This is a genomic window from Lactococcus sp. UBA7128 (assembly GCF_002492185.1).
GTDB classification, from domain to species: domain Bacteria; phylum Bacillota; class Bacilli; order Lactobacillales; family Streptococcaceae; genus Lactococcus; species Lactococcus muris.
The window spans coordinates 1-56,487 of the sequence record NZ_DKXK01000060.1 but is presented as its reverse complement, the minus strand read 5'-3'; the positions used below and the strand labels follow the sequence as shown (position 1 = coordinate 56,487).

Genomic DNA, 56,487 nt, shown 5'->3' with positions numbered 1-56,487 from the left:
CTCATCCTCCGCGACCAAGACGGTGCATGGACATCAAACATATAGAAATAATAACCCAGTGATTTTTCAGAGGCGAATATCTGGAAAAGTCTTGCAGTGATATGCAAAACAAAATGCTTAAAAAATTTTAAAAAATCCTAAGATTATGATACAATAGAAAGACATGTTTGGGAGTTCTATCCATTCACTCAAAACTAAATAGACGATAAATATAGGTTGGGCGCAAGCTTCAAGAGATTTCCTCCGAGGGTAAGGAGGAGGTTTTTTGATAGCTTGCGTCCTTTTTGTTTACATTCTTTTTTCTTTAGATTGTCTAAGAAAAAGCGAAGTGTAACCCTAACTGTCGAAAATACAAGGAGGAAGCTTTTGGAATTTTATAAAAAAGCAAAAGAAGAAGTTATTGCGGAGTTTTTGGTGGACCCAAAAACAGGTCTGACTGACGAACAAGTCCTGAAGCAAAGAGAGCTTTATGGCGAAAATAAACTTCCTGATGAAGAGGAAGAATCATATTTAGCCACATTTCTTAAAAGTTTTAAAGAACCGATTGTTATTGTGTTACTCGGAGCGGTTGCCTTATCATTTGTGAGCTCCTACCATGCCTTTCACTTTCAAAATGACAGCAAGCATGGTCTAGAAGCAATGTATGAAGCCATTGCGATCTTAATCTTAATTCTTATCAATGCCTTTTTAGGTTTCTATCAAGAAATCAGTGCGCGCAAAAGTTTAAATGCACTTAAAGAGATGAACAACCGTTATGTGACCGTTTTACGAAATGGGCAGTTTGAAAAAATCTACTCAACGGAACTTGTCACAGGCGATATCGTCAAAGCCTCTATAGGAGATTTTGTCGAAGCAGATGTCCGCTGGATTGAAACCAATGAACTCCAAGTTATCGAGTCACATTTGACTGGAGAAGCAGATGCGATCAGCAAGCATACAGAGGCAATTCTCGAGACGACAGAGCTAGGTGATCGTCATAATATGGGCTTCTCCGGTTCAAGCGTTTCTGGTGGACAAGGCTTAGGGATTGTTGTGGCTGTTGGTGAACATACCGAACTTGGTAAAATTGCCAAGTTGATTCAAGCTGTTGAAAACAGGACATCGCCGCTGCAAAATACGGTTCATAAGTTAACCAAAACATTGATGCTAGTCTCAGCAGGTATCGTTGTCTTTACTCTCGTAGTGGGTATCATCCAAGCTGGTGAATTAAGCATAGCATCAATTACATCTGTTTTATCAACCTCAATCGCCTTAGCTGTAGCCTCTATACCTGATGCTCTACCTGCTGTGCTTTCGATTGTTTTAACGATTGGCGCTGCCAAAATGGCGAAGAATAAGGGGCTTATCAAGTCACTTAACAGTGTGGAAACATTAGGAAGCACTTCCTACATCTGTTCAGATAAAACAGGAACACTTACCAAAAATGAAATGACCGTTACACATTTCTATACAAACGGTCAATACTATGAAGTTTCTGGTTTGGGCTATACTCCAGAAGGGGAAATTCGTAGTCTGTCCGAAGACGAGCAAGCTTCTTCATTTTCGGCCTTTATCGCTGGCGCCCTTTTGTGTAACGAGTCAGATCTCAAAGAAGTTGAAGGAAAATTCGTGCCCTTTGGTAATCCAACTGAAATTGCCTTGACCGTTTTAGGGCAAAAAGCTGGCCGCACAAAAACTCAACTTTTAGAATCGCACGTGCTCATCAGGACACTGCCCTTCACCAGTGACCGTAAAACAATGAGTGTCATCGTCAAAAAAGGCGACAACTACCTTCTCTATATCAAGGGAGCGCCAGATGTTCTGGTTGAGAAAAGTCGTGCCCTTTTGATTGATGGTGAATTAAATACCGAAGAAAGTGAAAAACAAAAATTTATCACTACCGTAAATGACTATGCCAATGAAGCTTTGCGTACCTTGGCGGTAGGTTACCGTATCCTCAGCAAGGAAGAAGCAGAACAAGGCAAGCTGGAAGATTTAGAGAAAGATATTATCTTGACAGGTGTCGCAGGCATTATTGACCCTGCTCGTGAAGAAGTTAAGGACTCTGTCAAAACATTGCAAGATGCCAGTGTCGAAGTCGTTATGATTACAGGCGATCATGAGAATACAGCACGTGCGATTGCTTATAATCTAGGTATTGTAAAATCCAAAGAGGCTAAAGTCATCAAAGGTATCGAAATTGAAGAAATGACAGATGAAGAACTTTACACTGCCGTTAAAACGACAAATGTTTATGCGCGGGTTTCTCCTGAACACAAGCAAAGAATAGTGAAGCAACTGCAAAAACACGGAGAAGTTGTGGCGATGACAGGTGACGGTGTTAATGATGCACCCGCCCTGAGAGCAGCTGATATTGGTATAGCCATGGGTATCGCGGGAACTGAGGTAACCAAGGACTCTGCCGACTTGATATTACTTGATGACAAGTTTACGACGATCGAAAAAACAGTTGAAAACGGAAGAACGATTTACGCCAACATTAAGAACTTTATCCGTCATGAGTTGACCACCAATGTCGCAGAAGTGCTTTCCCTGATATTGGGCTTGCTTTTCTTCACTGTAAGTATCGGTAATGTTGACTATACAACACCGACTTTAACAGCCTTAATGGTCCTTTGGGTCAATATGGTCAGTGATGCCGTACCATCCTTTGCTCTAGGATACGATGTCGCCGAGTCAGACATTATGAATGAAAAACCGCGTGATCCAAAAGAGTCTGTCCTTGCCAACTACACATGGTCGAGGGTTTTGATACGTGGGACAATCATGGGGCTGATGGTCTTTGTCGCCTTTGTTTGGGCAGCCAAACAAGGCATGTCAAGCAATGAAGCACAAACGGTTGCCTTCTTAACCCTCGTTTATGGGCAATTATGGCATGTTTTTGATGCAAGAAGTTCACAAACTCTCTTCAGAAGAAATCCATTCGGCAATCCACGTTTAGTCCTTGCTGTTGTCTTTGCAGGAATTTCTTCTTTCTTAGTAACGATAATTCCATTCTTTAATGTTGTCATGGGAACTGCGCCATTGAGCTTACCTGTTTATCTTCTCGTCCTCTTTGTACCGGCCTTACCAACCTTTATCTTATCGGGGATTAAGGAAGTCTTTAACGTCAAAATTTGGTAAGAGGAACTTTTTGAGAGGGGATAAGAGATTATGCTAAAATAGCAGTATAATAATCTTGGAAAGGAACTTTACATATGGAAAAAGTTAAAAGTTTTTTCACAGCAAAAAGAATTTTGGTTCTCTTGATTCTTTTGCTTGTCCTTACCTTTGCAGTCCTGAACTTTGCGCCTGTCAGGATAAATATGCTATTTTTCACTATTGATATTCCCATGTTCTACGGTATTATTGCTGTGGGCTTGATTGGGTTTGTTTGCGGCTATGTGATACGGGGCAGAAAATAAGGAAGATGACGAAAGACCGAAGGCTCCTTCGGTCTTTTTATATCGCTTGGTGGTTTATAACAAAAGTATTAGAATTTAGAGAGAAATGCAAAAGAGGAAAACCACCATGGAAGAACTGATAGGCTATTATATTAGAAATAAAGAGTTTAAAAAACTTCAAGCCATGCTGCAAGACCTGCCCAAACACGAGTTGAAAGAGATCTTGCTGCACTTAAAGATTGATGAACAAGGCAGTCTCTTTGAAGCTCTAGCGGAAGATAAAGCGCTCGAGTTGTTTAAAGTACTGCGCATCAGCCAGCAAAAAAATCTTTTATCCACACTCAAGCCACCGATGGTACAGAGTATCCTGAACCAGCTCTCGCCTGATGATAGGGTGAAGCTTTTTGATCGATTACCGGAGAAGCAGTTCAAGAGTTTTCTAAGTATCTTAAGCGCTGCAAACCGAGAGGAGACACTCAAACTTCAAGCCTATACACCAGAAACCGCAGGAAGAATCATGACGACAGAGTATGTGACTTTGACGGGAGAGTTGACACAGGAGGAAGCCCTGTCTAAAGTTTCGGATGAAGCACGACGTAAAGAAAACATCTATATCCTCTTTGTCGTTGATATGCAGGAAAAACTTCAAGGCTTCATCACTCTAGGGCAGCTTTTGACAGTAAACCCTAAGGTGCTTATCCAGGATGTAATGTCTCAACAGCCGTTCTCTGTTAAAACATCGGACGACCAAGAACAGGTCGCCCAGAAGGTAAAGGAGCTTGACCTGATCGCTTTAGCTGTGACGGATGAGGAGGAGCGTTTGGTCGGCATCCTTACCTTTACCCTCGATGAGATTCAGCGCCTTAAAGTTTTTATGCGAAAGTAGTATCCTTTGACAGCCTATAGAGCAAGTGCTATAATCAATAGCAATTCTAGCCATACAGAAAGGAAGTTCTTATGTCGATTTATGATTTTACTGTCAAAGGGAGTCAAGGAGAAGATGTTTCTCTCTCTGCTTATGAAGGAAAGGTGTTACTCGTTGTCAATACTGCTACAAAGTGTGGCTTTACACCACAATATGACGGACTCCAAAAGCTCTATGAGGAGTACAAAGATGAGGGGTTAGAGATACTTGACTTTCCTTGCAACCAGTTCAAAGAACAAGCTCCAGGAACAGCCGAGGAGATCAATCAATTTTGCAGCCTTAACTACGGCACGACCTTCCCTCGTTTCCAAAAAATTGATGTCAATGGAGAAAACGAAAGTCCATTATACACTTGGCTAAAAGAGGAAAAAGGTAGCCCTCTAGGCAAGAATATCAAGTGGAATTTCACCAAGTTTCTAATTAATCTCCAAGGGGAAGTTGTTGCACGTTACGCGCCAACCACAATACCCGAAAAAATTGCCAAAGATATTGTACAAGAACTGAAGACAGTATAAACAAAGGGAGCCCAGCGCTCTCTTTTTTTTTCATTTTCTGACTAGAATTTATGGGGACTTAGTGTAACATTCTTAAGTTATATTGATTTCATGAGGCAGGTCCTTTACCTTCAACATTTTTATGTTAAAATAGAAGAATGATTTTACTACAAGGAAACGGGATAGCACGCACTTTTGGTGGCGATGTTTTATTTGAAAATATAAATTTTAATCTTCAGGACCACTCACGCATGGCTTTAGTCGGACGAAATGGTGCGGGGAAATCGACTTTATTGAAGATTATCGCAGGGGTTGAGGAACCATCTGCCGGGTCGATTTCTAAAGTCAAGGACTTGCATTTAAATTATTTGGCTCAAGATACAGGACTTTCTTCAGAATTAACTATTTTTGAAGAAATGTTGACGGTCTTTGAAAAACTTCGCCAAACAGAGCAACAATTGCGTCAGATGGAGATGCAAATGTCTGAATTAACGGGTGCCGACTTAGAGAGTTTGATGCACCGTTATGATGCTTTGTCCGAGGAATTCCGTCAAGCCAACGGTTTTACCTATGAAGCAGAGATCAAGTCAGTACTTAATGGTTTTCGTTTTGATGAAAAGATGTGGGACCGTGCCATTTCTTCCTTATCTGGCGGACAAAAAACGCGATTAGCTCTGGCAAAAATGCTTTTAGAAAAGCCTGATTTGCTGATTTTGGACGAACCAACCAATCATTTGGATATTGAAACACTGGCTTGGTTAGAAACTTACCTGAAAAACTATTCAGGAAGTCTTTTGATTGTCAGTCACGACCGTTATTTCTTGGATAAGGTTGTCACTGAGACCTTAGAGATTTCACGCGGCAAGCTGACACGCTTTGCGGGGAATTACAGTAAATATATCGAACTCAAGGCAGAGATGCTCGCCACTGAGCAAAAAAACTATGACAAGCAACAAAAAGAAATCGAAAGACTAGAAGATTTCGTTGCTCGAAACATGGTTCGTGCCTCCACAACAAAACGTGCCCAATCTCGTCAGAAGAAGCTGGAAAAGATGGAACGTATCGAAGCACCAACCGGAAGTGAAGCTGCTGCACACATGACTTTTTCTCCAGCTAAAAAGTCGGGCAATATCGTCCTTACGGTGGAGGATGCAGCTGTAGGCTATGATAAAGTGCTGTCCGAGCCTATCAATATCGATACACGAAAACACGATGCTATTGCTATTGTAGGACCAAACGGTATCGGGAAAACAACGTTGATTAAGTCGATTGTGGGTCAAATTCCTCTTCTTAAGGGTCAAGTAAAGCTTGGTGCCAATGTCGACTTAGGCTATTATGACCAAGAACAGGGACGTCTAACGTCTTCTAATAGTGTTCTTGACGAGATTTGGAATGAACATCGTCTTTTACCAGAAGTAGAGATTCGCAATCTTTTAGGCGCTTTCCTTTTCAGCGGTGAAGATGTGAAAAAGACCGTTTCGATGTTATCCGGGGGAGAAAAAGCACGCCTTCTCTTGGCAAAACTTGCCCTGCAACATGACAATTTTCTTGTATTGGATGAACCCACCAACCACTTGGATATTGATAGCCGTGAAGTGCTAGAAAATAGCTTGATAGACTTTGACGGCACCTTACTTTTTGTCAGTCATGACCGCTATTTTATTAACCGTGTGGCAACCAAAGTCCTCGAAATATCGCCACAAGGAAGTAAACTTTATCTGGGCGATTATGATTACTATTTGGAGAAAAAACTTCAAGAAGAAGAGGCGCATCAAGAAGTTGTTTGGGAAGAAAAGCCAGAAAGTGCGGGTCAGATGGACTATGCACAGCAGAAAGAGGCGCAGAAAATCCGCCGAAGATTAGAACGTGAAGTCAATGCTGCAGAAGAAAAGCTTGCCACTTTGGAAAAGCAAAGCGAAGAAATTTCACACGCCATGTTAGAGGTAACAGATGATTTTGTTAAACTGGGTGAACTCCAAGCAGAGCTGGATCAACTGGCTGTACAAAAAGAAGAAGCCGAGATGAATTTACTGGAAGTAATGGAGAGTCTGGAAAGTTTATGATGCTGAAACAGAAAAAATAATCTATCAGAAAGAAATACTATGGAAAAAATTACTTATGACTATGCAAAAATTTCGGATTTAGGTGGAATCATGCACATTGAAACGACGGATTTTTCGCCAAATGAAGCTTCCTCACGAGAGTCAATGCTGGAACAAATTGAACGTATTAGCGACTCATTTTTGGTGGCACATAACGAAAGGGGTACAGTTGTGGGATATGTGGCTGGTCCTGTGACAGCTGGTCATTTTGTGGAGGATAGAATGTTTGAGCACTCGGAGCGTAACCCGAATTTTTATGGCTATCAGAAAATCACAAGTTTGGCAGTTCATCCTGATTATCAGGGGCAAGGAATCGCCAAGGAGCTGATGTCCCGCTTTATCGAGCAGGCGCGACTGAAAAATCGGCGAGGTGTGAGCTTAACTTGTCATGATTATCTGGTGGGCTATTATGAAAGATATGGATTTGTCAACAAGGGCATTTCTGAATCTCAATGGGGCGGCGAGATTTGGTATGACATGACTTTAGAGCTTAGAAAATCACGTTGACAATCTTGTTTTTTTTAAATAGAGTTTATGATTGCAAACTTCGACTAAATCTGTTAGACTATATAGCGATGAACCTTTAAATTAGCACGAGAGGCTAGCAAGGAAACCGTATAATTGTCTATTTATATAGTATTTAGGAGCATTCTAAGTATTATCGGCATATTTTTTTACGCACTTGCAGCTTTCTGCAGGTGTTTTTTTCTATAATACCGTGCTGTTCAGACTAACTTAAAGGACTAGAAAAGAGGAAAATATGTCATTATCAAAAACTATTGCTGCTGATTTATTAGAAATAAAAGCTGTAAGCTTATCGCCAAGCGCGCCTTTCACTTGGGCGAGCGGGATTCAGTCTCCTATCTACACAGACAACCGTGTGACTTTGGCTTATCCAGAAGTACGTACACGTATTGAGCAGGCTTTTGCGGATTTGGTCAAGGCAGAATTTCCAGAGGTTGAAGTGATTGCAGGTACAGCTACAGCCGGTATTCCTCATGGTGCGATTATCGCTGATTATCTGGAGCTTCCTTTTGCCTACATCCGCAGCAAACCAAAAGATCACGGGGCAGGTAACCAGATAGAAGGTCGTGTTTCGAAGGGACAGAAAATGGTTGTGGTTGAAGATTTGATTTCAACAGGAGGTTCAGTATTAGAGGCGGTTGCTGCGGCACAACGTGAAGGCATCGAGGTGTTAGGTGTTATCGCTATCTTTACCTATCAGTTGGAAAAAGCAACCTTAAAATTTGAACAAGCCCAAGTACCGCTACATACTTTGACAAATTATTCTGAACTGATTCAAATCGCACAGGAAACGGGTTATGTAACAGAGGATGAACTTGAAATGCTTAAAAAATTCAAGGACAATCAGGAAACGTGGAATAAATAACATAATAAATATTATGTAAAATGCAAGAAAGGGAACAGATGATACTCATAAAAAATGGCCGTGTAATCGATCCTAAGACGGGTTTTGATCAAGTTGCGGATGTGTTAATTCAAGACAAAAAGATTATTCGTATTGCCAAAGATTTGGAAGAAGAAGATGCGGAAATTATTGATGCCAGCAACTTGATTGTTGCACCAGGGCTCATCGATATTCATGTGCATTTCCGTGAACCAGGTCAAACGCATAAAGAGACGATACACACTGGGGCTTTATCTGCAGCACGCGGTGGCTTTACGACGGTTGTGATGATGGCAAATACTAAACCGATTTTATCAAGTCCTGAAGTACTTGCAGAAACACTGAAACTTGCAAATGAAGAGAAGATTCATATTAAGTCCGTTGCTTCTATTACCAAAGATTTTGATGGACAACATTTGACGGATTTTGATACTTTACTGGCGGCAGGCGCAGTTGGATTTTCGGATGACGGTATTCCACTCAGTGATTCAGGCGTTTTACATGAAGCATTAAAGAAAGCCAAGAAAACCGATAGTCTGCTCTCTATTCACGAGGAAGATCCCAACTTAGTGGATACGCTTGGAATCAATGAAGGCGAAGTGGCACATCAATGTGGCCTGACAGGAGCGACAAAGGTGGCCGAATACAGTATGATAGCACGTGATGCCATGCTGGCTTTGGATACTCAAGCCCGTTTACATATTCAACATTTATCCGCTGGAGAAAGTGTAGATGTAGTTCGTTTTGCGCAAAAGATGGGCGCAAAAGTCAGTGCTGAAGTCACACCGCAACATTTTTCATTGACAGAGCAAGCAGTACTAGAGATAGGGACAAATGCCAAGCTTAATCCTCCACTGCGTCAGACAAAAGATATTGCAAAAATCTTGGAAGGTTTGAAAGATAATACTATTAGTGTTATCGCTACCGATCATGCCCCACATACACATGAAGAAAAAAATGTTGCTCTGGCTAAAGCACCGAGCGGCATGATTGGCTTGGAAACTTCTTTGCAACTTGGGCTTACGCATCTGGTAGCGCCTGGGCATCTCGAGCTGATTCAATTATTAGAAAAAATGACTGCTAATCCAGCCAAACTGTATGGTTTTGATGCAGGATATTTAGCGGAAGGCGGCCCGGCCGATATCACCATTTTCGATGCCAAGAACACTTATAAAGTGGATGAAAACTTTGATTCAAAAGCCAGCAACTCACCATTTATTGGTCAGGAACTTTTGGGACAGGTAAAATATACGCTTTGTTCAGGAGAAATTGTTTACCACTCATAAAAATCTTGCAAGAGCTTACATAAATTGTTAAAATGATTTTAATGTTTAATAAATTTTATTCTAAGCAATAGGAGAAATCTCATATGAAAATCACTAAAACAATTAATGCTCCTGTCGAATTTGTCTACAATCAGATTCTGAATTCATCACTTTATGATATCGAAAAACATACCGGTCGCAGGCCTGATATCAAGTCTCTTAGTGGCTTTGAGTACTCAAAAACATTTGGCAAAAACCAACATGGAACCATTAAGATTGACGAGGTAGTGACAGCCACCAGTTACGCTTTCACTACGAAAACTATTCGCAACACTTTTCATACGCGCTGGAGCTTTCAGCCGGTCAATGGTAAGCAGACTCAAATAAATATCGAGGAAAGCCGTACTTCAAGCGGAATGATTCAAAAACTGAATGATATGTTTGTTGGAACGCTTCTGGGGCACTGGAAAAAACGTCAAATGGTCGCTATTCTAAATCATATTGAACAAGCTTATAGTGGTGGGAAGTGACGATATGGAAAAGAAACAACATGAACTTTTCGAACTGGCTACGTATGCTTTTAATAAGCCAAGAAGTAAAGAAAGAGAAGAGGCGTTTGAGAAACTTTTGAGTTTTTCAAAACCTTACAGTTACCGGGAAAATGGTGAATTATCCTCTATGATTATCGACACTTCTTTTCATGTCTACTGGAAGGAGGCGAAACTAAAGATGTCAGGGATTGGTTATGTTGCCTCTTACCCAGAATTTAGAGGGAACGGCAGTATTCGCAAACTCATGACCGATATTTTGGAAGACAACTATGAAGCTGGCACTGCCTTAAGCTATCTGGCACCTTTTTCTTATCAGTTTTATGGTCAATTTGGCTATCATTACGCTTTCGACCAAAAAGCTTATACGATACCTGCCCAAGAATTTCCCAAGGGCAAAAAAACAGCAGGACAGGTGCAGCGTCGTACTGTAAGTGAAGAACTTTTTGAAGATATGGCTGAGGTCCATGATCAAGTCTATAACCAAGGTTCTCTGGTCCGTCCGCAACATGTTTGGGAATACTACTTCAAGCATAAAGCACAGCCCTTCTTTGCGACTTATGAGGAAAATGGTAAAATTTTAGGCTACTTAATTTATGAGTTTTCGGATACGGCTTTTGTGATTCGTGAATGTATGACGTTGACCCAAGAAGCTCAAGCTGCACTTTATCGTTTTGTATCCAGCCATGCAGCAAGTTTTGAAGTTATCAAGTGGACAGCACCGTCAAATGTCTTCCTTGAATATGATCTGGCGGAGCCATCGCGAATACAGTTGCAGCTGCGACCCTATATGCAAGCGCGTATCGTTAATCTACAGGCCTTTTTAAAAGTGAACGGCCAACCTGAATTTGCTGCACGTATTGTCGATGATATTTTGCCGCAAAATAATATCTGTGTTGGCCCTGAAACAGACGAGCCAGAAGAAATGACCATTGGTGCATTTACTGCACGTGTCCTACGGGAGAATAAAGCCATTCTTCGTGAATATTTTTAAAGTTATCAATAAAAACGTCAAGTCTTAACATTTTTCATAAGATTTGGCGTTTTTATTAACTTAAACTAAAGAATAAAAACTTTTTTTGTTTCTAAATTTGTAACATGTTTCGGAAATTAGGCCAAAAAATGAAGTTTTTATTAATTTTAGAAAAATAAAAGCGCTATAAATAAGGGTTTCATTAAAAAATATTTGTTTTTTCGCTTAATATTGTCCGGACAAATTATATTTGAAATCGCTTTCCGAAATAGCTATACTATTGGTATAGATAAAAAGAAGGAGATCATTAAAATGGCAGATAAAGTTATTGCACTGGCCTGTGCAGCAGGTATGTCAACCTCATTACTCGTGACAAAGATGCAGCAAGCCGCACAAGAAGCAGGAAAAGATTATGAGATCTACGCAAAGTCTGTAGCCGAAATTGATAATATGTTGTCTAGTTCAGAGAAACCAGATGTATTGCTTCTCGGTCCACAAGTGGCTTATATGAAAAATGAAGTTATTAAAAAAGCAGCAGCAGTTGGTGTTCCTTGTGACGTGATTAAAATGCAAGATTACGGCATGATGAATGGTAAAAATGTCGTCGCCGCTGCAGATGCATTGATGAATGGATAGTGGGAAAATCTAGAGTAAGAAAGGAGTATTATGGGAAAACTAGGTATCTCGATTTATCCGGAACGTTCCAACTTTGAGGCTGACAAAGCCTATTTAGACTTGGCTCACCAATATGGATACACCCGTGTCTTTACTTCACTTTTAGAGATTAAGGGAGATAAGGCAGCTGTTCTTGAGAGCTTTACGAAAGTGATTGCTTATGCAAACAGTCTTGGTATGGAAGTCATGGTAGATATTAATCCTGCCTTATTTGAACAACTTAACATCAGCTATGATGATTTAAGTTTCTTTGATGAAATGGGTGCTGATGGTATTCGTTTAGACCTTGGATTTACAGGAGCTGAGGAAGCACGTATGACTCGCAACCCTTATAATCTAAAGATAGAGATTAACATGAGTCAGGGAACAAGTTATGTGGACAGTATCATGGACTATTCGCCCAACATTGAAAACTTACTGGGCAGTCATAACTTTTACCCCCACCGTTATACAGGCTTGGCATTTGACCACTATGTAAAATGTACGAAGAAGTTCAAGAAGTACAACTTAAACACGATGGCTTTTGTGAATTCGCATGAAGCAACCTTTGGACCTTGGCCTGCTCAAGACGGTCTATGTACGCTAGAAGAACATCGTAACCTTAGCCTAAAGACTCAGGTAAAACATTATAAGCTCTTAGGCGATATTGACGACATTACCATTGCCAATGCCTATGCGAGTGAAGCAGAGCTGAAGCAAATGGCAGAAGCCTTCCATGCACCAATGCCTGAACTTAAAGTGGTTCCCCGACCTACAATGACAGAAAATGAACGCAAATGTGTTTTTGAAGCGATGCACAGTTACCGTGGCGACCGTTCAGAATACATGCTACGTTCAACCATGACTCGCGTTATCTACAAAGACTTGGATTTCCCGCCACATGATACAGATACAATAAAACCAGGCGATGTGATTATTGACAATGATGGATATGGTCAATATAAGGGAGAAACACAAATCGCTCTGAAGGAAATGAAAAATGATGGTCGGGTCAATGTTGTTGGACGTATCTCGGAAGACGAAATGTTCTTACTTGACTTCATCAAGCCTTGGAGTTCGTTTAAATTTATTGAAAGTGATGAGCTATAATTTATAACCTTATACGCAAATAAATTAAAATTTTAGGAGGAATTCTATGAACGGAATTACGATGTGGATGGAGAAATATCTCGTCCCAGTAGCAGCAAAAATAGGGTCGCAAAAGCACCTGGTTGCCTTGCGTGACTCATTCATTGGTATCCTGCCAGCAACACTGACAGGTGCGCTTGCAGCGATGGTATCAGCCATCGTCACAACTTTCCCACAGTCCATTCAGCAGATGGTTTTGGGACCAACCAAGTTTTCACAACTTGCACCAGAAGATGTCTGGACACTTGCGAACACACCAATCATCGGGGATTTGAACAATATTTCAGCTCTCGTTAACCAAGGGACTTTGACAGTTATTGGTCTTATCTTTGCATTCTCTTGGGGTTACAATTTGGCGCGTGCTTATGGTGTCAATGACCTAGCTGGTGGTGTTGTAGCAGTTGCCACTCTCTTCGCTGGTTTGCCAAACCAAATGCCAAAATTCTTGGATGCTTTGGGTGTGAGCGATGCCGGTGTAGCCGCAACAGACAAAATCAATGGCGTACTGACTGGACAAGGTCTTGCAGCATGGAAACCACTCTTTGCTGCTGCACATATGGATGCTGGTGCTTACTTTACCATTATCATTATGGGTGCCCTTGCAGTAATTATTTATGCTAAACTTATGTTAGCAGATATTACTATCAAGATGCCTGAGTCAGTCCCACCAGCAGTAGCAAAAGCTTTCCTTGCGATTATTCCGACGATTACTGCGATTTATGCGGTGAGCTTAATTTACTATATTATTGATAAATTGACAAATGACTCTGTAATTAATTTGATTACACATTATATTGCAGAACCCTTCCAAATTCTCTCACAAAATATTTTCTCAGTTCTTATTGTCACACTCTTCGTCTCAATCTTCTGGTTCTTTGGACTTCACGGACCAAACGTCTTGGCACCTGCTCTTGATGGTATCTGGCTTCCTCTGGGGCTCAATAACCAGGCCCTTTACTTCCAAGTTCACTCAGACGGTATTCGTGACTTAGTAGCGCGTGGCGCGATTGATAAAGCCCATGCCATTAACGGTGACTATGTCAGTCTTTGGGTTCGTGGTTCATGGGATGCCTTTGTCTGGTTTGGTGGATCTGGTGGTACCATTACCTTGATTCTTGCCATTCTGATCTTCTCTAAACGTAAAGATTATAAGACAGTAGGACGTCTTGGTCTAGCACCAGGTATCTTCAATATCAACGAACCGGTGCTCTTCGGTATGCCAATCGTACTGAACGCCATCTTCTTTATTCCATTCTTAATTGCACCATTGGTAGCAGTTATCATCGCTTATGTCGCAACAATGCTCCACTGGGTCGATCCAGTCGTAAGTGCTGTACCGTGGGTAACACCGCCAATTATGAATGCCTTTCTTGCTACAGGATTTGACTGGCGTGCGATTATCTTAGCAATTGTCAATCTAGCTGTAACCTTTGCTATTTGGACGCCATTCGTTATTGCAGCAAACAAGATGGAAGAACCTGAATTATAAAAAAGCAGAAAGGAACCCAATGATTATTGTTAATGTAGCTATGATGCAAGAAAAAGTAATTCAACTTCTAGAAGAAAATGGATTTACTTATAAGGAAAAAAAGGGATTGAAACTCTATTTTCGAGGTCCGAATAGCAACTTAGCCACGGATGCTCAAACTGCAAAACGCTTAATTAAACAAAGTTCATTTGGTTCAGCATTATTCTTTAACGTCGAGGAGGTTTAAATATGGCTTGGATATATGCATTACTTAGTTTATCACTCTTACTTCTAGCTTATCAAAACTGGAGTTTCGGAGGTACACTCTTTATTCTATCTGTAGTCATGCTTATACTGGCACGGCAAAAGAAGAAAAAAGAAGAATAAAAGAGGTTCGCCTGAGCGACCTCTTTTGTTTTTGCACTTGACTTTACAGGACATCACTGTACAATATTTTATAAGACATACATCTTACTAGGAAGTGGCTTAGAAGTTATCTCTTGACTGAATACCCCTAAGGGTATATAATGAGTGTATTAAGAAATTTGAGAAAACCCATGCATAACTCGAAGCCACGTTCCAATATTAGGTAATATTCTGCTGATCCATTAGGCTGAAGGAGATGTGGGATAGAAGCGAAAAGTCACATATTCTGTTAATTGTTAGATACTTGCAAGGCTTTATAGGCACAAGGAACAGCAATTATAAAGATAGGCAGTGGTGCAAGTTTGGGATGATGGATTAAAAAGTAGGGAGAAAAAAATGTCTAAAAAATATCTTATTGTTGGTGGTGTTGCTGGAGGGATGAGTGCGGCAACTCGCCTCCGTCGTTTACAGGAAGATGCAGAAATTATTGTTTTTGATAAAGGGCCTTATGTGTCTTTTGCGAACTGTGGTTTGCCTTACTATCTTTCAGGTGAGATAGAGTCTAGAGATAAACTTATCTTACAAACACCAGAAAGCTTGAAACAACGTTTTAATCTAGAAGTTCGTCCTGATTCAGAAGTTGTTTCTATTGACAAGGAATTGAAGGAAATAACGGTTGTTTCTGATGGAAAGACCTATAAGGAAAGCTATGATTCGCTTATCTTATCTCCTGGGGCCAGTCCTTTCATTCCGGATATAAAAGGTTTAGCAGAAGCTCATAATGTATTTAGTTTGCGCAATATCCCTGACTTGGATAAGATAACAGGTTATATGGAAATTAAACATCGTAAGCAAGCTGTGATTGTAGGTGCAGGCTTTATCGGTTTGGAAATGGCTGAAAACTTGAGAAAGCTTGGTTTGGATGTGACAGTTATTGAAAAGGCAGATCATGTTTTGCCAACACTTGATCAAGAAATGGCTCTCTACATTGAAGAAGAGTTAGAACGAAATGGCTTAAACGTTATGACCGGCCTTTCTGTCGTTGAGTTTCAAGATGAAGGCAGGACAGTAATTCTTGAAAATGGCGATGTTTTGACTGCGGATTTAGTTATTCTTTCAGTAGGGATTCGTGTAGAGTCCAAGTTGGCAGCTGATGCTGGTATTGCATTGGGTATGAGAGGAGCTATTCTCGTAGATGAGCACTATCAAACTTCAGTACCTGACATCTATGCTGTGGGTGATGCTATTCTTGTTAAAAATCAAATCACCAATCAAGAGGCGCTTATCTCTCTCGCAAGTCCGGCGAATCGTCAAGGGCGCCAAGTGGCTGATGTTTTATCAGGGCTTCCTGTGACAAATAAAGGAAGTATCGGAACAGCTATCGTTAGAGCCTTTAACTTAACAGCAGCTTCGACAGGGATTTCGGAAAGACAAGCTCAAGAGTTGAACTTGAAGTATAAAGCAGTACACATAACAGCAAATGATCATGCAGGTTATTATCCGGGCGCAAGTTCTATTTTACTTAAACTTATTTTTAATCCAGAAGATGGACAAATTTATGGTGCATCAGCCTTGGGGGAAAAAGGGGTTGATAAACGCATTGATGTTCTAGCTACAGCAATCAAAGGAAGCCTAACTGTTTTTGATCTTCCAGAGTTAGAGTTGACCTATGCACCACCGTTTGGCTCGGCAAAAGATCCTGTGAATATGATTGGTTATGCAGCCATAAATATTGCTATGGGGCTGTCCGACAATATCCAATGGCACCAGTTGAAATCAGAACTTGCTAAAGGCAAAGTATTATTAGATGTTCGTCAAGAAAGCGAAGTGGCACAAGGTGGATTTGAAGAAGCAATAAATATTCCTTTAAATGATTTACGTGAAAATCTGGATAAACTTGATAAAAATAAAGAATATATCGTGAGCTGTCAATCGGGGCTTCGCTCCTATACTGCTGAACGTATTTTGAAACAGGAGGGCTATAAGGTAGAAAACCTTGATGGTGCTTATGGTCTTTATAGTAAAGTCATGGGAATCCTTGCTTGAAATCGAAATGAAGAAGTTGAGACAGAAACAGCGTTTCGACTTATGTTAGTCAAAATAAAAAATAAAAAATAAAAAATCTGAATGGCGTGCACAAAATTACGTGATTCAGATTTTTCATTTTTGACAGCTTTTCTATAAAAATTTTTGCTGAATTTGCAGTTTGCATATGGTATAATGTTAAAAAATATCGTTAGATTGAGAGAAAAAATGCGACTCGAAATATATGAGGAAAAATCAGATGGTGCTGGAGCTGCCATTGCTCAGGTCTTTGCGGCTTTCAGCGAAGAAGCAGAAAATGAACAACTGCAAACAGCACGCTATAACTTGGAAGATGAACCGGACCGGTTTACCCGTCATCCTCTGGTCAGTCAGGCCATGCAGAATATGGAACAGGCTCTGCCATTAACGATTGTTGATGGTGAAATTATGCTGATAGGAGAGTATCCTGATATGGAAGATTTGACAGAGATCACAGGAATGAATTTTCAAGATATAAGAAATAAGGGTTGCCAATGCAGCAACTGTAGATGTGGAAAGGGATAATATGATGATTGAAAATTTTCAACGGCCAACAAAGGAAGAGTACTTTAAAGAAATTGTTGAGGTTGTAGCCAAGCGTTCGACCTGTACGCATGCTCAAGTGGGAGCACTTTTAGTGACCGCTGATGGTCAGATACTTTCAACAGGATATAACGGTTCTGTAGCGCTTATGCCACACTGTACGGATGTTGGATGCTTGGAAGACAAAGATGGACACTGCATTGCTACAGTGCACGCTGAACAAAATGCGATTGCACAAGCAGCGAAACACGGTGTTTCTCCTGAAGGAGCCATTCTTTATACAACACTCTTTCCTTGCATTGCCTGCCTCAAACTAGTATTAGCAGCAGGAGTAAAGCATATCAAATACATCAATGAATACCATGCCAAAAATCCTTATGAGGAAGAGCTTATTGAAACTTTGGGTATTCAAGTTGAAAAAATATAAAAATTCTAGAAAGCCTGTTTTTTTCTATATTAACGAAAGCTAAGTTCATTTTAAATTTGTTGATAAAATTCTTTTTTACTCCAGCTTTTTACGCCTATTTTTGCTAGAATAGAGGAATGGGAATAAAATACAGTCAAACACATAAAGTCGCCTTTTATGAGAGTGATACTCGAGGAAAAATGAGGATATCTGACCTTCTTGCCGTAGCGCTTCAAACTTCGGGAGAACAGTCGTATACATTGAACCGCAGTGACACATGGGTTTATGAGAACTTTAATCTTTTTTGGGCTGTCATTGAGTACGAGATTCATCTTTACAAGCTTCCAGAATTTAATGAAGTTATTACGATTGAAACAGAAGCTACCTCTTACAACAAGTTTTTCTGTTATCGTGACTTCATTTTCAAAAATAATAGCGGTGAAATTTTAGTCAAAATAAGTTCCACATGGGTTTTGATGAACAAGGATACCCGAAAAGTAGAACGTGTGGTTGATGAAATTGTTGCGCCCTATGAGGCACCAAAAGTCAGTAAAATCACCCGCCCACATAAATATCTTGCTTTATCAGAAGAGGCAAGTTGTAACTTAGCATTTCCGGTTCGTTTTTCTGACCTTGACATGAATGGTCACGTTAACAATGCCAGATATTTTGACTGGGCTGTCGATCAGTTAGACTATGATTTCCGAATGGCATACGAACCTAAGAAAATATATATACGTTACAATCATGAGCTACTTTACGGAAATCATGAATTTATTGAACCTGTCTTTGAGTTTCAAGGAAATACAACCTGTCATATCATTAGGAAAGATGGTATAGATAATGCTAATATTGAAATTGTATGGTCGAAAATAATTGAGGAGGACTAAGTACAGATGAAAAAGAATTATAAGGGTTATCTTATTGATTTAGACGGTACGATTTATCTGGGAAATCATCGCATTCCAGCAGGAGAGGATTTTATTCATCGCTTGCAAGCAGCTAATATTCCTTATTTGTTTTTGACTAACAATACAACGAAAACGCCGCGCGTGGTTCAAAAACGCTTAGCGACAGAATTTAATATTGAGACGCCTTTAGATACAATCTACACAGCAAGTGCAGCAACCGTAGATTATATGGATGATTTGGGTCTGGAAAAGACGGTGTATGTTATCGGTGAAGATGGATTAAAAGAAGCAATCTATGGAGCAGGCTATAAAAAAGAGCGTGAAAATCCCGCCTATGTTGTCGTTGCTTTAGATACTGATCTCACGTATGAGATGCTTGCTTTGGCAACGCTCGCTATCCATAAGGGAGCTAAATTTATTGGCACAAACCCTGACTTGAATCTCCCAAGTGAACGTGGACTTTTACCAGGAGCAGGTTCATTAGTCAAGATGATTGAAGCTGCAACACGTGTGCAAGCAACTTATATTGGAAAACCTGAGGCCATCATTACGGAAAAAGCGGTTAAAAAATTAGGAATCCCTAAGGAAGAATTGCTGATGGTTGGTGATAACTACTTGACAGATATCCGCACGGGGATTGATAACGGTATTGATACTTTATTAGTCACGACGGGCTTCACTAAAGCAGAAGAAGTGCCAAACCTTCCAATTTCTCCAACATATGTCGTTTCAAGCTTGGAACATTGGGAAGTGTAGCATGCGAGAACGCCTAATTTTTACGAGTGTTATTTTATGGGGGACAGCTACTGCAGTCAGTTTGACTTTACTTTTAGCTGTTCCGCTTTTCTATGTAGATATTCATCTGGAAAACTTGCCGCAAGCATCAGGCCTTCCAGCAGAAACGCTGAGACATAATTTCAACATACTCATGGCTTATCTTGTCAATCCCTTTGCAAACACCTTGCATATGCCAGACCTTCCTTCATCTCCAGAGGCTTTGCAGCACTTTAAAGATGTAAAAAAACTTTTCATGCTTGCTTTAGGCCTTATGATTGTACTAAGCCCGATGATTTTCCTTTTTTTAAAGGAACATCTGGCTATCGTCTATCACAATGGCATACGGTTTGTGATGGGTACGCCTCTGTTTATAGGATTGGTTGCTGCCTTGATAGGCTTTGATAACTTTTTTATCTATTTTCATGAAATCTTTTTCCGGGATGATACGTGGCTTTTTAATCCTGATACAGATCCTATCATCAATGTTTTAACAGAAAATTATTTTATGTACACTTTTATCCTATTTCTTATTCTCTTTGAGCTCCTCTTTTTTCTCCTTTATTGGTCAGGAAATAAACGGGTACAAAGGAAATTTATCGGTAAAACCGAACGATGAGTCGTAAAACTGATGTGAAATCAGTTTTTTTCTATTTTTTTAGGGCAATATGCGTTAAAATAGATAAGGAAGGTTTGGTTGCAGAGATATTTATCGCCAAACTAGAGAAGTTTTCACAGAGGAAAACTCGGTCGGTATTCTGTAATAACAAATGAATAAAGAGGCATTTTTATGAACACAATGGTTCCAGTTTTTGATTACGAAGATATCCAACTTATCCCAAATAAGTGTATTATTAACAGTCGTAGCGAGGCAGATACGTCAGTTAAGTTAGGAGCTCATACTTTTAAACTTCCTGTTGTTCCTGCAAATATGCAAACGATTATCGACGAAAATATTGCTGAAATGTTAGCCAAGCAAGGTTATTTCTATATTATGCACCGCTTTGAAGAAAGTACACGTAAGGACTTTATCGAAAAGATGCATGCTCAAAATCTCATTGCATCAATTTCTGTTGGCGTTAAAGACAACGAACGTCAGTTTGTCCGTGATTTGGCGGAAACAGCGACTATTCCAGATTACATTACTATCGATATTGCCCATGGGCATGCCAACTCTGTGATTGAGATGATACAACTCATAAAACGTCTCATGCCACAAGTCTTTGTTATTGCTGGTAATGTGGGAACACCTGAAGCTGTTCGCGAGTTGGAAAATGCTGGTGCGGATGCGACTAAAGTCGGAATCGGTCCAGGAAAAGTTTGTATCACTAAGGTAAAAACAGGTTTCGGAACAGGCGGCTGGCAACTCGCAGCTCTTCGTTGGTGTGCAAAAGCAGCAAGTAAGCCAATCATTGCTGACGGTGGGATTCGTACACATGGTGATATTGCAAAATCTGTCCGTTTTGGTGCAAGTATGGTGATGATAGGCTCTCTCTTCGCCGCACATGAGGAGTCACCAGGTAAAACCATTGAGCAGGACGGAAAACTTTACAAAGAATATTTTGGTTCAGCTAGTGAATATCAAAAAGGTGAGCATAAAAATGTTGAAGGGAAAAAAATCCTCTTGCCGCACAAAGGCTCTCTAAAAGATACACTTAAAGAAATGCAAGAAGACCTTCAGAGCTCGATTTCCTACGCTGGTGGCCGTGACCTCAATGCCCTACGCAAAGTAGATTATGTCATCGTGAAAAACTCAATTTGGAATGGTGATTCATTATAAAATGTAAAAAGCTGTCAGTACTTACTGTCAGTTTTTTACGTCTTTCAAAGGCAATTATTTTTGAAACTCCGCAAAGGATGATGTAGAATGTTGGTGAAGATATAAAATTGATTTATTTTAGAAAGTAGGGAATATTATGAAAGTACTTGTAGTTGGTGCAAATGGAAAAGTTGCCAAACATTTAGCAGAAAACTTAAAAGATTATCCTGAAATTCAAGAAAAAGCTGTTATTCGTAAAGAAGAACAGCAAGGCTTTTTCAAGCAACTTGGGATTGAAACAGTTATCTTGGATATCGTCCATAATTCGATTGAAGAATTCGCAGCAGCGATGTCCGACGTTGATGCAGTAGTTTTTAGTGCCGGTGCTGGTGGTTCTGGTCTAGATAAGACAATCATGATTGATCTAGATGGGGCAGTTAAGGTTATGACTGCAGCAGAAAAAGCGGCTGTTAAACGCTTCATTATGGTGAGCACTTTCCGCGCGGGGCGAGAAGAAATAAGTCGTCAAATTAAGGAAGACTCGCCATTGAAAATTTATACTATTGCTAAAAATTATGCTGATGAGTGGCTAAAAACACGGACAGACTTGGACTGGACCATTATTCATCCAGGAATACTCACAGATCAAGCAAGTACAGGTAAGATTAATCTAGGAAGACATGTAGAGATAGGAAATATCTCTCGTGAAGATGTAGCTAAAGTGATTCTTGAAACCTTAAGAAATGACTCTAGTATTAGAAAAGAATTTGAATTTGTCATGGGAAATATCCCAATCTCTGAAGCTCTTAAAAGTCTTAAAGATGGATATGCAAAAGGAGAAGAAAACTAAAATACTTGAAACGACCTTTGAAAAAGTGACAAAAGTTCTATCTAAAACTCACATAAAAACTTAAACATCAATTGGTAGAAGTAGGGTTTTAAGCGTTGCCACTGTCAGCGGCACAGCATTGAGAAAAACCTCCAAGAACTTTTCATGTTTCAAAGTTTGACTTAAAAACTTATTTTAACCTAAAAAAATTTTTTTGTGATATAATAAACTTATCTTCAGGGCACCGTGAAATTCGGGACCGGCGGTTAAAGTCCGCGAAGCTGAAAAGCTTGATGTGGTGTAATTCCACAACCGACAGTAAAGTCTGGATGGGAGAAGAATAAGAGATAGGACCAGTTCTTTTGGAGCTGTGTCAGTTTTCGCCAATATTCAAATGCTCCCTTCAAAATGAAGAAATATTATTTTCTATTTTGGAGGTTTTTTCGTGTCAAATTCAAAAACACGTCGACTCACATTTATCGCAATGCTTAGTGCAATTTCATTTGTACTGTCCTACCCAATGTTCCAATTTTCCTTGGTTCCGAGTGCAAGTTTTTTAAAAATTGATTTTACAATCTTGCCTATTTTGATTGGGCTGTTTATGCTTGGATTGAGTAGCGCTTTTGCTATTCTTATCATTCGTTCATTTTTATGGCTCTTGTTAAATAGTGACGGCGTAAATACCTATATTGGTCTTCCGATGAATATCGTGGCTGTCACAGTATTTGTGCTGGTACTTTGGTTTTTCCTCCGTCACAGATTTAGTTTACGGGGCTATATTATGGCAACCATTCTGGGGACTTTGGCCTTAACTGCGGTGATGGTAATACTTAACTATGTTTATGCAATACCCCTTTACTCAATGTTTGCTAATTTTGATATCGCAACGATGTTTCCTGGGGGTGTTTCAGCCTATATTGGTGCTGTTATTGTCTTTAACATCCTAGAGGGGTTGATTTTTGCAGGGAGCTTTGCTTTACTGTACTGGGCGTTACGCGGTTCAAAAGCAATCAAATTTATTAACGCTTAAAAATAAAAAAATGGTCTATTGATGAGGAGAAAATAATCATGACGTGGTGAATGATTATTTTTTATTTTCTTCTTGCATTTCTTTTTAACATCTGATATACTAGTATAAGTTCTGAAAAGGACTGACCGAAGACAGTTGGGGACATAAGTCATAAGCATCCAACCGAGGACAAACATTTTAAACAATGATTGAACTCTCTATGTCTTTTGGTCGTGGGGATTTTTATTTGTAAAAATTCTTACGAACAAAATAAAATGGAGGTAAAAAATGAGCGATTACAAAGTAAACGAAGCAACTATTGCTAAGAAAGCTGAGTTGGTTAACGTCTTTGCGGAAAAATTTGAAGCTGCGACATCTATCGTTGTTGCAAGCTCACGTGGTTTAACTGTAGAACAAGACACTCAACTTCGTAAAGAGTTGCGTGAAGCTGGTGTGGAATTCAAAGTTGTTAAAAACTCAATCTTGCGTCGTGCAGCTGAAAAAGCTGGACTTGAAGCTTTGAACGACAGTTTTGTTGGCCCATCAGTAGTAGCTATCTCAAACGAAGATGCTATTGCGCCTGCTAAAATTTTGAGCGAGTTTGCTAAAACAGCAGACAAACTTGAAATCAAAGCTGGTGTCATTGAAGGAAAAGTTTCAAGCAAAGAAGAAATTGCAGCTATTGCATCTCTTCCAAACCGCGACGGTCTTCTTTCTATGCTTCTTTCAGTGCTTCAAGCACCTGTCCGCAACGTGGCTCTCGCAGTCAAGGCTGTTGCAGAAAAAGAAGAATCAGCTGCTTAATTCCATCAGGAATGACAGTAAGCACCTTTTATATCGGCGGATTTACGCAACAAACTAAAATTTACTAGGAGAATCAAAATGGCATTGAACATTGAAAACATCGTTGCTGAACTTGAAACAGCAACAATCCTCGAACTCTCTGAGCTCGTTAAAGCAATCGAAGAAAAATTTGACGTAACTGCAGCTGCTCCTGTAGCAGTAGCAGCAGCTGGCGGTGAAACTGCAGCAGCTAAGGATTCATTTGACGTTGAATTGACAGCAGCTGGCGACAAGAAAGTTGCTACAATCAAAGCTGTTCGTGAAATCACTGGTCTTGGCTTGAAAGAAGCTAAAGAACTCGTTGATGGTGCACCAACAATGATCAAAGAAGGCGTTGCAGCTGCAGAAGCTGAAGAAATCAAAGCTAAATTGGAAGAAGCTGGTGCTTCAATCACACTTAAATAAGAAATACATGCTTATTTAAATGGGGAATCCCGATTTACCTAGCTTTGGTTGCGCTGAGCGATTTTAAAAATTAGGAAAATCAATGAGGTTTCCTGCCAGAAATCCTGCCAAAGATTTTTTGGCAGGATTTTTGTTGGGTTCTGTCAACTCTGCGGTGCTAATCGCTAAAAAATGAGTTACAGCAGTGTGTAAAAAGTTGTCCTAGGACAGCTTTTTTAGTTGCCTTTGATAAGTATTTGTTGGAGTAAAATCCGTTTTATGAGGTGGTCAAATCGCCCAAAGCCAAAGACACTATGCTTGATGAGTTTACAGAGATTGTTGAGCCTTCTAGTGGGCCATTGGAGTAAGGTGAAAGAATCCCACGACCAATAGCAGCCTTAACTACTGAGGAGATATTAGCCCTAGGTGCAACGAAATAAGGGGTTAGGATAACTGTGTCCCCACAAACCGCGCAATCGTACTTGGACTTCTTCAATTCCAGAACTCTAGGTCTGTGTCCGCGGGGTGTCATGAGAACCTCAGAAATCCTGTAATCACGGACTTTACGAATTTCAGAAATGATGCCACAAGCAGGGCAAACCGTCTGCTTTGGTCGATAGCTAGCCGAAAAGATTTGTGCTTCATGTTCACCTGTCAGCTTTGTAAAACCTAGACGGAAATATTTTTCTTGCGGGAAAACTAATTCTGAGGCTTTGAGTCCAGCAAAAGTGTGATAGACTCAGAATAAATCATAGATTTTCCTTATAAAATAATTGTGTCGCAACTCTATTTTATCGAATTCCTATGACTTTTCTTGTATAAAAAAAGCAATAGATTTTCATCCGCACTTAAAAGGCCACCTTCTGTGAATGTGTCCTTTTTTGTATCTTTATTAATTTTGAGTTGTATCACGTGTTGCAAGTGCCGTACGGATTTCTCCAGTTGTCGCTCCATCTTCTACTCGGAGAACAGCCTCCACTTTTCCAGTATTTATATCTTTTATTTCACTGTTTTGTGCTTTATCTTTAGAGACATATCCTAACCATTGTCGCTCTTTTCCAGCACTCTTTCCTACCTGAGTAGTATCTGGAATCATAAAGTGTTCATCTGGTGTATAAGTTTCAGCGTTGCTTTTAACCGGAGAAAATCTCTCATTGAATTCATTTAAGCTTTTAAAATCTTCCAATGCCACTTGAATAGCCAAATTTTTCTTTTCAAGTTCAGCTTTGGCTGGCATTTTTTTAACTTCCGAGTGCATGTTATTTCTAGCTTTTACTAACTTACTATCAGTTTTAGTGTTGTTTACTACAGTGTAAGCTATTACGGAAGCAAGGACGATAAATGCGATGAGGCCCATTATTTTTAGCTTCATAAGTACTCCTTATTTTAATAATTTGAAATTTCATAGTTTGATCCTGATTTTGGTCCCCAAGACCAGCAAGATAGAACCTGACCTACCCCAGCTTGTACCCAAATATCAGGGTAGCTACCTTCATAGATAGAATGGACGTATACTCCATGTCCCACGCCAGTATTATAAGTATTCCTCCAGTCTTCAGAATCTCCAGCTAAAAAGCTATCAGACCAAGCCCAAAAGTGTAAGGCTTTTCCAGAAATCGGAGCATAACCATATGGTGCATAATGCCAATAATTACCAGTTGTCCAATGTCCTCGTACATATGCACCAGACCCTAGCCTCATAAGTTGAGTTGGGGGGATATTTCCATCCCCTGTTTTAAGGGACAGAATATCAAACTGTGAAATGAATTTTGAGTCTGGTACTTGAATGGGGTCTAATTCAGCACCCGCCTCAATTTCTTCCAGTATTTTTGCTTTGGAATTATGATCAGTGTTTATAGATAAAATAGGTTTATCAGGATTAACCATGTCATATATTGTAATTTCTCCGTGTACGCGAATACCACTTGATAATTCGATAATTGTGTCAGTTGGCTTTGGTTTTTCAGTACCAGTTTTATCAGCATCTAACTTTGGAATTTCAACAGCTGAGGCTGATACTATGGTAGGATTTGTATTCCCAGATACAAAAATTACTCCTCCTACAATTATCTTACTAATAGCATTCAATTCTTTACTTCCTCCTTATAAATTCTTCGATTTCCTACCACTCTTTGATGATGAATAATATTTAGCTCCCTTCTTTTGTTTTTTATATTATGTAAGTCCAAAAGGTTAGTTTTTACCCTTTAACTCTGAAAAATGTGTCTAATCTATGTCACTTATATCATGATTGTTATATTTATGCAAACTCCTCTTTATATTATTCATGGGATTTTATACCTTAGAAAAGGGTGCATTTTTAAGAAAAAACTATAATAGTATTTGAGATAAATAGCCTGCTCTGGGCTAGTCTCCTATGTTGATTTTGAAATACAGAAACATTTCTTAAAGTGAAAGAATTTGGCCTGCACAATAACCTGTTGAAATTCCCCAATGTCCCTAATAAAATTGATGAAATAACTTGGGAATTATCTTATTTTGAAAAATGTGCTATCATGGATGATGGAGAAACAGCTAGAAGGAATAAAGGTGAGAAAAACTCCTCCCTTTGTCCCTAGCTTAGCTACATTTTTATGAAAAAGAGGAGAAATGATTTTTACACAGCAAAGTGAAGTAAAAGAAAAGGCTGCAGGTGTCTTTTAGGGCAACGAGACTCCCATGAGAAAAGATATTTTGCTAAAAAATAAGCTTTTCAGTATTCGTTCTTGACAGATTAGGAAATTGTGTTTACAATTGTAAACATAAAAGGAGAAAGATAGATGAAACTGCACCATATATCATTACTTACAGCTGATTTTGAACGAAATTTTCATTTTTATGTTGATATTTTAGGCTTGCGCTTGGTGAAAAATTCAATCAATCAAGGAAATATCTATATGCGCCATGTTTATTATGGAGATTTCAGAGGTACACCAGGAACGGTTGTTACTTTCTTTCCGGACCGACGATTTGACTTGGAACGAGAAGAGGGAACAAGTTATCTGTCGGGCATTCAATTCAAGATTCCAAAGGGAGCTATGGACTTTTGGACTTCCCGCTTTAAAAAATTTGGGCTAGATTATCAGCGTGGAGATTATTCACTTGAAGTAAAAGATTTTGATGATGTTTTACTTGAATTTATTGAGGAAGGTGAGCCAAATAGAGAGGGACGAATAAATGCATTGTCAGATGTTCCTGCTGCATATCAAATCACTGGACTGTGGGGAAGTCGTCTCTACAGTTCAAACTTAGAAGCTACGCGGTTATTTTTCCAACAGATGGTCGGGAGTGAAACGGGAATACAGCTATTAGCTTCCCAAGCTAAAGCCCCTTCACGAGTCTGGGGGAGAGGTTCAATCGATCATTTGGCTTTTGCTGTAGCATCCAGTAAAGACTTGGATGAAATTTGGGAAAAAGCTCTAACCTTTGGTTATGAAAGAGAGTTATATGCAGACCGAGGCTATTTTCAGTCAGTCTATTTAAGAGAACCAGGCGGGGTAAGAATTGAGTTTGCAACCTTGACGCCTGGATTTACACTGGATGAATCCATCCAAGATTTGGGAAGTGGCTTTGCCCTCCCACCGAGATATGAAGAAAGACGTCAAGAACTTCTGCGTTACTATCACAAGCAAGGCGTTCATTTTGAGAAAAAGAAAGAACAAGATCATGAAAATTAAAGTTCAACATCTTAACGGTCGTCAAGAAAGTAAAGAATTTGCCAGTGCAGAAGAATTTATTTTACTCCAAAATCGTGAAATTCCAGTCTTAGAGGATTCAGCCAAGGTACTGGAACTTGAGATTGAGGGGAAATCACGTGAATTTCAAGGCAATGTAGCTACACTTTATTTTGAATTAAACAAGTAATCTTAATGGTAAAGGTAAAGGAGAGAAAAAATGACAAGTGGACGTCTATCCGCATTTACAGATGGTATTGTTGCAATTTTAATCACCGTGATGGTATTAAACTTGAGCATTCCGAAAGGGCCAAATTGGTCGGATTTATTTGATATGGGTTTTATTTTCTTGACCTATTTTGCAAGTTTTTATATTTTAGCTATTTATTGGAACAATCACCACCATCTTTTTCATTTGGCAGAGCAAGTTTCGGGAAGAATATTGTGGTGGAACGTCGTGCTCTTATTTTTCATGAGTTTCATCCCTTTCACAACAAATTGGTTGTCTGAGTTTTCAGGATCAAAAACACCGGAGATTGTTTATGCGGTAAATAACTTATTTATTGATATTATTTTCAATATCTTGAGCTATGAGATTTTTAGATCAAGAAACTATAGATTGAAAGAAATGCGTTGGGTTTGGAAAGGAGCCTTTTCAATCTTGATTCTGTTGGTTGGTATTGTGCTAACGATATTACTTCCAGTAGCTCAGATAGCACTCATCGCGACAATTTTAAGTATGATTCCTTGGATTGTTCCAGATAAACAAATTGAAAACTATGTTAATAAGAACTAAAAGTTATAAAAAAATGAATATAAAAAATAGAAATGCTGCAATACCAGCATTTCTATTTTTTTAGTTTTCGCAAATCATCAAAAACTCTTTCTCATTATTATCTCTATTAAGACTTGCTGCTGCAAGTTTAAAACCTCCTTTTTGATAGAAGCAAAGAGTATTTTCGTTTTTCTGATAGACGTTTAAAGAAAGCAATTGACTTGAAGTTTTGACAGGCTGTAAGAGTGCTTTGTCGATGATTTTAGACTGCTTACTATTGATCAAAAAATCCTGAAATATATTGGTCAATCAGATTGATAAACAAGTTGAAGCTTGCTTCATACAGTATTCGCGTTTGATGAAATACCTGTCAGTCATCAATTACGATAAAACTCAGGCAATATAAACTGGTCATTATTTTCAAACTGTAAAGCCAATCTTAGCATCAGTATCTCGGAGTTTTTCTTGCCCCAGACTTGGACACCTTGCGGCAGATGTGTGGCTGTTTCCAGGTAAATTGGAAGGGATAGGGCGGGCTGTCCTGTGAGATTACTGATGAAGTTGTAAGGTGTGAAAGCCAAGGAGTTTTCAAATGCTTGCTCTATGGTTGCGATTTGTTCAGAGAAGTCGTACAATTCCATGTGTTTCATTTTTTCCGTAATGTTAGGATGGATGAGCTCTTCGCCAATTTTGGGCGCTGTTTTTGCTGTTGTCGGTGTTAAGAAGAAATCAAAATTTTTAAAAATTTCTTCATCAAACGTTGCACAAGCGCTATCCCACTGATTTAAAGCTTGAATATAAGAAGCAGCATCTGCATTGCGACCGGCTTCTAACAAAGCATAAGTCAGTGGTTCTACATCGCCGTTGTTTATCTTTCTGTCATTAGCGATTTCCCATGGTTTGAGCATGGCATATGTTTCAGCAGCATTCATCTGATAGTAAGTTTGAATCAAAGGACGGGCATTGAGTGGAAAAGCAATCTCTATCAGTTGGTGTCCTTGTTTTTTTAGAAAGTCGACAGCTTTTTGAAGTGCAGCCTTAGAGGTCTCCGAAATTGATATTCCTGAGACAGGAGAGTCAAAGGAATAAGCAATATTTAAAGGCCTTTCGGGTTCAGTAAGATGATGTAATGCTTCCTTATCCAGTAACTCAGTTTGATAAGGGTCGGCTTCTTGCACACGTTGCATTTCTGCTAAAAAGCTGGCTGTATCACGCACAGAAACAGTCAAAGCACCTGTGGTTGCAGCCCCCTGCCAACCTCGATAATTCCCTGGACCTTGGGGCATAAGTCCTCGTGTCATTTTCAAACCAATAAGTCCTGAAAAAGAAGCAGGGATACGGATGGACCCACCGCCATCAGATGCGCCAGCCATGGGAAAGATGCCAGAAGCTACAGCGGAAGCTGCACCGCCAGAGGAGCCACCAGAGTAATAAGCTGTATTCCAAACATTACGGGTGTCCCCATATAAAGCTGAATCCGTAATATTTTTAAAGCCAAATTCAGGAGAATTTGTTTGTCCAAAGGGAGTTAAGCCAGCGTCAAGAGCAGCTTTGACGAAGTTGTCGTCTGAGTGGGCCATACTGTCTTCAAAAAGTTTGGAACTCGAAGTTGACGGAAGTCCTGCATGATCTTGACCTAGCATCTTTAGTGGAAAAGGAATGCCTGCGAAATAGCCGTCTTCTGTTTTTGATAAATCAGTTTGAGCCTGATTCAAGTCGTAAGCAACGACGGCATTGTATTTCGGATTGATTTCTTCAATCTTTTTTTTGAGTACTTTGAAGTAATTCAGCAGCACTGATTTGCCCAGTACGTATTTTTTCTGCCCAATATGTAGCGTCTTTAATCTTTCTCATCTTTCATATCTTCCTCTCTAGGAGTAAAATCGCCACCGAGGTATTTTTCAGAAAGTTTTTTCATTGTGCCATTCTCTTGAAGTTTTACCAAGGCTTTGTCGACTTTCTGTTGAAGGTCTCTGCCTTCTTTTTCCTTACCAAAAATGAAATAGCTAAATCCCGTATGTTTATCTGTCTCACCTAAATCAATCGGCTCGACTTTTAAATCATAAGCGTGTTGCTGGATAATTTGTGTGAGTGAAATTTGGTCGTAAATCACAAAATCACTCTTGCCTGAGTCAACATCAGCAACATAAGAAGTTAACGGATAGCTGGCATCCATATATTTTAAGTTTATTGCTTTTTCTGGATTTTCCTTGTTCCAGTTTTCAAGCATCGTTGTGACTTGTACACCAGACAAGACTTCCGTTGTTTTACCAGCTAAATCACTCAATGATTTGACGTGCAAGTCAGGTTTAACTGCTACCGATGTTGCGGACTTGGATAAGGGAAGCGAATAACTGTATTTCTCTGCACGTTCAGGTGTCCAAGAAAGAGCATTTGCGGCCATTTGAAAACGGTCATTGTCAATTCCAGAAAGTACGGAATTAAAATCAATCACTTGAAACTTCAATTTGTACTCAGGGAGTTCTTTGAAAACAGCACGTGCAAGCTCAATATCGTAACCTGTCAATTTATTGCCTTCCATATAGGTATTGGGCTTTGAGTTCGCATTCGTCGCCACGATAATTTCTTTTGGCTCAGGCTTAACGTTTTCTTTTTTGCTGCAAGCGGTCAAAACCCCAAAAGAAGTGAGAGAAAATAAGGCTAGACCTAAAACTAATTTTTTATTCATTTTTTATATTAATGGATTTCTACAAATCCTTCCTTTCTGTCTATTTTTATTTTAACAAAATTTAGAAATTCATTAGCTTTTTATGTTTAGGAATTTAAAGTATGGCCAAGTAAGTAATGAACGAGAAAAGAATAATAATCTGCTGAAACCTGCATTTAAATCACAAGCAACACAAATTTATCTGAAAAGTGTATCGCTAGACAATGGACAATAAATAAAAAACCAATTTTATTTCGGTCAGTGACGAGGAGTAACATGGTATAATAACAATGAATACTTTAATAAATATATTAAAAATAAAATATAGAAACTATGGAAATAAAAATGGCTATTTCTTATCGTAAAATATTATCAAGTACAAAAGTAAGACCTTATCTCTTTCAAGCACATTTTGGCCTAGAAAGAGAAGGGCATCGTATAGATTCAACGGGAGAGCTGAGTACCTTGTCTCATCCTAAGTGTTTAGGAGCACGCAGCTTTCATCCCTATATTCAAACTGATTTTTCAGAAACACAGATTGAAGCTATTACTCCAGTTTTTGGTCATCCAAAGCAAGCCTTACAATTCATGGAAGCCCTTCATGATGTCATCATCCGTTCTCTTGAAGAGGAGGAGCTACTTTGGGTGCAATCTATGCCTCCCGCACTTCCAAAAAATGAAGATGACATCAGATTGGCTGAGCTTGAAAAAGAAAAGGATGTGGCTTATCGTCAGGGCCTAGCCTCAAAGTATGGTAAACGTAAACAGATGGTATCTGGTATCCATTATAATTTTGAATTTGCGGATGTCCTGCTTCAAGCGATGTGGGAGCAGCAGGGAAGCGGAGACTTTCAAGAGTTCAAGACGGAAGTATATATGAAACTCGCTCGACAATATTTGCGTTACATGTGGATTATTACTTATTGTCTGGGTGCTTCTCCACGCGCAGATTTTGGATTTTTCACCGATGAGGCAGAAGTGCCTCATCAGCCTGTGCGGTCTATCAGAAACTCAAAGTTTGGTTATCGCAATGCTCAGGAGATTTTTGTCAGCTATCAGAGCTTGGAGAAGTACTATAATGACCTGTCGACTTACGTTGAGTCAGGTTCATTGTCAGAGATGAAAGAGTTTTATTCTGCTGTACGTTTACGTGGTGGAACACGTGCAGAAGAGCTTATGGAAAGTGGAATTCAATATGTAGAGTTTCGGAACTTTGACCTGAATCCATTTGCCCGTATAGCAATGGATGAGGATACAAGCCGTTTTATTCATCTCTTTGTTCTTTATCTTATTTATATGGACGAGGAAGATTGTACAGATGTAAGTCAGAGACGGGGTTATGAAATAAATGATACCGTTGCCTTGGAACATCCCTTAGAAAAGACAGGCTATTATGAAGAAGGACAACAGTTTTTCTCACAAATGCGTCATTTTGCACAAGCACTCAATCTTTCACAAGAAGATCAGATTATTATCGACAAATTCGCTCAGATGTTGGAAAAGCCAGAAATGACAATAGCAGGTCAAATGGAGTTGGCTTATCAAGAAAACGCAAATTTTGCCTTAGAATTAGCAAGGGATTATCGCAAGAAGACCTATCAACATCCCTTTCAGCTGGCAGGGTTCACTGACTTAGAGCTCTCTACTCAAAACTTATTGTTTGATGCGATTCAGAAAGGACTAAAAGTAGAAGTCTTAGACGCTCAAGATCAGATGGTTTCTCTCACATACAAGTCACATACAGAGATTGTTGAAAAAGGAAATATGACTTCCAAGGACTCTATGGTAGCCTATGCCATCATGGAAAATAAGGTGGTAACGAAAAAGTTACTGGATCGTGCACATCTGAAAACGCCTAAAGGACATGAGTTTAGGGAACATTCAACGGCCTTGGCAGCTTATCCGCTTTTTAAAGACAAGGCTATCGTCATTAAGCCAAAATCAACAAACTATGGCTTGGGCATTTCTATATTTAAGCAACCAGCAACGGAAGCACAATTTAGAAAAGCGCTAGATATTGCTTTTCATGAAGATAAGGAAGTTATTGTTGAAACATTTGTGACTGGAACGGAATATCGTTTCTTTGTGCTTGACGGTAAAACAAGAGCTGTTCTTCGACGAGATGCAGCACATGTTATCGGTGATGGCTTATCGACTATTGCGCAACTGGTAGAATCAAAAAATGAAAATCCTTTACGAGGAATTGATCATCGCTACCCTCTGGAAAAAATACAAATCACTGAAACAGAAAAACTAATGCTTGAGGTGCAAGGCTATACAGAGCAAAGTATACCTGAAAAAGGAGTGAGAGTAAATCTTCGAGAAAATTCAAATATCTCTACTGGTGGTGATTCAATTGATATGACTGATGAAATGCCCGAAGCTTACAAAACGATTGCTGAACAAGCTGCCCGAGTATTGCAAGTGAATATTACAGGAATCGATATTTTAATTGAGTCGCTCACAGATGAGTCTGCATCTGATTACAGCATCATTGAGGCGAACTTTAACCCAGCAATGTTGTTTCATTTATACCCGCTTAAGGGGAAAGGGAGGCGCGTTACAATGGATGTTTTAAGTTATTTATTCCCAGAAGTATTTTCCTCATAAGTAAAAGTCTGACATTTTAGCCAAAACACCAGAATGACAAATGCGATACTTTTTTATTTTGTTGTATAATATGATAGAATAGATGAGTATTAGTAAATGAAATAAGTTAAAAAGACGGCTTCAATTTTTTGAATCTGTCTTTTTATCGGATGATTGGGGGTGTAACTTTATGAAAAACAAAAAATGGATGATCAATCTAGCGATTTCCAACCTACTGCTGGTCTTCTTAGGAGTGGGCCTTGTTATTCCTGTTTTACCACCATTAAAAGAGCAAATGCATTTTTCAGGAACAACCATGGGGATGATGATTTCGATTTTTGCAATTGCTCAATTGATTGCATCACCTGCTGCAGGTTACTTATCAGACAAGGTTGGACGGAAAAAGTTGATTGCCTTGGGGATGATTATCTTTTCCTTTTCGGAGCTTTTATTTGGCTTAGCACAAGTCAAAGCCGTATTCTATATTTCACGCGCATTAGGCGGTATTGCAGCTGCCTTACTTATGCCTTCCGTGACAGCCTATGTTGCAGATTTGACAACAGTAGCTGAGCGTGCCAAGGCGATGGGGAAAGTTTCAGCAGCAATTAGCGGTGGATTTATTATTGGTCCTGGTGTAGGTGGATTTATAGCAAAATTCGGGATACGGGTACCTTTTTATGTGGCCGCCTTATTAGCATTTGTGGGCTTTATCTTAAGTATGACTGTGCTTAAAGAGTCTGAGAAAACGATGGATATTAACCCCGAAGCAACTCAATCTTCGTTTCTGGATATTCTTAAAAATCCAATGTTTACATCGCTTTTCGTTGTTATTTTAATTTCCTCATTTGGATTACAAGCTTTCGAGTCGATTTATAGCATCATGGCAACGATTAATTTCGGTTTCACAATGAGTGAAATTGCTTTGATAATCACTGTCAGTGGTATTCTTGCTCTTTTCTTCCAACTTTTCCTCTTTGATTGGATTGTCGAAAAGATTGGTGAAATGCATCTGATTCATTTGACTTTCTTTGCAAGTGCTCTCTTTATTGCTATTATCGCCTTTACAGGAAATAGGATAACTGTTGCCTTATCAACTTTTGTTGTTTTCCTTGCCTTTGATTTGTTCAGACCTGCAGTAACAACTTATCTTTCAAAGCATGCAGGGGATCAGCAAGGAGCAATCAATGGTTTGAATTCAACCTTTACAAGCTTTGGCAATATTTTAGGGCCGCTGGCGGCAGGGATGATGTTTGACATTAATCACTTTTTCCCTTACTATATTTCAGCGATTATTTTACTCGGAACCGGAATACTATCAATGCTTATGACCCGTAAGAGAAAGCAAGCAGATTTTTAAAAAAGCATTGAGTCATAAACTGCAAAAGACGAGAATAAAGCATAAAAAAAGGAACCGCTTAAACATTAGCGATTCCTTTTTTTATAATTACCATGTAAAGTAATGAACGAGCTTAAAGATACCAAGGACAAGTATAACTATACCGAGGAGCGTCCAAAGTGCTATTGCACCCCATAGTGGCGTAAGCAAAAGCATGAAACCTGCAACTACACTTAAAACCCCAGAGAGAATAGTCCACGGTTTAGAGGGTGAATAAGGCACATAACTAAAAGATACAAAGCCTTCTGTTATCCAAGTAAAGCCCACTAAAATTCCGATAATAATAAATAAAGTGGCTGTAGCAGCTGCTAGATTAATCAATGAAAACAGTCCTGCAATCACGTAAATTGTTCCTAAAAGAAAATGTCCAAATCTAGACCAAAAATTTTCATTCATCAGTGAGAAAATAGAAACAAGATAAAAAATCCCGATTAAAATAAAAGAAATTCCAATCAAAACAGTTCCTACCTGCGCTGTACGCCCTGGCCAGAAGAGAATAAGCAAGCCAATAAGTGTTGAAATTAAGCCGTTTATTCCGACATTTTTACGTAGCCTTTTTGAAAAATTTTCAGAAAACATTTTAATACCCCTTTCTTTTCTGATAACTTAATTATAACTTATTTTGTTTAAAGAGTGGGAAATTGATGCAATTGTTTTATTATTGACATTCTCAGAGAGGAGAATTATACTTAAAGTAAGTCAAGCGTTTAAGGAGAAAAAATGCAAATATCAAGCCGCTTTACCATTGCTCTTCATATTTTTGCTTGTATCCATACATATGAAGGAGAGCGCAAGATAACCAGCGATTTTCTGGCAAGCAGTATCAATGTCAATCCAGTCATCATCAGAAAAGTACTTCAACAATTAAAAGCCAAAGAACTGGTAACAGTGGTTCGAGGAAGTGGAGGGACAAGAATTGCAAAGCCGATCGAAGAAATAAGTTTATTTGATGTTTATGAAGCAGTTGAGGCTGTGAGTCAAAAAGGTCTTTTTCATTTTCATGAACATCCTAACTTAGATTGTTCTGTGGGGAAAAATATTCATCAGGTTCTTGATGTTAAACTCGACATGATTCAAAACGCCATGGAAGAACAAATGAAAACGATAGGTCTGCAGGAAGTTCTTAGGGATATTGAGCATTGTATAGCGATAAATCCTTAAAAAAACTGAATAATTGACTTTTTCTGTAGGCTTATATAAAATTAACTTGTAACAAAAGGAATTACAACGAAAATGATAGTGGAGGTTAATTTATGAAATTAGCAGTAGTTGCAGCAAATGGCAAAGTTGGCCGTCTAATTGTACAAGAGGCAACAGATAGAGGAATAGATGTCACAGCTATTGTCAGGAGCGAGAACAAAACAGCAGCTCAGTCAGTACTGGAAAAAGACTTATTTGATTTGACTAAAGAAGATGTCAAAGATTTTGATGTTATTATTGATGCTTTTGGTATTTGGGCTGAAGACAGTCTTGAACAGCATACAGCTTCGGTTCAGCATCTTGCAGATTTAGTGGAAAATACAGACAAACGATTGCTGGTTGTCGGTGGTGCAGGAAGTTTGTATCTTAATCCAGAACATAGCCTTCAACTTTATCAGTCAGAGAACTTTCCAGAAGCTTTTAAACCTTTGACTGCCGCTATGGCTGAATCTTTGGCGGCACTAAGAAAACGAGATAATGTTAAGTGGACTTACGTGAGTCCAGCAATTGACTTCCGACCAGAGGGAGAAAAGACAGGGGACTATGTTGTTGCTGGTGAAGAACTCACATTGAATGCCAAGGACGAAAGTATTATCAGTTATGCGGACTACGCTAAAGCGATGATTAATATTGCTCTTGAGGAAAATTATGTTGGACAACGCATCAGTGTTTTTCAAAAATAAAAAGGGGTTTTCTTGAAAAATCCTTTTTATTTTTACATAGAAAATAGCGAACAAAATGTTTGACCTTTACTGACCAAAGGGGTATAATTAAGAGGTAGTAAGAAAAATGAGAAAATTACTATATTAATATGAAATGAATCGAGGTGCATTATGGACATCGAAAAAATGACAACAAGTATGCAAAAATCACTTTATGAAGCGCAACAAATTGCGCAAACTCGCCATCATCAAGTGATCGAAATTCCACATTTATGGCGAATCTTTGTAGAACCCAATAGTTTTGCTTATAATTTTTACAAAGATCTAGGCATCAATATTGATGAATTTACAAAAATTATTGAAAATGAAATAGATAAAATTTCTTCTGTTGAAGGAAGTAACATTACTTATGGTCAAAACATAAGCTCAGATCTTTTTAGCCTTTTTAGTGCAGCAGATAAGATTGCTAAGGAAATGGGAGACGAGTACCTTTCAACGGAGATTGTACTGCTAGCACTTTTTGACTTAAAGAAAAATCCTTTAACAAAATATTTAGTCAGCCATGGACTTAATAAGGAAAAAACAAAATTAGCAATTGAAAACTTACGTGGAGGTGATAAAGTGACAAATCAAAACGCAGAAGATACATACAAAGCACTTGAAAAATATGGCGTTGATCTTGTTGCTCAGGTAAAAGCAGGCAAACAAGACCCCGTCATCGGACGTGACGAAGAAATTCGTGATATTATTCGTGTCTTGTCACGCAAGACAAAAAACAATCCCGTACTTATCGGTGAGCCTGGTGTTGGTAAAACAGCTATCGTTGAAGGACTTGCTCAACGTATCGTACGAAAAGACGTTCCAGAAAATCTAAAAGATAAAACGGTCTTTTCACTTGATATGGGTGCGCTTATTGCCGGTGCCAAATACCGTGGTGAGTTTGAAGAACGTCTGAAAGCTGTACTGAATGAAGTTAAAAAATCAGACGGTCAGATTATCCTCTTTATTGACGAGTTGCACACCATTGTAGGAGCAGGTAAAACGGAAGGTTCAATGGATGCTGGTAACCTTTTGAAGCCAATGCTTGCTCGGGGAGAACTCCATCTTATCGGTGCTACAACTTTGGATGAATACCGGAAATATATGGAAACTGACAAGGCTTTGGAACGCCGTTTCCAAAAAGTCTTGGTTACAGAGCCAACAGTTGAAGATACAATTTCTATCCTTCGTGGTTTGAAAGAACGTTTTGAAATTCACCACGGTGTAACCATTCATGATAATGCCTTAGTTGCCGCAGCAACGCTTTCAAACCGCTATATTACAGACCGTTTTCTTCCTGATAAAGCGATTGACTTGGTGGATGAAGCCAGCGCAACTATTCGTGTCGAAATGAACTCTTTACCTACAGAGCTCGACCAAGCCAATCGTCGTCTCATGCAATTGGAAATCGAAGAAGCAGCGCTTAAAAAAGAAAATGATGATGCTTCTAAGAAACGTTTGAATATTATCCGTGAAGAGATTGCTGAATTACGTGAAGAAAACAACCAGCTTAAGGCACAATGGGAAGCTGAAAAGAAGGAAATCGGTAATATTTCTGAAAAAAGAAATGAACTGGAACGTGCCCGTCATGAACTTGAAGAAGCACAAAACGATGGCGATTTTGAAAAAGCGGCTGCATTGCGCTATGGTAAAATTCCTGAAATCGAAAAATCACTGAAAGACCTTGAAAGTAAAGCAAAATCAGATGATCTCAGTCTGGTACAAGAATCTGTTACTGAAGAGCAAATTGCTGAAGTGGTTGGTCGTATGACAGGGATTCCTGTAACGAAACTAGTGGCAGGGGAACGTGAAAAGCTGCTTCATCTGCCAGACACCTTGCACCAACGTGTTGTTGGGCAAGATGAAGCGGTAGAAGCTGTGTCCGATGCGATTATTCGTGCGCGTGCAGGAATCCAGGATCCTAACCGTCCTCTAGGTTCATTCCTCTTTTTAGGTCCAACTGGTGTTGGTAAAACAGAACTGGCTAAAGCTTTAGCTGAAAATCTATTCGACTCCGAAGAACATATGGTTCGGATTGATATGAGTGAGTATATGGAAAAGCATAGCGTTTCACGCCTTGTTGGAGCTCCTCCGGGATATGTCGGTCATGATGAAGGGGGACAATTGACTGAAGCTGTTCGCCGCAATCCTTATACGATTATCCTGCTTGATGAAATTGAGAAGGCGCATCCAGATGTTTTCAATATTCTTTTGCAAGTTCTGGATGATGGTCGTTTGACTGATTCGAAAGGTGTCTTGGTTGACTTTAAGAACACTGTCTTGATTATGACATCAAATGTTGGTTCACAATATTTGCTTGATAATGTTGGTGATAAAGGCGAAATCTCTGAAGAAACAACTGAAGAAGTGATGAAGCAGTTGCGTATGCACTTCAAACCAGAATTTCTCAACCGTATTGATGACACTATTCTCTTTAAACCACTGTCATTGGATAACATCAAAAATATTATTGTGAAGATGACCAGCCAATTGACACAACGTCTTGAAGACATGTCCGTCGAACTTGAACTTAGCGAAGAAGTGAAAACATGGATTGCTGAAAATGCTTATGAACCTGCCTATGGTGCACGTCCATTAAAACGTTATCTGACGAAGGTTATCGAAAATCCTCTTGCTAAATTAATCATTGCAGGCAAGATTCCACCTAAAACTAAAGTTTTAGTTAAACTTATTGACAATAAAGTAGACTTTGATATCTTGCCTATCTCAGAATAATCAATAATTAAAATAAAGGAAGAAGTCCGAGCATTTCGGGCTTTTTTCATGCAGCAAAAAGTATTCCCTATAGTATAAAAACTTTTTTGAACGACTTCCCTGACGTTGTGTTCCCTGAGAAAACTTGTCAAAGCAATAGCTTATTCCCTAAATTTCCAGATAATTCTTGACAATTTATAGTCTTTAGAGGTAAAATGTAGTCAATATAGGATACGAGAAGGAGTCTATCATGGAAAAAACATTCTTTATTATTAAGCCCGACGGCGTTCGACGTGGCTTGGTGGGTGAAGTCTTGAAACGTATTGAACAACGCGGTTTACAGCTGGATAGATTAGAGCTACGCACCGCTCCAGATGAGTCTCTGATAGACAAACACTATGAGGCCTTGGTGGATAAAGATTTTTATCCCAATCTTCGTAATTACATGACTTCTGGTCCTCTTGTTGTTGGCGTAATATCTGGTGTAGAAGCTATATCTTGTTGGCGTGCAATGATGGGCGCGACTAACCCCGCACAAGCTCAACCTGGGACTATTCGTGGAAACTTTGCGCAATCACCTGAAAAAGGCAAAGCGATTGAAAACATTGTTCATGGATCAGACTCCCCTGAATCTGCTGAGCGGGAAATTGCACTCTGGTTTTCATAAAGAAAAAGTAAATTTCGAGAGCAAGGACTTTCTGACTAGGTTTGAGCTATACGGCTGTAATAACCAGAAGAAGGTCTTTTTGTGTTCACTTTTTATCAAGGGAGAAAAGGAAAATATGAAAGAATTTTGGAAACTTCATCCGGCGATAAGGATTCGTCTGCTGATGAATTTTTTAGGGACCCTCTGCTTTAGCACAGTGGGGGGCTCAATGACTATTTATTACAATAAGTATATGGGGGCAGGAGTTACAGGTTTACTCCTTATCATAAGTTCCATTGTAGTTTTTTTAGTGGGACTTTATGCTGGACATTTGACGGATATGAAAGGAAGACGTCCAGTGATGTTATTCGCGACAGCACTTACAGCAGTAGGAGCAGCCCTAGCTACTTTTTCTAACTCTAGTTTTTATTTTAATCCCTGGCTCACCTTTCTTGGATTTTTAATTGAGAATTTTGGCTTTGGTTTTTTTAACACAGCAAGCCAAGCTATGATTGTTGACTTAACGACCAGTGAAAATCGAAGAACAGTTTATAGTATCCAATACTGGGTGATTAATTTTGCAATCATGATAGGTTCTGGTCTTTCTGCATGGTTCTTTAGAGACTATCTGGTTTGGCTTTTACTCGCTATCACTGTTGAAGAAATTTTGAGCTTTATCGTAATCTTTTTTTGGATTGAGGAATCTTTTGATTCGCAACAACAAAGTAAGACGAAAACACCCAATATTATTCAAGCATATTTTTTTGTAGCAAAAGACCATATTTTTATGTACTACCTTTTTGCTTCGGTCTTTATTTCGATGATATTTAATCAAGTTGATTATTACTTACCCGTACATCTTAGCGATAGTTTTTTGTCCACAAGAATTTTTGGAGTAGAAATTTATGGCCAAAGAATGTTGACCATGTTTCTTTTGATTAATACATTGATCATCATTCTTTTCATGGGGAGGATAAATCATTTAACGAGAAACTGGTCACGCCGTACAGGTATAGGATTAGGTATTCTTATACAGGGACTGGGATTTATTATTGCCTTTTTGGGAGATAACCTGATCTGGGAAGTTGTTGCCGCAGTAGTGGTAACTCTAGGTGAAATGATTCTTATACCATTTTCTCAGTCTTTAAGGGCAGATCTTATGGAAGGAGAGCATGTCGGAACATATACAGGAGCATTTTCTGTGACTCAACCTGTAGCCGCGGTTCTTTCAGGCCTGCTGGTATCTCTGTCAGCAATTTATGGAAATATAGGGATGTCTCTTTTTATGATTGTCATAACACTGTTGGGGATTCTTCCTGCATTACGCGCTATCCGCATGCATGAAGCGCTATAGTTATCTCAAATTAAAAATAAAAAAATGGAATCGCTCCTTAACCGTGCGGTTCCATTTTTATAGTTTTTGTGTAGGTTAGACTCCTTAGTGAGTAACCAAGCTTCCCTCACTTGTTCTTAAAATCAGACAGTTTCTGATGAAGAAGGGTGAGTTTTCTGTTGCCTCTATAAAGTTCAACTACAGTCCAAATTAATAAACTTAGAACTAAAATAATCAGGAGGATGGCTGTAGTGTCTGCAAGATAAGCTAGATTTTTAGGAAAGAGACTTTCAATTTGATCGGGTAAACCGATAAGGTTGAGGTAGGTCAGTGCAAGAACAGAAAGCCAACCAAAAAGCTGGACAATCCAATTGTTTTTAAACTTGCCCATCTCATTTTTACTGTTTGTCAACATCAAAAGAGGAATGATTGAAAAAGGGAGAGCAAAAGCCAGAAAGACTTGAGAGTCATTCATCAAGTTATTAATAGCTTCATGCTGCTCCTTTAAACTATAGCCTCGTGTCATTGTGACACAGATGAGAACAGGGATGACTGAAAGAAGTCGTGTAACGAGTCGGCGCGCCCACATCGGCATTCGCATATGAATGAAGCCTTCCATTATGATCTGTCCCGTCAATGTCCCTGTAATGGTCGAATTTTGGCCAGAAGCCAAGAGTGCCACGGCAAATAGAGTGGAGAGTGCACCTGTTTTAGCTACGTCAGCAAGTACACCATTGCTTAAAAGAGAGGGGGTGGAAAGCGCATCATAAAGCCCAAAAAACGATGGATCATCAATGACACCTGTTTTAAAAACAGCTACCCCCATAATCAGCAGGAGTGCATTAACGACAAAGGCCATGGTAAGTTGGATATTAGAATCCCAAGTAGAGAATCTTACAGCTCTGGCGATATCCTTTTCATCACTGTGATTGATTTTTCGACTTTGTGAAATAGAAGAATGAAGATAAAGATTATGGGGCATCACAGTTGCTCCGATAATACCCAGTGCCCCTGTTAAAGGCGTCATTCCAGCGACTGAAGGCGAAGTTGCAAAGGTCTGTGTGCTGGGGATGAATCCTTCCACGAGTGCCTTCCAGTCAGGGTTAGAGAGGGCAACCTGATAAGTAAAGATAAATAAAATAACGAGAATAAGACAGACCACAAGAGCTTCGATTTTTCTAAAGCCGACTTTTGTCAAAAGCAACAAAAGAAAAACATCAAATACTGTGATGAATACTGCCAGTATCAGCGGAATGTCAAAAAGTAAGTAAAGAGCAATAGCGGCTCCAATAACTTCCGCAATATCAGTTGCCATAATCGCTAGCTCTGTCAGAACCCATAGAATGATTCCTAGGACTTTACTGGTACGTGCACGAATAGCTTGTGCAAGATCCATCTGACTAACAATTCCAAGCTTGGCTGACATATACTGAAGAAGCATAGCAATCAAGCTTGACATTAGAATAACCGAGATTAACAAATATTGGAAGTTTTGTCCCCCTGTAATCGAAGTGGACCAGTTCCCCGGATCCATATAACCCACGGCGACTAAAGCTCCCGGACCGGAATAAGCAAGGAGTGTCCTGAAAAATTTACCATCTTTAGGTACCTTTACCGTTCCGTTAATCTCTTGAAGTGACTTGCCATTTGTATGATAAATCAACTTATGAGGCTGATTTTTAAGATTGTTCATATTTTCCTTTCTAAGCTGAGAGAAGCTCAGCCTTATTTTTTATATAGGAGTGAAAACAGGGGGATTTCTAGAGGGACTCATTTTTTAAAGAAGAAGCTACACGTCCTGTTCTTTGCATTAATAGTATATTTTCTTGTAAAAATTGCGGAATCACAGATATTTGACCGCTGTCTTCTTTTAAGATAATTGAACCGTCTTGGAGACGTTCAAGGATACGAATAAAATGCGGAATCTTTATCTTAAGTTTGTGAAAGAAAGCTTTAGCATCTGAGTCTAATGTGGTGATGTAGTAACTCTTGTCTTCCTCAGCGTGAGATAAGGGAATTTCCACTTCATCCTTTTTCCAAAAAAGCTCGGAAGGAATAGTTGAGCCGTGAGGGTCCGTTATCGGGTAATCCAGCAGAGCATAGAGATATTCCACAAGCTTAGGAGAAGAAGCATGTTCTAGATTTTCTGCTTCTTCATGAACCTCCTCAGTAGAGTAGCCCAAGCGTTCAACTAAAAAGGTTTCCCAGACTCGATGACTTTTAATAATGAAACGAGCCTGAGCATGGCCTTGTTCGGACAAATTAACCCCATGATAAGGCTCATAAAGTACAAGTCCCTTTTTAGATAATCTTTTAATCATCTCCGTTGCACTAGGAGCTGCAACGGACAATTTTTTTGCAATTAACTGAATGCTTACGACAGGCTCCTCGCTTGAACCTTCTAATGTATAAATGGCTTTTAGATAATCCTGTTCATTTTTTGTTAATTTTAACACCTAGTTTCTCCTCACGTATGTCATAACAAAAACATTATAGCACTCCTTATTTATTTTTCAATAATATAAGGTCAGCCTAATCAGAAGGTTTATCAGCTATTAAAGCTAAGAAGGAAGGGGGACCTCCTTCCTCACATCCCATATCCACTCTTTTTTACGATATCGTTTGGAAATTGGTAAGAAAAAGATTACAATGTCATTATATAATATGTATATTGTATTACTTTATGTACACGAAATACTTGACGAGGAAAAAGCCATGCTCTATAATCAGACAGCACAGCACAGCACAGCACAGCACAGCACAGCACAGCACATAAACACGCGGTAAATTTCCGTTCTTTTCTGCATGCTCCCAAGCGCTCTGGATGAAGGGCGCTTTTTCAGTTCTGTTATTTTTCCCCTAAGTGGGGTAAAGCGAGTTGGTAAAATTCAAACCAACATAAATTAAAAAGGGAGATAAAAATGAAAAAAATAGTACATAAGTCAAATACCGCAACTGTATTTTTGCTAAGCACAATATTGCTTGGGCAAGTGAGCACCGTTAGTGCTGACATCAAGATTCCAGACGTATCAGTATCCCAAAAACTAAGTACTAACCAGTGGCTGACTACCTTAAATTTAAATAATGCTTCAATTCGGAGTGTTGATGATGCGCATGGTGGCACTTATGAAATTGCTCCTGATGGTATGAGTGGTGGATTCTCTAATACTAATACCCGATTGATTTTACAAGATATAAATCCTAATCCAGGCCGTCAACACTTATACGCCTGGGAAAGTAGCACTGGGACAATCCCGCAAAGGTCAGGGTCTTTTTTTAGGTTTACAGTTAATCAAAACGCAACTTTGACTGCAATTCATAAAAATAATCCAACTTATCGTGTTGGAGGCAGTACGCGAATAGAAGTTGGTCAGGCCTGGACTCCTAGTGATTTGAATATTACAGGTGTTGACGCAAATGGAAATCCGCTCACTCAAGCAGATTTTGAAGTTGATACTAGTCAGGTTGATGTAAATGTTGCTGGTAATTATCGTATTAACGTTACTATTAATAGTGGAGCTTATATGCGATTCATTTGGGCTTTTAATTTCACTGTGGTTCCAATGGGTCCAGGCAATGAATTACCTGATGTTCATACCGTTCGTTTTGACACGGGTGGTACCTCAGTCATTCCTGAACGATATGTTGGCAACAACTCAACAGTGAGTCGTCCTGATGATCCAGTGCTTGAACATTCTGATTTTGTTGATTGGTACACAGATGAGACATTTACGCAGCCCTTTGATTTTAACACGCTGATTACTTCTGATTTAACGCTATATGCGAGATTCAGACTGACTCCAGATAATATTTTACCTACGATGTATACGGTCAACTTTGATGGTAGAGGTGGATCAATAATTGGTAATCAACTCGTTGCAGCAGGTAGTACCTTAACACGACCAGAAGATCCTACTCGAGACAATCATCAGTTTGCAGGTTGGTACACGGATGAACATTTAACAGAAGAATTTGATTTCAATACGCCAGTAACTTCTCACATGACCCTATTTGCACGGTGGACAGCAAATGCTGATAACGTCTTGCCAACCATGCATACAGTGAATTTTGATAGTAGGGGTGGTTCAGTTATTGGCAGTCGATTTGTAGCCGATGGAAAAACAGTATCACAGCCAGAAAATCCAATACGGGCAAACTATCAGTTTGCGGGCTGGTATACGGATGAAAATTTGAACGAAGCTTTTGATTTTAGTACTCCAATAATGGAGAATACTACACTTTATGCACGCTGGATAAGGGATACAGATGATAAAAACGATGGTAGTGTAGACATTGTTGGACCAGATGCAGGGCAGAATATTAGTGCAGATGAAGAAACAGCAGAAGATATGACAGCACCGAGTCGGCAAGAACATTTGCCAAAAACTGGAGATAGTGAGAATATTTTTTCTGTTATTGGTCTTGGAAGTGTAGCCCTAGCAATTTTCCTTAAGCGGCAAAGATGAGTTTTTAAGGAGTTCCCTGAAGCGGCAAATAAATTGAAGTGGCGTCATCACAAAGAAATGCCACTCTACATTTGATGACATTTTTTTGTGAATGGACTGAATAGGGTTTTATTCCTTTTCTAATTCAAGAGAACTTTTTAAAGTTTTAATTTCTCCCCTCATCATTCACCAGAAATCCTCTCTTAAAAATAGCACAACTAATAAAACTTACTAAAATAGCTCAATCTAGAGCAAGAAAAAATATTTTGGTATAATAAAAGACATGACTTATCAAGTAAAAATAATTTATCCCAAAGAAGAAGCTCTAGAGAGCAACAAGTTAACAGAACGTACTTTCAATGAGTACATAGATGACCTTGAAACAGAAGAAGTTATAGGGCAGTATGAGCAACTCCTGACAAAAGGTTATTCTATCTCTGTAAACTTCACACCGCCTCAGGTTGATAAAAAAGGCGAAGAACAGGATCCTTTTAAAATTGCGGAAAGCTTTGAGCTTGCGGGAATACCTTATAAGGCAACTTTGAAACTGAAAGCCTCAGGAAGCTATGAGGAAATGGTGAAAATTGCTAAAATGATTGAGCAACAAGGCTATGATTACAGCATTACGGTTAAACTCCAAATCAACGAAAATTCTCCTGTTGATTTTGAGAAAGAAAGTTCTTGGTTTGATTCTGAATATGCAAAATACACAGTCTTGCCAAAAGCAAGCAGCCAAGATATCGCGGACCTTCGCTCACTCTATGATGTGCTCTCTGAAGAACGTTATAAGGTAAGTATCAATCTCAAAGCAAAGGTTAAAAAAGACGATGATGATAGTTTTGCTACTCAACTTGCCGCATATCCCTCAGAAACTCTGGTAACTTTTAAATTGACAGATGCGTCGTATGTGTAAGTGAGAAAAATCAAGAGCTAAATCTCACACTTTACATAAATAAAAATATGTAAAGTGTGAGCTTTTAATAAACAAATTCCTGAAGAAGAGAGAAGAAAAACAGAAAAGGAACATTCACCTGTTCCTTTTTTGATAGAATAAAGAAATCTTTTTGTCTTTAGTTTGTCGTTTAGATACTGTTAATTTAACAAAAATTTATTATTTTTCTATTGCTATTTTGAAAAAAAGGAGGTATTATATAATTATGTTTACATCCGTAAACATAAAAGGGGTGGATTTTGCTGGTTATAAAAGTTTCTGAATCTGCCTCCCAACTAGAATTTGAAATGGAGAAGAAAGATGATTAAATTTTACTACACTCCCTCATGCACAAGTTGCCGAAAAGCAAAAGTTTGGTTGGAAAAGCATAACTTGGCATACACAGAGCACAATTTATTCGCCCAACCATTGACAGATGAAGAAATTGCTGACTTGTTAAGTAAAACAGAGAATGGTACTGAAGATCTTATTACAACACGTTCGCAAGCTTTTAAAAGCTTGAAAGTCAATGTTGACGAGATGACAGTTAAAGAATGGACAAAATTTATTTCACAACATCCTGAACTCCTTCGTCGTCCTCTCTTGGTAAAAGGCGAAAAACTTCAAGCTGGCTTCAATGAGGAGCAATTGCGCAGTTTCTTTTCTAGAGAATATCGCCAAATTGAATTACAGGAAACAAAGAAAGCTGTAGCTTAGACAGTTCTGTTACACAAAAACTTGGATAAAGAGTGGAAGTGACGGCTGTTCTGGGTAACTTTACCCTTTTTTCAACTTTCATAGTATAATGGATGTATACAACAAAATGTAAAGGCTTTCTCCGGAGAGTTGATGTTAAGAACAGGAAGGAGTTCCTATGGAGAATTTCAAAATAAACGGTCAAGAAGCGACTGTTGAGAACTTGACAGAAGCAGGCTATCGCCGCTACCGTGGTGAAGAAATGGACATCTATTATAATGCCAACATCTGTGAACATGTGGGAGAATGTGTCCGAGGCAATCCAGCAGTTTGGGAGGTGGGGCGAAAACCCTGGATACTGCCTGACAATGGTGAAAAGCTGGATAATCAGCGCATCATCAATCGTTGTCCGTCTGGTGCACTAAAATATATCAAATAGAAAAAGGAGAAATCCATGAAGACTGTTGAGGAAGAAAACGAAATCATCTTGTACAATGATGAGAATGAACGCATCGGTGAAATGACCTTGATGAAAATGGGAAACAGTATCGTTGTAACGCACACAGGTGTAACAATTGAATACCGTGGCAAAGGTCTAGCCAAACTGTTGCTAGAGGCGGGAATAGAAAAAGCTCGTAAAGAAAATCTTAAGCTCCAAGCAACATGTCCTTATGCCGCTAAATATTTTAGAGTACATAAAGACGAGTTACAGGATGTTTTAAAATAAAGCAAGATAAGTCAAAACAGTAACGTTTTGACTTTTTTCCTATAGGGAGGAATTTACAGTGAAAAAATACGACTATATTGTTATCGGTGCAGGGCCAGGAGGAAATGCTTTTGCCTATGAGATGAAAGCACAGGGCGCTTCTGTTTTATTGGTGGAGAAGGATAAATGGGGCGGAACCTGTCCTAACTATGGCTGTGATCCTACAAAAATAATGATGGCTCTAGTTGAAGCCAAACAAAGAGCAGAAAATCTTTTTTCTGCTGGACTTCATGGGAATTTGCATATTGATTGGAAGAAGATGTTAGCACAGAAAAATGCTTACAGCAATGCTGTTCCCTCACGCACGCGAAAAGGATTAGAGAGTGCAGGCATTGATTTAGTTTTTGGTGCTGCTCATTTTACAAAGTCTGGCGCCGTTTTGGTTGGAGAGGAGAAGTATATTGCTGGCAAGTATGTTATTGCAACTGGGGCACGTCCACGCGCATTGGATATTGAAGGAAGTGAATATTTATTGACCTCCAACGACTTTCTGGACTTGGAAGAATTGCCTCAACGTGTGATTTTTCTAGGAGCTGGCTATGTTTCGCTTGAATTAGCTCAAATCGCGAATGCAGCAGGTGCTAAAGTTTCAGTTTTAACACACGGTCGTCAAGTTCTTCCAAACTTTGATGAAGAATTTTCTGACAGCTATATTAAGCAGTTACAAAAGGAAGGCATTTCTTTTATCGATAGCTTTTCCGCCCAAAAAGTCCAAAAAACAGGAAAAAAGTTTCATATTTGGGCGGAAGACGGTCGTGAATTTACAGCAGATATCATTATATCAGCAGTTGGTCGTGTAGCGAATGTTGAAGAACTGAACCTAGAAAATGTTGGCATTGAGGTGAGCGCAAAGGGCATTCCTGTTAATGGATTTTTACAAACGGTAAATCCTAACATCTATGCTTTAGGAGACGTTTTAGACAAGAAGATACCAAAATTAACCCCAGTTTCTGGTTTTGAAGCGAGATACTTGGCTCGTCATTTATCGCCTGAAAGTCAAAATAAGGAAGAAATTCAGTATCCTGCCTTGCCTACAGTTATCTTTGGCTCAAGCAAATTAGCGAAGATTGGACAAACGCAAGTTATTGACAGCGAAACTGAGCGAAGATTGGACATGACAGAATGGTATACCTATAAACGTATCGCCGATCCTCTTTCAAAAATAAAAATTATCGTGAACCAAAAAAATGAAATTTTAGGCGCTACGGTTTTGTCTACTGTAGCTGATGAGCTTGTCAATATCCTTAATTTTTGCATCAATCAGTCCATCAATTTAGAGGAATTTCAAAAAATGATTATGGCTTATCCCACAATTGCGAGTGACTTGTTTTACTTGTATAAATAGAAACATATTTATAGTCTATGATTCTATCTCCTACATATCTTAATTAATCTAACAATTCCTGAATTCCACTTGATTTCTTATTGGAAAACGGTTACAATAGATGTATAATATACAATAACACCTCCACATTCTAATCTAGCAAAAAAGTGCAGCTTAAAAAAGTTGCACTTTTTTGTTTACTTATGTTTACTTATCTGAAAGAAATAAACGGATTAGGGGACAGAATGTCTTCTAATATCTTGTAATGTCCGTTGTGCTGTGCTATCATAATGGAAAAACTGATAGCGCTTACTCTCTGGGTTACTTCCTGATGAAAAAAGGAGGACTTTTCCCTGTCCGTCTATCAGTGGTGAGGCCTATTTAATGACACGAGCCTTGTATCTGACTTTGGTGGAAAATATTGGGAGGTATTATGATTGAAGCAATAGCTTTGAAAAAGCAATTTGACAGTGGAGTTATTGCTCTTAAGTCTGTTGATTTCTACATAGAAAAAGGAGATTTAGTTTGTCTTCTGGGACCTTCTGGTTGTGGCAAGTCTACGGTTTTAAATTTAATTGCAGGTCTGTTAGCACCATCAGCTGGAGACATAAAGTTTCTTGATAAATCTGTTCTCAAAATTTTTCAGATTCTGTTTTTATCCAAGCTATAAAAAATACACTTGTATTTGGCATTACTGTGGTACCTGCTGCGCTCTTACTTTCTCTTTTGATTTCATGGATTATTTTTGAAAAAGTTAAGCACAAAGCTATACCTAAAACAGTTTTTTCATGCCTTATGTTACCTCAACACTTGCTATTGAAATGGTATTTCAGCATATATTTAATAAAGATTTTGGCAGCCTAAACTTTCATGCTTTATAAGAGGAAATAATGCTGGAGAACTCGTTAGAAAAGTGAATAGGTAAAAAGTAACACTCAAATGTGATATACTGGAGATAGACGAAAGGAGCAGAGCATGCGAGTAAATAAGGAAATTGTAAAACATGGGGAGGCACTAGACCTAGTCTGAACCATGTTGCCTCCCAATAAGTGATAAAGACTTTTTGGAGGAAAAAATGAATAAAACGTATATCTTAAATCATCTGGGTTTTAAAGAGGACTTTAAACAACAGGCTAAGGCACACCCTGACTTATATCCCGGCCGCATCATTGAGCAAGCTAGAGATAAGTACAGAGTGGTGACTCACTCAGGGGAAACAATCGCTGAAGTCTCAGGAAAGTTTCGCTACGAAGCTTTGGAGGCTGCCGATTTTCCTGCTGTTGGCGACTTTGTGCTGCTTGACAGGGCTACAGAAGATACTGGAACAGCTCAGATTCAGCAATGTTTAACGCGGCAGTCAGCACTTATCAGAAAGGCATCTGGCACGGCTCATGAGCGACAAATTCTTGCAGCCAATGTCGACAAGGTTTTCATCTGCATGTCGCTCAATGAGGACTTTAATTTGCGAAGGGCGGAGCGCTATCTTGCTTTAGTGTGGGATTCGGGAGCTGTTCCCACATTTGTCTTGACGAAGACGGATATTGCACAGGATTTGGAAAAAAAGCTAGAAGACTTACAGCAAATCAGTTTGGGTGTTGACGTCTTAATGACCACGGCATATGATGATGACGGTTATCTTTCCTTGCGAGAATATATCAAACAGGACGAAACCGTTGTTCTGATTGGTTCTTCTGGTGTAGGTAAATCAACGTTAATTAATGGTTTACTTACTGAACAGAACTTAAAAACAGATGGTTTACGTAATGACGGAAAAGGCAGACATACCACTACACAGCGTAAATTATTTAAGCTCCCTTCTGGTGGCATGATTATTGATACTCCAGGGCTTAGGGAAGTTGGTCTTGATCAAGCTAATTTTAGTGAAACTTTTTCTGATATTCTTGAATTATCATCCTGCTGTAAATTTTCAGATTGTTCACATGAAAATGAACCAGGCTGCGCTGTTCAAGAAGCAATTGAACAAGGGCAATTTTCACAAGAACGCTTCTCAAATTATCAAAAATTAATAAAAGAAGTAGATTATGATGGTATGAACGCCAAGGAGATTGAAAGAAGAAAGCTTAATGCCATGTTTAAAGAAGTGGGTGGTATGAAAAATGCACGCAAGTTCTTGAAAAAGAAGGATAAGCGCGTGTACTAAATTTGTCCAAAATAAGTAAGTGCTTAAAAAGTCGAGTCTGTATTTTCTCGGCTTTTTACTATAAAGCAAAATGGAACATCATATAATAAAAATTAAAAGGATAAGGCATCTATAAGTGTATTTGTCACTAGATATTGGTATAATTAATAATTATGGCAAGAAAAAATATTTTGAAAGCTCAACGAATAGTAGTTAAGATTGGTACAAGTTCGCTCATGTTGCCTAATGGAAAAATAAATTTATCAAACATCGATGAACTTGCATTTGTACTATCGGATCTTAATAACAACGGATACGAAGTGATTTTGGTAACTTCTGGTGCGATTGGTGTGGGATTAAATATACTTGATAGAGAGGAACGTCCAAAAGAAATTGCTCAGCAGCAGGCACTTGCAAGTATTGGGCAAGTTGAACTCATGAGCCTTTATACACAAATGTTTCGTCGTTACTCGCAGAAAGTTTCCCAGCTGCTTTTGACACGGGATGTGACAGACTTCCCTCTAAGCTCGGATAATGCAAAAAATGCCCTGAATGCGCTACTTTCACTTGGCATTATCCCTATCATCAATGAGAATGATGCAATTGCAGTCGATGAAATGGATCATCAAACAAAGTTTGGAGATAATGACAAGCTCAGTGCTATCGTTTCTAAGCTTGTGGGGGCTGATTTATTGATTATGCTCTCAGATATTGATGGGCTTTTTGATAAAAATCCAAATATTTATGATGATGCAAAAATTTTTAAGGAAGTTCATGAAATTACGGATGAGTTGCAGAGGATAGCTGGAGGAGCCGGCAGCCGTTTTGGAACCGGTGGAATGGCCTCAAAATTAGCAGCTGCACAGATTTTGTTTGAAAATAATCAAGAAATGGTTTTAACCAACGGTAAGCGTATTCGAGAAATCCAGAAAATTGTTAATGGGGATGAAATAGGAACTTATTTCCATAAAAATATCGAGAAAGAAGGATAGAGAGGGAGAGAAATTATGATTGAAGAGCTTGGAGCAAAAGTTAAGGCTGCGAGCAAAGAAGTGGCCCAGCTATCTGCTACAGATAAAAATAGCTTTTTATGCCAGTTAGCAGAGAGTCTGATACAAAACACAGAGCGGATAATCCAGGAAAATGATAGAGATGTTGCCAAAGCTAAGGAACATGGAATTTCTGAAATTATGGTAGACCGCTTACGTTTGACAGCGCAACGGATAGCTGATATGGCTGTCGGTTTACGACAAGTCGCTGACTTACCGGATCCTATTGGCCAAGTCTTGCAAGGTTTTACAAATCTTGATGGTCTTAAAATCCTTCAAAAGAGAGTCCCTCTTGGTACAGTTGGGATGATTTTTGAGAGCCGACCTAATGTGACAATTGATGCTTTTTCCTTGTGTTTCAAAACGGGGAACAGTGTTTTATTACGAGGCGGTTCTGATGCTCTTTTTTCAAATATAGTTTTAGTAGAAATTATTAAGGAAAATCTACGAGCGCAAGGAATCACTGACAGTGCGGTAGAACTTTTATCGGATACGAGCCATGAGGAAGCTGAGAAAATGATGCAAGCCGATCAATTTTTAGATGTACTTATCCCGCGTGGTTCGGCTCGACTCATTAATAGAGTGAAAGAAAAGTCAAAAGTTCCTGTGATTGAGACTGGTGTGGGAAACTGTACCGTTTTTGTAGACGAATCTGCAGACTTAGAAATGGCAAGCCAAATCGTGATTAATGCCAAAACACAGCGTCCAAGTGTTTGTAATGCTGCTGAAAGTTTAGTTGTACATGCAAAAGTTGCAGCAGAGTTTTTACCAAAACTGTGCGAAGACCTAAAAAAGGTACATCCTGTTGAGTTCCGAGCTGATGAAGCTGCTTTAAAAATCTTCCAAGCGCAAGAGAACTGCCCAGCTATAGCAGCAACTACAGAAGATTTTGGAACAGAATACTTGGATTACATTATGTCTGTCAAAACAGTGAATAGTCTGGACGAAGCCATTGAACATATCAATCGTTATTCAAGCCGGCATTCGGAGAGCATCGTAACTCGTGATTATTTTAATGCTCAAAAGTTTCAAGATGAAATTGATGCAGCAGCAGTCTACGTGAATGCTTCGACACGCTTTACTGATGGTTTTGTATTTGGTTTAGGCGCAGAGATCGGTATCTCCACGCAGAAGCTCCATGCCAGAGGTCCAATGGGATTGGAAGCTTTAACTTCTACAAAATATTTGATTGAAGGTACTGGACAAACACGTTAATATTGTTAACATAGTAAAAGGAAAAACACAGCTGTGTATTTTCAGATAATCATACAAAAAGATACCCATGTTTCTCGAACATGATGTATCTTTTTTATAACCTCGTAACATATTTTCACAAACTTGACGTGCTAAAAAATTGATGATACAATTTTATAATGCATGCGAAAAAACAATACAAGGAGGAATTATGAAAATTTGGAAACTAGGTTTAGTCGCTATGCTAGGGTTGTCTTTGGCAGCTTGTGGGAATACTACTCAAAATAAGAGTACGTCTTCAAGTTCATCAGAAAAGACAGATGCTAAAGCTGGTGCAAGTAAAACCATGACCTATGCTGATCCATCAAGTTTGGAAAAAAGCTATGATGTCATCATTATCGGTGCCGGAGGTGCTGGGATGACTGCAGCTATTGAGGCTAAAGATGCGGGAATGAAACCTGTTATTCTTGAAAAGATGCCTGTTGCTGGCGGGAACACATCAAAGGCCTCTGCTGGGTTAAATGCTTCTGAAACATCTGTAGAAAAAGCGCAAGGTATCGAAGACTCTAACGATAAGTTTTATGAGGAAACCTTAAAAGGTGGCGGAGGAACAAATGATAAAGAGCTTCTACGCTACTTCGTTGATCACTCTGCTGGAGCAGTGGATTGGCTCGCACAAAACGGAATCGTGCTGGATAACCTGACAACGACTGGAGGGATGAGTGTTTCTAGAACACACCGTCCACATGATGGATCAGCTGTTGGGGCATATCTGGTTAAAGGATTAGAAGAAAATATTTCTAAACGCGATATTCCAGTATTTGTGAACAGTGATGTTACCAAAATAACTGAAAAAGACGGCAAAGTGTCAGGGGTTGAAGTTAAGATTGACGGAAAAACTCAGAAAGTAGCTTCTAAAGCAGTAGTGGTTACTACAGGAGGATTTGGTGCAAATGAAAAAATGATTGCTAAATACCGTCCTGACTTAAAAGACTATGTTACAACAAATGCTGCTGGTTCTACAGGTGACGGTATTGAAATGATTACTGCTCTTGGAGGTGCTCTGGTAGACATGGACAAGATTCAAATCCACCCAACTGTTTTCCAAAAGACAGGCTATCTTGTATCAGAGTCAATTCGTGGAGAAGGAGCCATTCTTGTTAACCAAGACGGCAAAAGATTCGTTAACGAAATGGATACACGTGATAAAGTATCTGCAGCAGAACTGAAACAGGAAGGCAAGTATGCTTACGCTGTTTTTGGTGAAGGCACAAAAGATAAAGTAAAAGCTGTAAATCAATATATCTCTAAGAAAATGGTTGTGGAAGCAGATAGCGTTGATGCCCTTGCCAAAAAACTTGATATGGATCCAAAGGAGCTGACTGCTACAGCTGATAAATGGAATAAAGCAGTAGCTGAAAAGAAAGATAGCGAGTTTGGACGTACAACGGGTATGACAACAGGTATATCTGGAAAAGTGTATGCTATAAAAGTTGCACCTGGTATTCACCATACAATGGCCGGCGTAAAAATTACTACAAAGGCACAAGTGCTTAAAAAAGATGGTCAGCCAATTGATGGTTTGTATGCGGCAGGAGAGCTTACAGGAGGCTTACATGGTGGAAACCGTATTGGTGGAAATGCAGTAGCAGATATCATCATTTTTGGACGCCAAGCAGGTCAACAAGCCGCAAGTTATGCTAAAGGTTAATCACAGAAAAAATTAGAAAATTTTTGAGTAAATAAGTCATGTTGTTCGATATTTCAAGGACAACATGACTTTTATTTTTGAGCTCTTTTCTTAATTTCAAACTACAAATAGTTTCGGAAAAACAAAAAACTGAGGGTTTGTACTGCACCCCAAAAGTTAGACAGAGGATGTCGTGCACCCATAAATTTGGACCGATGCTCAAGCAAAATTATTGCTTGGGCTTTTTGTTATTGTATCATTTTTTAAACGGTACTCGATTGGAGATAACCATCCTAAT

At 39.1% G+C, this 56,487-nt stretch carries 55 protein-coding genes, 2 pseudogenes, 1 riboswitch and 1 other annotated feature; of the genes and pseudogenes, 49 read left to right on the top strand and 8 right to left on the bottom strand.

Annotated elements, in window-relative coordinates:
* Positions 1–366: 366 nt before the first annotated feature.
* From B4H39_RS06725 to rplL, 26 genes are all read left to right on the top strand, one after another.
* Positions 367–3,123 carry a cation-translocating P-type ATPase gene (locus B4H39_RS06725; RefSeq protein ID WP_251420744.1) on the top strand — a complete coding sequence of 919 codons (2,757 nt, stop codon included), beginning with the start codon at positions 367–369 and terminating at the stop codon, positions 3,121–3,123.
* A 74-nt stretch (positions 3,124–3,197) separates the two neighbouring features.
* Positions 3,198–3,404 carry a hypothetical protein gene (locus tag B4H39_RS06720; protein ID WP_251420747.1) on the top strand — a complete coding sequence of 69 codons (207 nt, stop codon included), beginning with the start codon at positions 3,198–3,200 and terminating at the stop codon, positions 3,402–3,404.
* Between the two features lie 106 nt (positions 3,405–3,510).
* Positions 3,511–4,269 carry a magnesium transporter MgtE N-terminal domain-containing protein gene (locus tag B4H39_RS06715; RefSeq protein ID WP_251420749.1) on the top strand — a complete coding sequence of 253 codons (759 nt, stop codon included), beginning with the start codon at positions 3,511–3,513 and terminating at the stop codon, positions 4,267–4,269.
* Positions 4,270–4,340: 71 nt separating this feature from the next.
* Positions 4,341–4,823 (top strand): glutathione peroxidase, encoded by a 483-nt coding sequence (locus B4H39_RS06710; RefSeq protein WP_251420751.1) that lies wholly within the window; start codon positions 4,341–4,343, stop codon positions 4,821–4,823.
* Between the two features lie 137 nt (positions 4,824–4,960).
* Positions 4,961–6,865 (top strand): ABC-F family ATP-binding cassette domain-containing protein, encoded by a 1,905-nt coding sequence (locus tag B4H39_RS06705; protein WP_251420752.1) that lies wholly within the window; start codon positions 4,961–4,963, stop codon positions 6,863–6,865.
* A 39-nt stretch (positions 6,866–6,904) separates the two neighbouring features.
* Positions 6,905–7,411 carry a GNAT family N-acetyltransferase gene (locus B4H39_RS06700; protein WP_251420754.1) on the top strand — a complete coding sequence of 169 codons (507 nt, stop codon included), beginning with the start codon at positions 6,905–6,907 and terminating at the stop codon, positions 7,409–7,411.
* Positions 7,412–7,664: 253 nt separating this feature from the next.
* Positions 7,665–8,294 (top strand): orotate phosphoribosyltransferase, encoded by a 630-nt coding sequence (gene pyrE, locus B4H39_RS06695; RefSeq protein ID WP_251420756.1) that lies wholly within the window; start codon positions 7,665–7,667, stop codon positions 8,292–8,294.
* 38 nt (positions 8,295–8,332) lie between these two features.
* Positions 8,333–9,598 carry a dihydroorotase gene (locus tag B4H39_RS06690; protein ID WP_251420758.1) on the top strand — a complete coding sequence of 422 codons (1,266 nt, stop codon included), beginning with the start codon at positions 8,333–8,335 and terminating at the stop codon, positions 9,596–9,598.
* Positions 9,599–9,681: 83 nt separating this feature from the next.
* Positions 9,682–10,107, top strand: a complete 426-nt coding sequence (locus B4H39_RS06685; RefSeq protein WP_202231411.1) for a DUF3284 domain-containing protein — start codon at positions 9,682–9,684, stop codon at positions 10,105–10,107.
* Positions 10,108–10,111: 4 nt separating this feature from the next.
* Complete coding sequence (locus B4H39_RS06680; protein WP_251420760.1) at positions 10,112–11,119, top strand: GNAT family N-acetyltransferase; 1,008 nt, start codon at positions 10,112–10,114, stop codon at positions 11,117–11,119.
* Between the two features lie 291 nt (positions 11,120–11,410).
* Positions 11,411–11,734, top strand: coding sequence for a PTS sugar transporter subunit IIB (locus B4H39_RS06675; RefSeq protein ID WP_202230608.1), 324 nt, complete (start codon positions 11,411–11,413; stop codon positions 11,732–11,734).
* A gap of 30 nt (positions 11,735–11,764) precedes the next feature.
* The gene (locus B4H39_RS06670; RefSeq protein ID WP_251420762.1) at positions 11,765–12,862 is read left to right on the top strand and encodes a DUF871 domain-containing protein; all 1,098 of its coding nucleotides are present in this window, start codon (positions 11,765–11,767) and stop codon (positions 12,860–12,862) included.
* Positions 12,863–12,908: 46 nt separating this feature from the next.
* Positions 12,909–14,390 carry a PTS sugar transporter subunit IIC gene (locus tag B4H39_RS06665; protein ID WP_251420764.1) on the top strand — a complete coding sequence of 494 codons (1,482 nt, stop codon included), beginning with the start codon at positions 12,909–12,911 and terminating at the stop codon, positions 14,388–14,390.
* A gap of 19 nt (positions 14,391–14,409) precedes the next feature.
* A complete protein-coding gene (locus B4H39_RS06660) occupies positions 14,410–14,616 on the top strand; it encodes a hypothetical protein (protein WP_202230611.1) in 207 nt (68 codons plus the stop codon).
* A 2-nt stretch (positions 14,617–14,618) separates the two neighbouring features.
* Positions 14,619–14,756: a hypothetical protein gene (locus B4H39_RS06655; RefSeq protein ID WP_014024702.1), complete on the top strand. Its 138-nt coding sequence runs from the start codon at positions 14,619–14,621 to the stop codon at positions 14,754–14,756.
* Positions 14,757–15,131: 375 nt separating this feature from the next.
* Positions 15,132–16,781: an FAD-dependent oxidoreductase gene (locus B4H39_RS06650; RefSeq protein ID WP_202230612.1), complete on the top strand. Its 1,650-nt coding sequence runs from the start codon at positions 15,132–15,134 to the stop codon at positions 16,779–16,781.
* A 207-nt stretch (positions 16,782–16,988) separates the two neighbouring features.
* Entirely contained in the window at positions 16,989–17,324 is a 336-nt protein-coding gene (locus B4H39_RS06645; protein ID WP_251420765.1) for an arsenic metallochaperone ArsD family protein, read from the top strand.
* Positions 17,325–17,328: 4 nt separating this feature from the next.
* Positions 17,329–17,769, top strand: coding sequence for a deoxycytidylate deaminase (locus tag B4H39_RS06640; RefSeq protein ID WP_202230635.1), 441 nt, complete (start codon positions 17,329–17,331; stop codon positions 17,767–17,769).
* Between the two features lie 116 nt (positions 17,770–17,885).
* Positions 17,886–18,638 carry an acyl-[acyl-carrier-protein] thioesterase gene (locus B4H39_RS06635; protein WP_251420767.1) on the top strand — a complete coding sequence of 251 codons (753 nt, stop codon included), beginning with the start codon at positions 17,886–17,888 and terminating at the stop codon, positions 18,636–18,638.
* 6 nt (positions 18,639–18,644) lie between these two features.
* Positions 18,645–19,415 carry a TIGR01457 family HAD-type hydrolase gene (locus B4H39_RS06630; protein ID WP_251420770.1) on the top strand — a complete coding sequence of 257 codons (771 nt, stop codon included), beginning with the start codon at positions 18,645–18,647 and terminating at the stop codon, positions 19,413–19,415.
* A 1-nt stretch (position 19,416) separates the two neighbouring features.
* A complete protein-coding gene (locus B4H39_RS06625; RefSeq protein WP_251420771.1) occupies positions 19,417–20,052 on the top strand; it encodes a TIGR01906 family membrane protein in 636 nt (211 codons plus the stop codon).
* 171 nt (positions 20,053–20,223) lie between these two features.
* Positions 20,224–21,213 (top strand): GMP reductase, encoded by a 990-nt coding sequence (gene guaC, locus B4H39_RS06620; protein ID WP_202230617.1) that lies wholly within the window; start codon positions 20,224–20,226, stop codon positions 21,211–21,213.
* 136 nt (positions 21,214–21,349) lie between these two features.
* Positions 21,350–22,042: an SDR family oxidoreductase gene (locus B4H39_RS06615; RefSeq protein ID WP_251420773.1), complete on the top strand. Its 693-nt coding sequence runs from the start codon at positions 21,350–21,352 to the stop codon at positions 22,040–22,042.
* Positions 22,043–22,249: 207 nt separating this feature from the next.
* Positions 22,250–22,366, top strand: a riboswitch (FMN riboswitch).
* Positions 22,367–22,466: 100 nt separating this feature from the next.
* Entirely contained in the window at positions 22,467–23,051 is a 585-nt protein-coding gene (locus B4H39_RS06610; RefSeq protein WP_251420774.1) for an ECF transporter S component, read from the top strand.
* Positions 23,052–23,158: 107 nt separating this feature from the next.
* Positions 23,159–23,285, top strand: a sequence feature (ribosomal protein L10 leader region).
* A gap of 33 nt (positions 23,286–23,318) precedes the next feature.
* Positions 23,319–23,834 carry a 50S ribosomal protein L10 gene (gene rplJ / locus B4H39_RS06605; RefSeq protein WP_202230620.1) on the top strand — a complete coding sequence of 172 codons (516 nt, stop codon included), beginning with the start codon at positions 23,319–23,321 and terminating at the stop codon, positions 23,832–23,834.
* Between the two features lie 78 nt (positions 23,835–23,912).
* A complete protein-coding gene (gene rplL, locus B4H39_RS06600; protein WP_202230621.1) occupies positions 23,913–24,278 on the top strand; it encodes a 50S ribosomal protein L7/L12 in 366 nt (121 codons plus the stop codon).
* Positions 24,279–24,534: 256 nt separating this feature from the next.
* Here the strand turns inward: rplL and B4H39_RS06595 are convergent, their stop codons facing one another.
* The 3 genes from B4H39_RS06595 to B4H39_RS06585 form a co-directional block, all read right to left on the bottom strand.
* Complete coding sequence (locus tag B4H39_RS06595; protein WP_202230622.1) at positions 24,535–24,789, bottom strand: hypothetical protein; 255 nt, start codon at positions 24,787–24,789, stop codon at positions 24,535–24,537.
* Positions 24,790–25,149: 360 nt separating this feature from the next.
* Positions 25,150–25,629, bottom strand: a complete 480-nt coding sequence (locus B4H39_RS06590; protein ID WP_251420776.1) for a hypothetical protein — start codon at positions 25,627–25,629, stop codon at positions 25,150–25,152.
* A gap of 14 nt (positions 25,630–25,643) precedes the next feature.
* The gene (locus tag B4H39_RS06585; protein WP_251420778.1) at positions 25,644–26,345 is read right to left on the bottom strand and encodes a hypothetical protein; all 702 of its coding nucleotides are present in this window, start codon (positions 26,343–26,345) and stop codon (positions 25,644–25,646) included.
* Between the two features lie 323 nt (positions 26,346–26,668).
* Between B4H39_RS06585 and B4H39_RS06580 the strand changes: the two genes are divergently transcribed.
* The 4 genes from B4H39_RS06580 to B4H39_RS06565 all read left to right on the top strand — a co-directional run bounded on the left by B4H39_RS06580 (position 26,669) and on the right by B4H39_RS06565 (position 28,727).
* Positions 26,669–26,836 (top strand): hypothetical protein, encoded by a 168-nt coding sequence (locus tag B4H39_RS06580; RefSeq protein ID WP_251420780.1) that lies wholly within the window; start codon positions 26,669–26,671, stop codon positions 26,834–26,836.
* Between the two features lie 201 nt (positions 26,837–27,037).
* Positions 27,038–27,934, top strand: a complete 897-nt coding sequence (locus B4H39_RS06575) for a VOC family protein (protein WP_202230625.1) — start codon at positions 27,038–27,040, stop codon at positions 27,932–27,934.
* Complete coding sequence (locus B4H39_RS06570) at positions 27,924–28,121, top strand: hypothetical protein (protein ID WP_202230626.1); 198 nt, start codon at positions 27,924–27,926, stop codon at positions 28,119–28,121. The genes B4H39_RS06575 and B4H39_RS06570 overlap by 11 nt, the downstream gene beginning before the upstream one ends.
* Positions 28,122–28,151: 30 nt before the next feature.
* The gene (locus B4H39_RS06565; RefSeq protein WP_202230627.1) at positions 28,152–28,727 is read left to right on the top strand and encodes a TMEM175 family protein; all 576 of its coding nucleotides are present in this window, start codon (positions 28,152–28,154) and stop codon (positions 28,725–28,727) included.
* Positions 28,728–29,083: 356 nt separating this feature from the next.
* Here B4H39_RS06565 and B4H39_RS06560 read toward each other — a convergent pair.
* Positions 29,084–30,560: pseudogene (locus B4H39_RS06560) on the bottom strand (amidase family protein).
* The gene (locus B4H39_RS06555) at positions 30,547–31,395 is read right to left on the bottom strand and encodes a transporter substrate-binding domain-containing protein (protein WP_251420784.1); all 849 of its coding nucleotides are present in this window, start codon (positions 31,393–31,395) and stop codon (positions 30,547–30,549) included. Before B4H39_RS06555 ends, B4H39_RS06560 begins: the two are co-directional and overlap by 14 nt.
* Before the next feature lie 324 nt (positions 31,396–31,719).
* Between B4H39_RS06555 and gshAB the strand changes: the two genes are divergently transcribed.
* Together gshAB and B4H39_RS06545 are read left to right on the top strand one after the other, a co-directional pair.
* Complete coding sequence (gshAB, locus tag B4H39_RS06550) at positions 31,720–33,984, top strand: bifunctional glutamate--cysteine ligase GshA/glutathione synthetase GshB (protein WP_251420844.1); 2,265 nt, start codon at positions 31,720–31,722, stop codon at positions 33,982–33,984.
* Positions 33,985–34,153: 169 nt separating this feature from the next.
* Entirely contained in the window at positions 34,154–35,320 is a 1,167-nt protein-coding gene (locus tag B4H39_RS06545; RefSeq protein ID WP_251420786.1) for an MFS transporter, read from the top strand.
* A gap of 87 nt (positions 35,321–35,407) precedes the next feature.
* On the opposite strand, the gene B4H39_RS06540 is transcribed toward B4H39_RS06545, so the two are convergent.
* Positions 35,408–35,938 (bottom strand): HdeD family acid-resistance protein, encoded by a 531-nt coding sequence (locus B4H39_RS06540; protein ID WP_202230765.1) that lies wholly within the window; start codon positions 35,936–35,938, stop codon positions 35,408–35,410.
* Positions 35,939–36,079: 141 nt separating this feature from the next.
* Here B4H39_RS06540 and B4H39_RS06535 point away from each other — a divergent pair, with 141 nt between their 5' ends.
* The 5 genes from B4H39_RS06535 (at position 36,080) to B4H39_RS06515 (ending at position 41,975) form a co-directional block, all read left to right on the top strand.
* Positions 36,080–36,520 carry an Rrf2 family transcriptional regulator gene (locus B4H39_RS06535; protein ID WP_251420788.1) on the top strand — a complete coding sequence of 147 codons (441 nt, stop codon included), beginning with the start codon at positions 36,080–36,082 and terminating at the stop codon, positions 36,518–36,520.
* Positions 36,521–36,612: 92 nt separating this feature from the next.
* Positions 36,613–37,242 (top strand): NAD(P)-dependent oxidoreductase, encoded by a 630-nt coding sequence (locus B4H39_RS06530; RefSeq protein WP_251420790.1) that lies wholly within the window; start codon positions 36,613–36,615, stop codon positions 37,240–37,242.
* Between the two features lie 150 nt (positions 37,243–37,392).
* Positions 37,393–39,996 (top strand): ATP-dependent chaperone ClpB, encoded by a 2,604-nt coding sequence (clpB, locus tag B4H39_RS06525; protein WP_271328132.1) that lies wholly within the window; start codon positions 37,393–37,395, stop codon positions 39,994–39,996.
* 229 nt (positions 39,997–40,225) lie between these two features.
* Positions 40,226–40,642, top strand: a complete 417-nt coding sequence (gene ndk, locus B4H39_RS06520; RefSeq protein WP_202230772.1) for a nucleoside-diphosphate kinase — start codon at positions 40,226–40,228, stop codon at positions 40,640–40,642.
* A gap of 115 nt (positions 40,643–40,757) precedes the next feature.
* Positions 40,758–41,975 carry an MDR family MFS transporter gene (locus B4H39_RS06515; protein WP_251420794.1) on the top strand — a complete coding sequence of 406 codons (1,218 nt, stop codon included), beginning with the start codon at positions 40,758–40,760 and terminating at the stop codon, positions 41,973–41,975.
* A 106-nt stretch (positions 41,976–42,081) separates the two neighbouring features.
* Here B4H39_RS06515 and B4H39_RS06510 read toward each other — a convergent pair whose 3' ends face one another.
* Together B4H39_RS06510 and B4H39_RS06505 are read right to left on the bottom strand one after the other, a co-directional pair.
* Positions 42,082–43,647, bottom strand: a complete 1,566-nt coding sequence (locus B4H39_RS06510; protein ID WP_251420796.1) for an Nramp family divalent metal transporter — start codon at positions 43,645–43,647, stop codon at positions 42,082–42,084.
* Between the two features lie 67 nt (positions 43,648–43,714).
* On the bottom strand, positions 43,715–44,410 hold the full coding sequence (locus B4H39_RS06505) for a metal-dependent transcriptional regulator (RefSeq protein ID WP_202230778.1): 696 nt from the start codon (positions 44,408–44,410) through the stop codon (positions 43,715–43,717).
* A gap of 208 nt (positions 44,411–44,618) precedes the next feature.
* On the opposite strand from B4H39_RS06505, the gene B4H39_RS06500 reads away from it, so the two are divergent.
* The 12 genes and pseudogenes from B4H39_RS06500 (at position 44,619) to B4H39_RS06445 (ending at position 56,210) form a co-directional block, all read left to right on the top strand.
* Positions 44,619–44,741, top strand: a complete 123-nt coding sequence (locus tag B4H39_RS06500) for a hypothetical protein (protein ID WP_286927548.1) — start codon at positions 44,619–44,621, stop codon at positions 44,739–44,741.
* A gap of 176 nt (positions 44,742–44,917) precedes the next feature.
* Positions 44,918–46,420, top strand: coding sequence for an InlB B-repeat-containing protein (locus B4H39_RS06495; protein WP_202230780.1), 1,503 nt, complete (start codon positions 44,918–44,920; stop codon positions 46,418–46,420).
* 262 nt (positions 46,421–46,682) lie between these two features.
* Positions 46,683–47,312, top strand: coding sequence for a hypothetical protein (locus tag B4H39_RS06490; RefSeq protein WP_202230782.1), 630 nt, complete (start codon positions 46,683–46,685; stop codon positions 47,310–47,312).
* A 339-nt stretch (positions 47,313–47,651) separates the two neighbouring features.
* Positions 47,652–48,047, top strand: a complete 396-nt coding sequence (gene spx / locus B4H39_RS06485; RefSeq protein ID WP_202230784.1) for a transcriptional regulator Spx — start codon at positions 47,652–47,654, stop codon at positions 48,045–48,047.
* Positions 48,048–48,204: 157 nt separating this feature from the next.
* Entirely contained in the window at positions 48,205–48,465 is a 261-nt protein-coding gene (locus B4H39_RS06480) for a (4Fe-4S)-binding protein (protein WP_202230786.1), read from the top strand.
* A 15-nt stretch (positions 48,466–48,480) separates the two neighbouring features.
* Complete coding sequence (locus B4H39_RS06475) at positions 48,481–48,753, top strand: GNAT family N-acetyltransferase (protein WP_251420800.1); 273 nt, start codon at positions 48,481–48,483, stop codon at positions 48,751–48,753.
* A gap of 58 nt (positions 48,754–48,811) precedes the next feature.
* Entirely contained in the window at positions 48,812–50,137 is a 1,326-nt protein-coding gene (locus tag B4H39_RS06470; protein ID WP_251420802.1) for a dihydrolipoyl dehydrogenase family protein, read from the top strand.
* A 412-nt stretch (positions 50,138–50,549) separates the two neighbouring features.
* Positions 50,550–50,753, top strand: a pseudogene (locus B4H39_RS06465) (ATP-binding cassette domain-containing protein); the annotation flags it as partial.
* A 438-nt stretch (positions 50,754–51,191) separates the two neighbouring features.
* Entirely contained in the window at positions 51,192–52,277 is a 1,086-nt protein-coding gene (gene rsgA, locus B4H39_RS06460; protein WP_251420805.1) for a ribosome small subunit-dependent GTPase A, read from the top strand.
* A gap of 152 nt (positions 52,278–52,429) precedes the next feature.
* Entirely contained in the window at positions 52,430–53,248 is an 819-nt protein-coding gene (gene proB / locus B4H39_RS06455) for a glutamate 5-kinase (RefSeq protein WP_202230794.1), read from the top strand.
* Positions 53,249–53,263: 15 nt separating this feature from the next.
* Positions 53,264–54,520, top strand: a complete 1,257-nt coding sequence (locus B4H39_RS06450; RefSeq protein WP_202230796.1) for a glutamate-5-semialdehyde dehydrogenase — start codon at positions 53,264–53,266, stop codon at positions 54,518–54,520.
* A 190-nt stretch (positions 54,521–54,710) separates the two neighbouring features.
* Positions 54,711–56,210: a flavocytochrome c gene (locus tag B4H39_RS06445; protein ID WP_251420807.1), complete on the top strand. Its 1,500-nt coding sequence runs from the start codon at positions 54,711–54,713 to the stop codon at positions 56,208–56,210.
* Positions 56,211–56,487: the final 277 nt, after the last annotated feature.

Excerpts from the sequence above, each read along its gene's own strand:
- gshAB (WP_251420844.1), top strand. The coding sequence starts at position 31,720 with ATGGCTATTTCTTATCGTAAAATATTATCAAGTACAAAAGTAAGACCT.
- B4H39_RS06570 (WP_202230626.1), top strand. The coding sequence starts at position 27,924 with ATGAAAATTAAAGTTCAACATCTTAACGGTCGTCAAGAAAGTAAAGAA.
- B4H39_RS06705 (WP_251420752.1), top strand. The coding sequence starts at position 4,961 with ATGATTTTACTACAAGGAAACGGGATAGCACGCACTTTTGGTGGCGAT.
- B4H39_RS06515 (WP_251420794.1), top strand. The coding sequence starts at position 40,758 with ATGAAAGAATTTTGGAAACTTCATCCGGCGATAAGGATTCGTCTGCTG.
- B4H39_RS06480 (WP_202230786.1), top strand. The coding sequence starts at position 48,205 with ATGGAGAATTTCAAAATAAACGGTCAAGAAGCGACTGTTGAGAACTTG.
- B4H39_RS06710 (WP_251420751.1), top strand. The coding sequence starts at position 4,341 with ATGTCGATTTATGATTTTACTGTCAAAGGGAGTCAAGGAGAAGATGTT.
- rplJ (WP_202230620.1), top strand. The coding sequence starts at position 23,319 with ATGAGCGATTACAAAGTAAACGAAGCAACTATTGCTAAGAAAGCTGAG.
- B4H39_RS06490 (WP_202230782.1), top strand. The coding sequence starts at position 46,683 with ATGACTTATCAAGTAAAAATAATTTATCCCAAAGAAGAAGCTCTAGAG.
- spx (WP_202230784.1), top strand. The coding sequence starts at position 47,652 with ATGATTAAATTTTACTACACTCCCTCATGCACAAGTTGCCGAAAAGCA.
- B4H39_RS06475 (WP_251420800.1), top strand. The coding sequence starts at position 48,481 with ATGAAGACTGTTGAGGAAGAAAACGAAATCATCTTGTACAATGATGAG.
- B4H39_RS06575 (WP_202230625.1), top strand. The coding sequence starts at position 27,038 with ATGAAACTGCACCATATATCATTACTTACAGCTGATTTTGAACGAAAT.
- pyrE (WP_251420756.1), top strand. The coding sequence starts at position 7,665 with ATGTCATTATCAAAAACTATTGCTGCTGATTTATTAGAAATAAAAGCT.
- B4H39_RS06715 (WP_251420749.1), top strand. The coding sequence starts at position 3,511 with ATGGAAGAACTGATAGGCTATTATATTAGAAATAAAGAGTTTAAAAAA.
- B4H39_RS06660 (WP_202230611.1), top strand. The coding sequence starts at position 14,410 with ATGATTATTGTTAATGTAGCTATGATGCAAGAAAAAGTAATTCAACTT.
- B4H39_RS06675 (WP_202230608.1), top strand. The coding sequence starts at position 11,411 with ATGGCAGATAAAGTTATTGCACTGGCCTGTGCAGCAGGTATGTCAACC.
- B4H39_RS06565 (WP_202230627.1), top strand. The coding sequence starts at position 28,152 with ATGACAAGTGGACGTCTATCCGCATTTACAGATGGTATTGTTGCAATT.
- proB (WP_202230794.1), top strand. The coding sequence starts at position 52,430 with ATGGCAAGAAAAAATATTTTGAAAGCTCAACGAATAGTAGTTAAGATT.
- B4H39_RS06700 (WP_251420754.1), top strand. The coding sequence starts at position 6,905 with ATGGAAAAAATTACTTATGACTATGCAAAAATTTCGGATTTAGGTGGA.
- B4H39_RS06535 (WP_251420788.1), top strand. The coding sequence starts at position 36,080 with ATGCAAATATCAAGCCGCTTTACCATTGCTCTTCATATTTTTGCTTGT.
- rsgA (WP_251420805.1), top strand. The coding sequence starts at position 51,192 with ATGAATAAAACGTATATCTTAAATCATCTGGGTTTTAAAGAGGACTTT.
- B4H39_RS06670 (WP_251420762.1), top strand. The coding sequence starts at position 11,765 with ATGGGAAAACTAGGTATCTCGATTTATCCGGAACGTTCCAACTTTGAG.
- B4H39_RS06445 (WP_251420807.1), top strand. The coding sequence starts at position 54,711 with ATGAAAATTTGGAAACTAGGTTTAGTCGCTATGCTAGGGTTGTCTTTG.
- B4H39_RS06625 (WP_251420771.1), top strand. The coding sequence starts at position 19,417 with ATGCGAGAACGCCTAATTTTTACGAGTGTTATTTTATGGGGGACAGCT.
- B4H39_RS06635 (WP_251420767.1), top strand. The coding sequence starts at position 17,886 with ATGGGAATAAAATACAGTCAAACACATAAAGTCGCCTTTTATGAGAGT.
- B4H39_RS06450 (WP_202230796.1), top strand. The coding sequence starts at position 53,264 with ATGATTGAAGAGCTTGGAGCAAAAGTTAAGGCTGCGAGCAAAGAAGTG.
- B4H39_RS06690 (WP_251420758.1), top strand. The coding sequence starts at position 8,333 with ATGATACTCATAAAAAATGGCCGTGTAATCGATCCTAAGACGGGTTTT.
- B4H39_RS06615 (WP_251420773.1), top strand. The coding sequence starts at position 21,350 with ATGAAAGTACTTGTAGTTGGTGCAAATGGAAAAGTTGCCAAACATTTA.
- B4H39_RS06645 (WP_251420765.1), top strand. The coding sequence starts at position 16,989 with ATGCGACTCGAAATATATGAGGAAAAATCAGATGGTGCTGGAGCTGCC.
- B4H39_RS06595 (WP_202230622.1), bottom strand. The coding sequence starts at position 24,789 with ATGACACCCCGCGGACACAGACCTAGAGTTCTGGAATTGAAGAAGTCC.
- B4H39_RS06630 (WP_251420770.1), top strand. The coding sequence starts at position 18,645 with ATGAAAAAGAATTATAAGGGTTATCTTATTGATTTAGACGGTACGATT.
- B4H39_RS06720 (WP_251420747.1), top strand. The coding sequence starts at position 3,198 with ATGGAAAAAGTTAAAAGTTTTTTCACAGCAAAAAGAATTTTGGTTCTC.
- B4H39_RS06555 (WP_251420784.1), bottom strand. The coding sequence starts at position 31,395 with ATGAATAAAAAATTAGTTTTAGGTCTAGCCTTATTTTCTCTCACTTCT.
- B4H39_RS06510 (WP_251420796.1), bottom strand. The coding sequence starts at position 43,647 with ATGAACAATCTTAAAAATCAGCCTCATAAGTTGATTTATCATACAAAT.
- B4H39_RS06540 (WP_202230765.1), bottom strand. The coding sequence starts at position 35,938 with ATGTTTTCTGAAAATTTTTCAAAAAGGCTACGTAAAAATGTCGGAATA.
- B4H39_RS06500 (WP_286927548.1), top strand. The coding sequence starts at position 44,619 with ATGTATATTGTATTACTTTATGTACACGAAATACTTGACGAGGAAAAA.
- ndk (WP_202230772.1), top strand. The coding sequence starts at position 40,226 with ATGGAAAAAACATTCTTTATTATTAAGCCCGACGGCGTTCGACGTGGC.
- B4H39_RS06685 (WP_202231411.1), top strand. The coding sequence starts at position 9,682 with ATGAAAATCACTAAAACAATTAATGCTCCTGTCGAATTTGTCTACAAT.
- B4H39_RS06655 (WP_014024702.1), top strand. The coding sequence starts at position 14,619 with ATGGCTTGGATATATGCATTACTTAGTTTATCACTCTTACTTCTAGCT.
- B4H39_RS06590 (WP_251420776.1), bottom strand. The coding sequence starts at position 25,629 with ATGAAGCTAAAAATAATGGGCCTCATCGCATTTATCGTCCTTGCTTCC.
- B4H39_RS06530 (WP_251420790.1), top strand. The coding sequence starts at position 36,613 with ATGAAATTAGCAGTAGTTGCAGCAAATGGCAAAGTTGGCCGTCTAATT.
- guaC (WP_202230617.1), top strand. The coding sequence starts at position 20,224 with ATGAACACAATGGTTCCAGTTTTTGATTACGAAGATATCCAACTTATC.
- rplL (WP_202230621.1), top strand. The coding sequence starts at position 23,913 with ATGGCATTGAACATTGAAAACATCGTTGCTGAACTTGAAACAGCAACA.
- B4H39_RS06680 (WP_251420760.1), top strand. The coding sequence starts at position 10,112 with ATGGAAAAGAAACAACATGAACTTTTCGAACTGGCTACGTATGCTTTT.
- B4H39_RS06665 (WP_251420764.1), top strand. The coding sequence starts at position 12,909 with ATGAACGGAATTACGATGTGGATGGAGAAATATCTCGTCCCAGTAGCA.
- B4H39_RS06640 (WP_202230635.1), top strand. The coding sequence starts at position 17,329 with ATGATTGAAAATTTTCAACGGCCAACAAAGGAAGAGTACTTTAAAGAA.
- clpB (WP_271328132.1), top strand. The coding sequence starts at position 37,393 with ATGGACATCGAAAAAATGACAACAAGTATGCAAAAATCACTTTATGAA.
- B4H39_RS06545 (WP_251420786.1), top strand. The coding sequence starts at position 34,154 with ATGAAAAACAAAAAATGGATGATCAATCTAGCGATTTCCAACCTACTG.
- B4H39_RS06650 (WP_202230612.1), top strand. The coding sequence starts at position 15,132 with ATGTCTAAAAAATATCTTATTGTTGGTGGTGTTGCTGGAGGGATGAGT.